General features: G+C 71.1%; 39 protein-coding genes, 1 tRNA gene, 2 rRNA genes and 1 pseudogene. 25 read left to right on the forward strand and 18 right to left on the reverse strand.

Annotated features, from left to right (window positions below):
* The 3 genes from ACTIFU_RS05515 to ACTIFU_RS05525 all read left to right on the forward strand — a co-directional run.
* Positions 1 to 380, forward strand: a 23S ribosomal RNA gene (locus ACTIFU_RS05515); the annotation flags it as partial.
* A gap of 141 nt (positions 381 to 521) precedes the next feature.
* Positions 522 to 636 (forward strand): 5S ribosomal RNA (gene rrf, locus ACTIFU_RS05520).
* 51 nt (positions 637 to 687) lie between these two features.
* Positions 688 to 764 (forward strand) — tRNA-Met (locus tag ACTIFU_RS05525).
* A gap of 56 nt (positions 765 to 820) precedes the next feature.
* Here ACTIFU_RS05525 and ACTIFU_RS05530 read toward each other — a convergent pair.
* From ACTIFU_RS05530 to ACTIFU_RS05540, 3 genes are all read right to left on the reverse strand, one after another.
* A complete protein-coding gene (locus ACTIFU_RS05530) occupies positions 821 to 2,218 on the reverse strand; it encodes a M20/M25/M40 family metallo-hydrolase (RefSeq protein WP_439577292.1) in 1,398 nt (465 codons plus the stop codon).
* A gap of 151 nt (positions 2,219 to 2,369) precedes the next feature.
* Positions 2,370 to 3,440: a mandelate racemase/muconate lactonizing enzyme family protein gene (locus ACTIFU_RS05535; RefSeq protein ID WP_439577293.1), complete on the reverse strand. Its 1,071-nt coding sequence runs from the start codon at positions 3,438 to 3,440 to the stop codon at positions 2,370 to 2,372.
* Between the two features lie 76 nt (positions 3,441 to 3,516).
* Positions 3,517 to 7,968, reverse strand: coding sequence for a PAS domain S-box protein (locus tag ACTIFU_RS05540; RefSeq protein ID WP_439577294.1), 4,452 nt, complete (start codon positions 7,966 to 7,968; stop codon positions 3,517 to 3,519).
* 407 nt (positions 7,969 to 8,375) lie between these two features.
* On the opposite strand from ACTIFU_RS05540, the gene ACTIFU_RS05545 reads away from it, so the two are divergent.
* From ACTIFU_RS05545 to ACTIFU_RS05560, 4 genes are read left to right on the forward strand one after another with little or no spacing between them, the layout of a single operon-like run.
* The gene (locus ACTIFU_RS05545; protein WP_439577295.1) at positions 8,376 to 9,359 is read left to right on the forward strand and encodes an ABC transporter substrate-binding protein; all 984 of its coding nucleotides are present in this window, start codon (positions 8,376 to 8,378) and stop codon (positions 9,357 to 9,359) included.
* On the forward strand, positions 9,356 to 10,126 hold the full coding sequence (locus tag ACTIFU_RS05550) for an ABC transporter ATP-binding protein (protein WP_439577296.1): 771 nt from the start codon (positions 9,356 to 9,358) through the stop codon (positions 10,124 to 10,126). The genes ACTIFU_RS05545 and ACTIFU_RS05550 overlap by 4 nt, the downstream gene beginning before the upstream one ends.
* Entirely contained in the window at positions 10,056 to 10,907 is an 852-nt protein-coding gene (locus ACTIFU_RS05555; RefSeq protein ID WP_439577297.1) for an ABC transporter permease, read from the forward strand. The genes ACTIFU_RS05550 and ACTIFU_RS05555 overlap by 71 nt, the downstream gene beginning before the upstream one ends.
* A 14-nt stretch (positions 10,908 to 10,921) precedes the next feature.
* Positions 10,922 to 12,430 carry an amidohydrolase family protein gene (locus ACTIFU_RS05560; protein ID WP_439577298.1) on the forward strand — a complete coding sequence of 503 codons (1,509 nt, stop codon included), beginning with the start codon at positions 10,922 to 10,924 and terminating at the stop codon, positions 12,428 to 12,430.
* Here the strand turns inward: ACTIFU_RS05560 and ACTIFU_RS05565 are convergent.
* Complete coding sequence (locus tag ACTIFU_RS05565) at positions 12,406 to 13,386, reverse strand: EamA family transporter (RefSeq protein WP_439577299.1); 981 nt, start codon at positions 13,384 to 13,386, stop codon at positions 12,406 to 12,408. The two genes, ACTIFU_RS05560 and ACTIFU_RS05565, sit on opposite strands and share 25 nt — an antisense overlap.
* Before the next feature lie 41 nt (positions 13,387 to 13,427).
* Entirely contained in the window at positions 13,428 to 13,619 is a 192-nt protein-coding gene (locus ACTIFU_RS05570) for a DUF1127 domain-containing protein (RefSeq protein ID WP_439577300.1), read from the reverse strand.
* 304 nt (positions 13,620 to 13,923) lie between these two features.
* Here ACTIFU_RS05570 and ACTIFU_RS05575 point away from each other — a divergent pair, with 304 nt between their 5' ends.
* Entirely contained in the window at positions 13,924 to 15,546 is a 1,623-nt protein-coding gene (locus ACTIFU_RS05575; RefSeq protein WP_439577301.1) for a winged helix-turn-helix domain-containing tetratricopeptide repeat protein, read from the forward strand.
* 424 nt (positions 15,547 to 15,970) lie between these two features.
* Here ACTIFU_RS05575 and ACTIFU_RS05580 read toward each other — a convergent pair whose 3' ends face one another.
* Positions 15,971 to 17,113: a PA0069 family radical SAM protein gene (locus ACTIFU_RS05580; RefSeq protein ID WP_439577302.1), complete on the reverse strand. Its 1,143-nt coding sequence runs from the start codon at positions 17,111 to 17,113 to the stop codon at positions 15,971 to 15,973.
* 126 nt (positions 17,114 to 17,239) lie between these two features.
* Here ACTIFU_RS05580 and ACTIFU_RS05585 point away from each other — a divergent pair, with 126 nt between their 5' ends.
* The 8 genes from ACTIFU_RS05585 to ACTIFU_RS05620 all read left to right on the forward strand — a co-directional run bounded on the left by ACTIFU_RS05585 (position 17,240) and on the right by ACTIFU_RS05620 (position 24,457).
* Complete coding sequence (locus tag ACTIFU_RS05585; protein ID WP_439577303.1) at positions 17,240 to 17,899, forward strand: TIGR04283 family arsenosugar biosynthesis glycosyltransferase; 660 nt, start codon at positions 17,240 to 17,242, stop codon at positions 17,897 to 17,899.
* A gap of 173 nt (positions 17,900 to 18,072) precedes the next feature.
* The gene (locus tag ACTIFU_RS05590; protein ID WP_439577304.1) at positions 18,073 to 18,486 is read left to right on the forward strand and encodes a nuclear transport factor 2 family protein; all 414 of its coding nucleotides are present in this window, start codon (positions 18,073 to 18,075) and stop codon (positions 18,484 to 18,486) included.
* Positions 18,487 to 18,935: 449 nt separating this feature from the next.
* Complete coding sequence (locus tag ACTIFU_RS05595) at positions 18,936 to 19,835, forward strand: IclR family transcriptional regulator (protein WP_439577305.1); 900 nt, start codon at positions 18,936 to 18,938, stop codon at positions 19,833 to 19,835.
* Complete coding sequence (locus ACTIFU_RS05600; protein WP_439577306.1) at positions 19,832 to 20,779, forward strand: dihydrodipicolinate synthase family protein; 948 nt, start codon at positions 19,832 to 19,834, stop codon at positions 20,777 to 20,779. Before ACTIFU_RS05595 ends, ACTIFU_RS05600 begins: the two co-directional genes overlap by 4 nt.
* Positions 20,780 to 20,805: 26 nt before the next feature.
* Positions 20,806 to 21,774, forward strand: a complete 969-nt coding sequence (locus ACTIFU_RS05605; RefSeq protein ID WP_439577307.1) for a Bug family tripartite tricarboxylate transporter substrate binding protein — start codon at positions 20,806 to 20,808, stop codon at positions 21,772 to 21,774.
* Positions 21,774 to 22,445, forward strand: coding sequence for an SDR family NAD(P)-dependent oxidoreductase (locus tag ACTIFU_RS05610; RefSeq protein WP_439577308.1), 672 nt, complete (start codon positions 21,774 to 21,776; stop codon positions 22,443 to 22,445). Before ACTIFU_RS05605 ends, ACTIFU_RS05610 begins: the two co-directional genes overlap by 1 nt.
* Positions 22,442 to 23,251, forward strand: a complete 810-nt coding sequence (locus ACTIFU_RS05615; RefSeq protein ID WP_439577309.1) for an SDR family NAD(P)-dependent oxidoreductase — start codon at positions 22,442 to 22,444, stop codon at positions 23,249 to 23,251. The genes ACTIFU_RS05610 and ACTIFU_RS05615 overlap by 4 nt, the downstream gene beginning before the upstream one ends.
* A 36-nt stretch (positions 23,252 to 23,287) precedes the next feature.
* Positions 23,288 to 24,457: a mandelate racemase/muconate lactonizing enzyme family protein gene (locus ACTIFU_RS05620; protein ID WP_439577310.1), complete on the forward strand. Its 1,170-nt coding sequence runs from the start codon at positions 23,288 to 23,290 to the stop codon at positions 24,455 to 24,457.
* Positions 24,458 to 24,476: 19 nt separating this feature from the next.
* Here ACTIFU_RS05620 and moaB read toward each other — a convergent pair whose 3' ends face one another.
* From moaB to ACTIFU_RS05635, 3 genes are all read right to left on the reverse strand, one after another.
* Positions 24,477 to 25,022, reverse strand: a complete 546-nt coding sequence (gene moaB, locus ACTIFU_RS05625) for a molybdenum cofactor biosynthesis protein B (protein ID WP_439577311.1) — start codon at positions 25,020 to 25,022, stop codon at positions 24,477 to 24,479.
* 39 nt (positions 25,023 to 25,061) lie between these two features.
* Entirely contained in the window at positions 25,062 to 26,870 is a 1,809-nt protein-coding gene (locus ACTIFU_RS05630) for a transglycosylase SLT domain-containing protein (RefSeq protein WP_439577312.1), read from the reverse strand.
* Positions 26,871 to 26,989: 119 nt separating this feature from the next.
* Positions 26,990 to 27,802 (reverse strand): uracil-DNA glycosylase, encoded by an 813-nt coding sequence (locus tag ACTIFU_RS05635; RefSeq protein WP_439577313.1) that lies wholly within the window; start codon positions 27,800 to 27,802, stop codon positions 26,990 to 26,992.
* Positions 27,803 to 27,861: 59 nt separating this feature from the next.
* On the opposite strand from ACTIFU_RS05635, the gene ACTIFU_RS05640 reads away from it, so the two are divergent.
* The 3 genes from ACTIFU_RS05640 to ACTIFU_RS05650 are packed head-to-tail and all read left to right on the forward strand — an operon-like array spanning position 27,862 to position 32,241.
* Entirely contained in the window at positions 27,862 to 29,502 is a 1,641-nt protein-coding gene (locus ACTIFU_RS05640) for an electron transfer flavoprotein-ubiquinone oxidoreductase (protein WP_439577314.1), read from the forward strand.
* Positions 29,503 to 29,560: 58 nt separating this feature from the next.
* Positions 29,561 to 31,318 carry a tetratricopeptide repeat protein gene (locus tag ACTIFU_RS05645; protein ID WP_439577315.1) on the forward strand — a complete coding sequence of 586 codons (1,758 nt, stop codon included), beginning with the start codon at positions 29,561 to 29,563 and terminating at the stop codon, positions 31,316 to 31,318.
* A gap of 2 nt (positions 31,319 to 31,320) precedes the next feature.
* Entirely contained in the window at positions 31,321 to 32,241 is a 921-nt protein-coding gene (locus ACTIFU_RS05650; RefSeq protein WP_439577316.1) for a 4-(cytidine 5'-diphospho)-2-C-methyl-D-erythritol kinase, read from the forward strand.
* Here the strand turns inward: ACTIFU_RS05650 and ACTIFU_RS05655 are convergent.
* From ACTIFU_RS05655 to ACTIFU_RS05670, 4 genes are all read right to left on the reverse strand, one after another.
* Positions 32,168 to 32,452: a hypothetical protein gene (locus ACTIFU_RS05655; RefSeq protein WP_439577317.1), complete on the reverse strand. Its 285-nt coding sequence runs from the start codon at positions 32,450 to 32,452 to the stop codon at positions 32,168 to 32,170. The genes ACTIFU_RS05650 and ACTIFU_RS05655 overlap by 74 nt on opposite strands.
* A gap of 205 nt (positions 32,453 to 32,657) precedes the next feature.
* Positions 32,658 to 33,293 (reverse strand): 3-isopropylmalate dehydratase small subunit, encoded by a 636-nt coding sequence (gene leuD / locus ACTIFU_RS05660; protein WP_439577318.1) that lies wholly within the window; start codon positions 33,291 to 33,293, stop codon positions 32,658 to 32,660.
* A gap of 2 nt (positions 33,294 to 33,295) precedes the next feature.
* The gene (leuC, locus tag ACTIFU_RS05665) at positions 33,296 to 34,693 is read right to left on the reverse strand and encodes a 3-isopropylmalate dehydratase large subunit (protein WP_439577319.1); all 1,398 of its coding nucleotides are present in this window, start codon (positions 34,691 to 34,693) and stop codon (positions 33,296 to 33,298) included.
* Between the two features lie 76 nt (positions 34,694 to 34,769).
* On the reverse strand, positions 34,770 to 36,680 hold the full coding sequence (locus ACTIFU_RS05670; RefSeq protein ID WP_439577320.1) for a potassium transporter Kup: 1,911 nt from the start codon (positions 36,678 to 36,680) through the stop codon (positions 34,770 to 34,772).
* Between the two features lie 164 nt (positions 36,681 to 36,844).
* On the opposite strand from ACTIFU_RS05670, the gene ACTIFU_RS05675 reads away from it, so the two are divergent.
* Positions 36,845 to 37,573, forward strand: a complete 729-nt coding sequence (locus ACTIFU_RS05675; RefSeq protein WP_439577321.1) for a hypothetical protein — start codon at positions 36,845 to 36,847, stop codon at positions 37,571 to 37,573.
* A 250-nt stretch (positions 37,574 to 37,823) separates the two neighbouring features.
* On the opposite strand, the gene ACTIFU_RS05680 is transcribed toward ACTIFU_RS05675, so the two are convergent.
* Positions 37,824 to 38,717: a LysR family transcriptional regulator gene (locus ACTIFU_RS05680; protein ID WP_439577322.1), complete on the reverse strand. Its 894-nt coding sequence runs from the start codon at positions 38,715 to 38,717 to the stop codon at positions 37,824 to 37,826.
* 140 nt (positions 38,718 to 38,857) lie between these two features.
* Here ACTIFU_RS05680 and ACTIFU_RS05685 point away from each other — a divergent pair, with 140 nt between their 5' ends.
* From ACTIFU_RS05685 to ACTIFU_RS05700, 4 genes and pseudogenes are all read left to right on the forward strand, one after another.
* Positions 38,858 to 40,015: an aldo/keto reductase gene (locus ACTIFU_RS05685; protein WP_439577323.1), complete on the forward strand. Its 1,158-nt coding sequence runs from the start codon at positions 38,858 to 38,860 to the stop codon at positions 40,013 to 40,015.
* A gap of 210 nt (positions 40,016 to 40,225) precedes the next feature.
* Positions 40,226 to 40,825, forward strand: coding sequence for a flavodoxin (locus tag ACTIFU_RS05690; RefSeq protein ID WP_439577324.1), 600 nt, complete (start codon positions 40,226 to 40,228; stop codon positions 40,823 to 40,825).
* Positions 40,795 to 41,037, forward strand: a pseudogene (locus ACTIFU_RS05695) (integrase core domain-containing protein); the annotation flags it as partial. The gene ACTIFU_RS05690 and the pseudogene ACTIFU_RS05695, both read left to right, overlap by 31 nt.
* A gap of 72 nt (positions 41,038 to 41,109) precedes the next feature.
* A complete protein-coding gene (locus ACTIFU_RS05700; protein WP_439577325.1) occupies positions 41,110 to 41,307 on the forward strand; it encodes a hypothetical protein in 198 nt (65 codons plus the stop codon).
* Positions 41,308 to 41,551: 244 nt separating this feature from the next.
* Here the strand turns inward: ACTIFU_RS05700 and rpsA are convergent, their stop codons facing one another.
* The 3 genes from rpsA to aroA form a co-directional block, all read right to left on the reverse strand.
* Entirely contained in the window at positions 41,552 to 43,270 is a 1,719-nt protein-coding gene (gene rpsA, locus ACTIFU_RS05705) for a 30S ribosomal protein S1 (RefSeq protein WP_439577326.1), read from the reverse strand.
* A gap of 209 nt (positions 43,271 to 43,479) precedes the next feature.
* Entirely contained in the window at positions 43,480 to 44,115 is a 636-nt protein-coding gene (gene cmk / locus ACTIFU_RS05710) for a (d)CMP kinase (RefSeq protein WP_439577327.1), read from the reverse strand.
* Complete coding sequence (gene aroA, locus ACTIFU_RS05715) at positions 44,112 to 45,452, reverse strand: 3-phosphoshikimate 1-carboxyvinyltransferase (RefSeq protein WP_439577328.1); 1,341 nt, start codon at positions 45,450 to 45,452, stop codon at positions 44,112 to 44,114. The genes cmk and aroA overlap by 4 nt, the downstream gene beginning before the upstream one ends.
* A 130-nt stretch (positions 45,453 to 45,582) precedes the next feature.
* Here aroA and ACTIFU_RS05720 point away from each other — a divergent pair, with 130 nt between their 5' ends.
* Entirely contained in the window at positions 45,583 to 45,912 is a 330-nt protein-coding gene (locus ACTIFU_RS05720) for a TIGR02300 family protein (RefSeq protein ID WP_439577329.1), read from the forward strand.
* A 24-nt stretch (positions 45,913 to 45,936) separates the two neighbouring features.
* On the opposite strand, the gene ACTIFU_RS05725 is transcribed toward ACTIFU_RS05720, so the two are convergent.
* A partial coding sequence (locus ACTIFU_RS05725) for a uroporphyrinogen decarboxylase family protein (protein ID WP_439577330.1) occupies positions 45,937 to 46,608 on the reverse strand: 672 nt, incomplete at its 5' end.

Consider the following 46,608-nt stretch of genomic DNA (forward strand, 5'->3'; position numbering starts at 1 on the left):
GGCTCATCGCATCCTGGGGCTGGAGCAGGTCCCAAGGGTTCGGCTGTTCGCCGATTAAAGCGGTACGTGAGCTGGGTTCAGAACGTCGTGAGACAGTTCGGTCCCTATCTGCCATGGGTGTCGGAGACTTGAGAGGATCTGTCCCTAGTACGAGAGGACCGGGATGGACGTACCTCTGGTGGGCCGGTTGTCGCGCCAGCGGCACAGCCGGGTAGCCAAGTACGGACGGGATAACCGCTGAAAGCATCTAAGCGGGAAACCCACCTCAAGACGAGGTCTCCCTGAAGAGCCGTGGAAGACCACCACGTCGATAGGCCGGATGTATAAGCGCGGCAACGCGTTCAGCTAACCGGTACTAATCGCTCGTTCGGCTTGTGATCCGGCGTCATGACGGGGTCTCCTCAAAAAGGGGAACCCGTCAGGCCCATGCGCAGCACGAAGCGCGGCCTTCCGGCACATCTCATTGCATCGCACGCAGAACCCACGTGCCCCGCTCAGCGGGGCGTCCCCGGATCGGATGACCTGGTGGCTTTGGCGAGGGGCCAACACCCGATCCCATCCCGAACTCGGCCGTGAAAACCCTCAGCGCCCATGGTACTGCGTCCTAAGACGCGGGAGAGTCGGTCGCTGCCAGGTCTTCCAATCCGGGGACATCCACGGAACCATCGCATCACGCTCAGGCTTCACCGCGGGGTGGAGCAGCCCGGTAGCTCGTCAGGCTCATAACCTGAAGGTCACAGGTTCAAATCCTGTCCCCGCAACCACGCGCGCCCGCCAGGCAATGCCCGGCGGGCGTTCGTGTCTCTGCGCCCCGTGTGCGTCAGCGCGGTGCAGCACCCTCGCCGATGTCCCACCAGATCCCGGCCATCAGCCCGAGCCCCTCGCGCAGCAGCGGTGCGAGCGCGTGCTCGTCCGGCCCATGCTGGTTGCAGCCGGCATAGGAGTTCGGCACCCAGATCACCGGCGTGCCGAGCTCCTCGGCGAACAGGCGCGAAGGGTTCGAGCCCGACGAGTTCGGGATAACGTTCGGCGCCGCGCCGGCGGTCCGCGTCATCGACTCGGCGATCATCGTCACCCAGGGATCGGCGGGGTCGGTGCGCGCGGGCGGGAACGCATCGCGTTCCATCACCGGCACGATCTCGACCAGGCCGAATCCCTCCGCGTCGAGATGCGCGCGCAGCGCCGACACGATCCCCTCGCCCGGCACGTCGACAGTATGGCGCACCTGCAGCCGCGCGCGCGCCTCGGGTTGGACGGCATTGGTCGGCGCGTCCGGGTGGCCGGTGACGAAGGCGAGCACGATCACCGAGGTCCAGGCGAAGATCCGCTCGGCCTTGGAGAGCCCAGGCTCGCCCCAGTCGGGGTCGGCCTCGGGAAGGCCAGCGATGTCCTCGAACACGATCGCCCCGCAGGCGTCGCGCACGCTCGCCGGCACCTCGGCCGGCACCCAGCCCGGCACACGGATGCGTCCCTTCGGCGTGACGACGGTCGCGAGCGCATGGGCGAGGATGAAGCCCGGATCGGCGAGCACGCCGCCCCAGTGGCCCGAGTGGTGTGCGCCCTCGCGCAGCCTCACCACCAGGTCGAACGCCACCCCGCCGCGCGCGCCGAGCTTCAGTTCCGGCATGAAGGTGGTCTGGCGTGGCCCGTCCAGACCGATGAACACGTCCGCGGCGAGCCGGCTGTGGTCGCGGCGCAGCAGCGCGCGCATGCCCGGCGAGCCGACCTCCTCGCCGGTCTCGACGAACACCTTGGCATTGAAGCCGAGCCGGCCGCGCTCGGCGAGCACCGCGCGCAGCGCCTCGATCGCGATCAGATGCTGGCCCTTCTTGTCGACCGTGCCCCGGCCGAACCAGAAATCGCCGGCGACGGTGACCGACCACGGATCGCGGCCGTCACGCCACCTGCCGGCGAGTCCCCGCACGACATCTCCGTGGCCGTAGATCAGCACGCTCGGCAGCGCCGGGTCTTCGATGCGGCTCGACAGCATCGCCGGACCGCGCCCTGCTTCGGGGTTCTCCAGCACCGCGGTCTCGAAGCCCATCCCGTCCAGCACGCCCGGCAGGGTCTCGGCGCAGTAGCGCACGAGATCGGGCAAGCGGTCCGGCATCTGGCTCTCGGTCGGCATCGCGACGAGCCGGCGCAGATGCGCGAGATACCGCCCACTGTCGAAACTCTCGTGCGCGCGCTCGATCGCGCGCTGGCGTGTGCCGGGCATGCTGATCCTCCGCCGCTCGCGGTCGAGCCTCGCATGATGGGGGCGGGCGAGGAAGGCACGCGGTGTCCATCATATCCTCCGCACAAAGCCTTCACCTTTGTGCGGAGGGTATTGCGCGCGGGGTTGGTGGGGCGGCCGCGCCCGACGCGTATCAGACGGGATCGCGGAACGCGAATCCGATCCCAGCCCGATCCGGCAGCGTCATGACGCCCCGCTCCGGCACAAGATCCTCGGCGAGGCGCTCCCGCAGCCCGTGCTGCGCGCCGTGCATCTCGAGCAGGCCGCCATGGGCGTGCCCCGCGAGCGCGGCGGCATTGGCGATGTCCCATCCGCCCGCATGCGCCACCGGCACGCCGTGCGCCTCGGCCAGCGCAAGCACACGCATCAGCGCGGAAATGCCGCCGCAGAACGCGGCGTTCGGCTGGATCCAGTCCACCGCGCCGCACCGGAGCGCGTCACGGAACCACTCGAGCGACGGCATCATCTGGCCCGCGGCGATCGGGATCGGGATCGCGCGGCGCAGATCCGTGAGCGCGCCGATGTCGTTGCCGTGCACCGGCTCCTCGAACCAGGCGATGTCGCAGTGAGCGACCAGCAGCGCGAGCCGCTTCGCGTCCGCGACCGTCATTCCGCAATTGGCGTCGAGCATCAGCCAGGCGGAGGGCCCGATCGCGTCGCGCACCGCCCGCACGCGGGCGGCATCCTCATCGGCCCCGCGCCCGCCGGCCGCGACCAGCATCTTCGCGCCGCGATAGCCCTCGGCGATCGCGGCGCGGCAGACCTCGACCAGCGCGGCCTGGTCGTAGCCGGGCAGGCCGACCGTGGCATAGCAGGACACGCTGCGCCCCGCGCCCCCGAGCAGACGCCAGAGCGGCTCGCCCAGCCGGCGCGCGCGGAGGTCCCACAGCGCCATGTCGAGCGCCGAGAGCGCCGAGACGAACACCCCGGTGGCGCCGCGGGACGCGAAACGCTGGGCGAGTTGGCGGCGGATCGCCTCGATCTCACGGCCATCCGCCCCCGGCAGCACCGCGCCAAAGCCCTCGACCAGCAGCGACACCACCTGCGCGGCGAGGAAGCGCCCGGTCACACCGGTGCCGGACAGCCCGTCCTCGGCCTCCACGCGGCAGCGCACGAAGGCTGGCGCATCGAGCCCCGCATAGCCTCGCGCGGCGTCAGGTCCAGCGAGCTGCTCCAGGGTCGCGGTGATCCTGCTGATCCGCATCCGCTGTTCCTAGCGCGCTTCTGGCGGTGCCGGAAGCGCCGGCCGATCCGCGCCCGTCGGACGTGCCGGCCGGGCCTCAATCCGTCCGGCCGTTCAGCACCTGCCTCAGCTTCGCGGCGAGCTCCTGGCGGCGATAGGGCTTGCGCAGCAGCTGGACGCCCGGATCAAGCCGACCGTGGTGGACGATCGCGTCCTCGGTGTAGCCGGAGGTGAATAGCACCGGCAGATTGGGGCGCAGCTCCCGCGCGGCGTCGGCAAGCTCACGGCCATTCATGCCGCCGGGCATCACGACATCGGTGAACAGCAGGTCGAGATCGTCCGTGGTGCGCAGGACCTCGAGCGCTTCCGGACCGTTGGCGGCGCCCAGAACGCGATAGCCGAGCGTTTCGAGCGCGCTGACGACGTGCTGGCGCACCAGTGTGTCGTCCTCCACCACCAGGATCGTCTCCCGGCCGCGGGGCGCCGGACCGCGGTCCGGCTCTGCGTCGGCCGAGCGCACCCTCCTTGGCGCCCGAGGCAGGTAGAGCCGCACGGTCGTGCCGCGGCCTGGCGCTGACTGGATACGCACATGACCGTGCGACTGCTTGACGAAGCCATAGACCATGCTGAGCCCGAGCCCGCTGCCCTTGCCGACGTCCTTGGTCGTGAAGAACGGATCGAAGACGCGCGCCAGCACCTCGGGCGCCATGCCGGTGCCGGTGTCGGAAACCGCCACCATGACGTACGGACCGGGAACGACCTCGCCATCGGCATCCGACGCGCCCTGCTCGACATGGACGTGTGCCGTCTCGATGGTGAGCCGACCGCCGCCCGGCATGGCATCGCGCGCATTGATGCACAGGTTGAGGATCGCGTTCTCGAGCTGGCCCGCGTCGACCAGCGCCTCGGGCACCCGCTCGCCGGGATCGAGCGCGATCTCGACATGCTCGCCGAGCGTGCGCCTGAGCATCGTTGCCATCCCGGCGATCAGCGCATCGACATCGATCGGCTTCGGGTCGAGCGCCTGGCGACGCGCGAACGCGAGCAGGCGGCTGGTCAGCTCCGCGCCACGCTCGGCTGCGCTGCGCGTCATCTCGGCGAGCGGGCGAAGCGGCGGCGTATCGGGCAGGCTCTCCGCGAGCATCTCGGCGTTGCCGAGGATGATCGTCAGCAGATTGTTGAAGTCGTGCGCGATCCCACCGGTCAGCTGGCCCATCGCCTCGAGGCGCTGCGACTTGAGCAGCCTATCCTCCATCGCGCGCTGCTCGGTGACATCGGTGAGCATCGCGCAGACGGCGCGCACGCCGCCCCAGTCGATGCGGAACGCGCGGTTCTCGAGATCGCGCTCCGTCCCGTCGCGACGGCGCCCCTTGACCGCGAAGAAGCCCGGCGCGTCGCCGCCGCCCAGCCGCGCATTGTAGTAGGCCGTAAGCCGCGCGCGCTCGCTCTCGGCGAACAGTGCGAGGCAGTCGTCGAGGGCGAGGATCTCCTCGGAGCTCCGGTAGCCCAGCATGCGCGCGAGTTCCTCGTTCGCGAGGATCGGCCGGAACTCATGGTGCACGAGGATGCCAACCTTGGCCTGGCTGACCAGCGTATCGAGCCGCTGCCGCAGCTCGGCGATCCACGCCTGCGATTCCAGCCGTTCGGTAATGTCGCGCATGCCGCCGACGAAGCGGGCCGGCTCGCCATCGTCGTCGAGGATCAGGCGGCCTCGATCCTCGACATGGATAAGTCTGCCGTCGCTGTGAATGAAGCGGTACTCGTCGTGCCAGAACGGCTCCCTGCGCGCGATCACGGCCGAGATGCCCGCGATGACGCGTGCACGGTCGTCCGGGTGGACGTGGTTGGTCCTCCCGTCCGGACCTGCGTAGAGCCTGTCGCGCGGGTGCCCGAATACGTGCTCGAATCCCTCGCCCCACCAGATGAGGTTGCGCTTGAGATCCCAGTCCCAAACCACGTCCGCGGTGGCGCTGGCGACCGCCTGGAAACGCTGCTCGCTCGCGCGCAGCGCCTCGAGCGTCCTGCTGCGCGCGATCGCGATCGCGGCAAGACCGGAGACGCGCGCGATCAGTGCGTGGTCTCTGCCGGTCGGTGCGCGCTGCTCGCGCCAGTAGAGTGCAAAGCTGGCCAGCACCCGCCCATCGGCCTGCTTCACCGGACTCGACCAGCACGCCCGCAGCCCGTGCGCACGCGCAAGCGGTCGGGCCTCGTCCCAGAGCGGATCGGTCTCGATGTCCACGGTCACGACCGGCGTGCCCCAATGCATGGCCGTGCCGCAGGAGCCGGCGCGCGGGCCGATCTTCACGCCGTCCAGCGCCTGGCTGAATGCCTCCGGCAGGCTCGGGGCCGCGCCGGTGCGCATGTGCACGCCATCTTCGTCGAGCAGAACGATCGAGGCGATCGCGTCGGTGGAGAGCTCCTCGACCGTGTGCAGGATCACGCTCAGCACCTCGGGCAGCGGTGCGCCGGCGGCGACGAGGCCGAGCACGGTCGTTTCGGTGGCGCGCAGCGTCTCCTCGCGCCGGCGCGCCGTGATGTCGCGCTGCACCGCCACCCAGTGGGTGAGCCTGCCGGTCGCGTCGGCGATCGGAACCAGATCCATCTCCATCCAGAACGGCGTGCCCGCCTTGGTGTAGTTGACCAGCTCGGCATGCACCGGCTCGCCGGCCGCGAGCGCTGCCTGGATGATGGCGAGCGTGGCGCGGTCGGTCGCCGGGCCATAGAGGATGCGCGGCGTCTGCCCGATCACCTCCGCGGCGGCGTAGCCGGTGCGCTGCTCGAAGGCGCGATTGACGAACACGATACGGCGCTTCGGCTGATTGACCGGCGCGACCTCGGTGATGACGACCATGTCCTGCAGCCGCGAGACCGCCTTCTCGAGCAGGCGGAGCTGCTCGTCGGCGGCGCGCTTGCCGGTGATGTCGCGGAAATAGACCGCAAGTCCGTCCTCGGCCGGAAAGGCGCTGATGTCGAACCAGGCTTCGAGCGGCGCGTAGAAGTACTCGAAGGAGCGTGGCTGCTGCTCGGCGAGCGCCGCGTGATACTCGCGGTACGCGACGGTGCCGATCGCCTGGGGGAACTCATCCCACATCATCCGCCCGATCAGCTCGGCGCGCGATCGGCGCAGCACGCGTTCCGCCCGCGCATTGAGGAACACGAATCGCCAGTCGCGATCGACCAGGAAGAACGCGTCCGACATGCTCTCGAGCGAAGCGTTCAGGCGCTGCGCGAGGGCGCCACGCTCGGCCTCGGCGCGCTTCAGCGGGGTGATGTCCTGGAACGCGCCGTGCAGGCGGACGATCCGCCCGCCCAGGTCGCGCACGGCCTCGCCGATCGCGCGCACCCAGCGTCGGCTGCCCGTTGTGGTCACGATCTCCCGCTCCTCGTCGTAGGGCGTGCCCTCGGTCGCGCATGCCTCAACCGCACGGCGCACCTGCTCGCGGTACTCGGGCGCGTGGAATGCGATCGCCTGCTCGAGCGTGATCTCCGTCCCCGGCGCGACCTCGTGGATCGCGCGCACCTCGTCCGACCAGGTTACCGCCCCGGTGGCGATCTCCACGCTCCAGCCGCCGATGCGCGCGATCCGTCCGGCGATGCGCAGCAGACCTTCGGCACGGCTGAGCGCCCCGTCGCCGACCAGGCGATCCGTGACGTCCACCACCCGGTGGATGATGCAGTCGACGGTGCCGTCGGGCCCGAGGACCGGCACGTTGAGCGGCTCCCAGTACCGTTCCTCGAACCCGCCGCCGGCCGCCTCCGGCCGGCGGATCGGGTAGCGCTGCACCGCCATCCGATCGGTGCGCGCGGTGGCGCGCACGCGGGCCAGCGAGGCGCCGAGGTTGCGGACGCCGTCCGCGCCGGGCTCGTCCGGCGGGTCGGGGAACACTTCGAACAGGCGGCGACCGACGATCTCCTCGCGCCGCGTCATGGTCGCGTGCAGGTAGGCATCCGAGGCGCCGAGAATCGTGTAGGCGTCGTCGGCGTCCAGCATCAGATAGAGGTCTGGCATCGCCGCGATCTGCGCGCCGAGCCGCGCGGCCTCCGCTGCACCGCCGCCGCGCCCGCGCGCGCGGGTCGCCGCGCCCTGGCGCTCCGGTGTCCCGCGCGACTGTGCGGTCATGTCCTCGACGCTCGCTTCCAGCGCGGTGAGCACACCTGCCTCGTCGCGGCGCGCCGAGACGGTCAGCCGCACGCGGCGCAGGCATGGCCCGCTGGCGCTGAGCCGGGTGTCGATCGTGGCGGCGCCGCGTCGTCCAGCGGCGAAGGCGTCAAGCGCGGCGCGCCAGCTCGCCCGGCCGTTGGGCGCGAGCAGCGTCGCGAGGTCGCGGCCGACCAGTGCGACCGCGGCGCGGCCGGCGATGCGGCAGAGGGTGGGGTCCGCCGACAGGATCCGCCCGTCCGGCGACACGATCGCGACACCCCGCCGCGCGTCGTCGGTGCGGGCAGAGTCACGTCGCGGCGGTGCTGAGCTGCGCGCAGCCCCTCCCGGCAGCCGGGACGCTCTGCCCGCCGAGGGTGCCATCTCGGGTTGTGACGTCCAGATTCTCATCACGCAACGGTAATCCGTGCGGCGCCCCGACGCCAAGGATGCAGTTGCGCGGGCCGCGCCGAGCCGGCCCGTTCAAGGTCGGCTTGGCGAAGCAGCCGGCGGTCGGTCCAGCAGTGTGCGGCGGGGGAGGGCTGAGGAATCGCGGTGACCTGTCCCTTCGCGCGCGCCCGGAGCGCGGCTTCACGTGGGGGCGCGGCGGTGGGCGGGGAATGGCGGGCCGCTCCGCCGCGGTGACGAATCATAGGATACTTTTCCGCAATGCTGCGCTCACGTCCGCGCTAGTCGTTTCGTGTGCGTTGGCTGCGGCGGGACCGGCGGGGTTCGGGTTGCGCCGGGCGTCGTGCTGGCGTTTCATGCCCTTCGGAAGCCGGGGCTCACGGCAGGACGAACAACAGGGAGATGCGACGATGACGCGACAGGCGATCGGCGCTGGCGTGCTGCTGCTGGCGATGGCGACGGCCCATCCGGCGCACGCGCAGGACCGGGTGCTGCTGCAGCTCGACTGGATCCCCACCGGAGAGCACGCCGCCTACTTCTCCGGCGCCGAGCGCGGTGCGTGGCGCGAGCACGGGATCGAGATCTCGCTGACGCGCGGCTATGGCTCGGGCGACACGGTGCAGAAGGTCGCCGCCGGCGCGGCCCCCTTCGGCGTGGCCGACATCAGTGCGGTGCTGGCCTCGCGCGCGCGGCAGAACACGCCGGTGAAGCTGATCATGCAGATCTATACCCACTCGCCGCACTCGCTGTTCGTGCTGAAATCCTCCGGCATCACGAACTTCCGCGGCCTCGAGGGCAAGCGGATCGGCATCACACCGGGCAACTCGCACCGGCTCTACTTCCCCGAGGTGGCGCGCCGCGCCGGCACCGATCCCGACCGCATCCAATGGGTGAACACGGATGCCTCGGCCATGGCGGCGCTGTTGATCGCGAGGCGGATCGATGCCGCGCCATTCTTCGCGATCCACCACTACTACCAGAACAAGGCGGCGCAGCGCGCGGGCGAGGAGATCGTCGTGCTGCCGTTCGTCGAGACCGGGTTCGCGATCTATGCCACGGGGCTGGTCACCACCGACCAGATCATCGCGCAGAACCCCGATCTGGTGCGGCGCTTCCTGCGCGGCGCGACCGACGCCTTCACCTGGGCGAACGCGAACCGCGAGCAGGCGTGCCGTCTGCACGTGCAGCGCAACCGCGAGGTCGAGCTCGACGACTGCATGGGCTCGCTGCGGGCGACGATGTCCTACGTGTTCAACGACCATTCGCAGAAGACCGGGTTCGGCCGGCACGATCCCGAGCGCATGGCGTTCACCTGGACGCAGGTCGCCGCGTCGCAGGGGATCGATCCCGCCTGGAGCGCTGCGCAGGCGGTCGATCTCAGCCTTCTGCCGTGATCCGGATCGAGCGGGTCCACAAGACCTTCCGCGGGCGCGACGGAGCGGCGGTCGAGGCGCTGCGCGACGTCTCGCTCGCGGTGGCGGACGGGGAGTTCGTCGCGATCGTCGGCGCCTCGGGCTGCGGCAAATCCACGCTGCTGCGCCTGGTCGCGGGGCTGGTGCCGCCAACCGACGGCCGCGTGGTGCTGGCCGGCAGCGAGGTCACCGCGCCGCGCGCCGAGACCGCGATGGTGTTCCAGGCGCCGACGCTGCTGCCCTGGGCGGACGTGCTGCGCAACGTCACGTTTCCGCTCCGGCTGATGCACCGCACCGCACCCGACACCGAGGACGAGGCGCGTGCGCTGCTGGCGACGGCAGGGCTTGCCGGGTTCGAGGCGCGGCTGCCGCGCGAGCTCTCGGGCGGGATGCAGCAGCGCGTGGCGATCTGCCGCGCGCTCTTGCAGCAGCCGCAGGTGCTGCTGATGGACGAGCCGTTCGGCGCGCTCGATGCGCTCACGCGCGAGGAGATGTCGCTCGAGCTGCTGCGCCTGTGGGCCGCGCGGCGGATGGCCGTGCTGTTCGTCACCCACTCGATCCCCGAGGCGGTGCTGCTGGCGGACCGTGTGATCGTCATGTCGCCGCGCCCGGGCCGCGTGGTGGACGTGATCGCGGTCGATCTGCCCCGGCCCCGTTCCTTCGAGCAGGAGGGCTCCGATGAGTTCCAGCGCTGCACACGCCGCATCCGCTCCCACATCTTCGGCGAACGGAACGCCCGCGCGGCGTGACCTGATCGCCCGGCTCAAGCCGTCGCTGCCCGCGTGGCTGGCGGTGATCGGCCTGTTCGCGGTCTGGGAAGCCTCGGTCCATCTGTTCGGCATCCGCGAGTTCATCCTGCCGGCGCCGTCCGCGATCTGGTCGGCGACGATCGCGATCTGGCCCACCGTGCTGGATCACACGCTCGCCACCCTCACCACCGTGCTGCTCGGCTTCGGCGCCTCGGTGGCGATCAGCCTGCCGCTGGCGATGCTGATCGCCGCCTCGCCGGCGATCTCGGCGGCGATCTATCCGCTGCTGGTGGTGACGCAGTCGATCCCCAAGGTGGCGCTCGCGCCGATCCTGATCGTCGCCCTCGGCGCGAACGAGTTCCCGCGCATCATTGTCACCTTCCTGGTCGCGTTCTTTCCGCTGGTGGTCGGCACGGTCGCGGGGCTGCTCGCGACCCCGCCGGAGCTGATCGAGCTCGGCCGCGCCTGCCGTGCGGGCAAGCTCCAGGAGCTGGTGCGCATCCGCCTGCCCTTCGCCGTGCCGTTCGTGTTCGGCGGGCTGAAGGTGGCGGCCGCGCTCTCGGTGGTCGGCGCGGTGGTCGCCGAGTTCGTCGGCGCCGATGCCGGGCTCGGCTACCTGATCCAGACCTCGATGGCGTTCTTCCGCACCCCGCTCGCCTTCAGCGCAGTGGTGATCCTCGCGATCATGGGGATCGTGCTGTTCCAGACCGTGTCCCTCCTGGAACGAGTGCTGTTCCCCTGGTCGTCCGGCGCCGAGCACGCCGCCACCCCCGCCGCCTGAGCGAAGGAACCACAATGGCCGAGACCGAACCCGGCGCGACGCTGATCCGCGGCGCGCGCCTCGCCGATCCCGCGAAGCGCCGCGCGGAACCGACGGACGTGCTGATCGAGGACGGCATGATCCGCGCGGTCGGCGCCGGTCTCGCCGTACCCGAGGGCGCGCGCATCGTCGACGCCGGCGGGTTCCTGATCCATCCCGGCCTGATCAACGCGCACACCCACGGCCATGGCGGGCTCGCGCGCGGGCAGGGCGACAAGTGGACGCTCGAACTGCTGCTCGCGGCCGCACCCTGGATCGGCGGCAACCGCGCGCTCGCCGACAAGAAGCTCACCACGCAGATCGTCGCCGCCGAGATGGTGCTGAAGGGCTGCACCGCCGCCTACGACCTCTATTTCGAGTTCCCGCTGCCGACCGCCGAGGGGCTCGACGCAGTGGCCGAGGCCTATGCCGGGATCGGCATGCGCGCGGTCGTCGCACCCATGGTGGCCGACCGCACGGTGTACGAGGCGATCCCCGGCCTCTACGACGCGCTGCCGGCGGAGCTCCAGTCGCAGGTCGACCGGCTGCGCCTGCCCGCCTGGGAGCGCGCGCTCGATGCCATGCGGGGCGTGCTCAAGCACTGGCGCTGGGCCGGCAGGGACATCCGCGCCGCGGTCGCGCCCACCATCCCACATCACTGCTCCGACGGCTTCATGTGCGCCTGCCGCGACCTCGCGCGCGAGCATGGCGTGGGGCTGCACTCCCATGTCGGCGAGAGCAAGGTGCAGGCGATCACGGGCATCAAGCGCTACGGCAAGACGCTGATCGCGCACATGGACGCGCTCGGCCTGATCGACGAGCGCTTCACCGCGGCGCACGCGATCTGGCTCGACGACGACGACCTGAGGATCGTGCGCGACCGGGGCGGCGCGCTCGCGCACAACCCGGGCAGCAACATGCGGCTTGGCAACGGCATGTTCCGCTTCCGGGCGGCGCGCGATCTCGGCGTCACGGTGGGCATCGGCACGGACGGCGCGAACTGCTCGGACAACCAGAACATGTACGAGGCGATGCGCTACGCCTCGATGCTGTCGAAGGTGCAGACGCCCGATCCGCGCGCCTGGGCGAGCGTGGAGGAGGTGTATGAGGCTGCGACCGAAGGCTCTGCGCGCGCGCTCGGCTTCGCCGATATCGGCGCGATCGCGCCGGGGAAGAAGGCCGACATCGTGTTCCTCGACCTCGCGAGCGTGAACTGGATCCCGCACAACTGGTCAGTCAACCAGCTCGTGCACACCGAGGACGGCACCTCTGTGCGCCACGTGATGATCGGCGGCCGGTTCGTGGTGAAGGACGGGCAGCTGCTCACCCTCGATCTCGCAAAGCTTGCGCTGGAAGCGGAGGCCGCGCGCGAGCGGCTGGAGGCGCTGAACGCGGAATGGCGCGATCTCTACCAGCGCCTCGAGCCGGTGGTGGCATCGTTCTGCCCCGCGCTCGCGGCGCAGCCCTACCACCTGCGCCGCTATCTCTGTGACGCGCCCGGCTGAGGACGACCCACGCCAAGATTGACCAGCGCAACGCCGAGCCCGGAGGCAACGACCGCAACCAGCGCGGCCGCATCGGGCACTTCGCCGAGCAGCACGACGCCGGTGAGCGTGGCTGCCGCCGGGCTCAGGCTGCCGAATGCCGCCGCCTGCGGTCCGCCCAGTCGCGCGACCGCAATCGCGAAGGCAGCCGGCGCGATCAGCCCGGAGGCCACGCTCTGATAGAGGCCGTGCACGACGATCGCCTGCCAGGGCGCAGCGAACAGGCCCTCGCCCAGGCCGGCGAGATAGACCGGCGCCAGGCTCACCGCCGAGGCGGTGCTGACGAACGCCACGACCTCAAGCGGGCCGAGCCCGGCGCGGCGCAGCGCATGGATGTAGATCGCGCAGAGCGCGGAGGCCGCGAGCAGCAGCGCATAGCCGAGCCAGGACACGCCGGCCGCGCCGATGATCGCCGGCCCGACCAGCACCGCGACCGCGAGCGCGATCAGGCCGAGCCCGACCAGCCGCGCCCGTCCGAAGCGCTCGCCGAGCAGGGCCGAGAGTACTGCGACCGACAGCGGCACCGTGCCGGGCAGCAGCGCACCCGCTTCGGCAGCACCAGCGGTCTGCAGTCCCGAGCTGACCACCAGCACGAAGGGCGTGCCGCCGCCGACGAACAGCCCGAGCAGCAGCAGCGGGTCGATCCGGCGCAGCTTCGGCAGCGCGCGCAGGAGCACGGGCAGCAGCGCAAGCGTGGGCCCGAGGAAGCGCAGTGCCGCGATGTCGAGCGGGGCAAGCGTGCCGGAGCCGGACACGCCGAGCCGCGTCATGGCGAGGGCCGCGCCCCAGATCGCCGCCGCGGCAAGGGCCGCGCCGATGCCGATCGCCAGCCCGCGGCGTCGCCGGCGCGCGAGGGCGATGAGCCTCTCGGGCGCGGCGAGCCGCACGGGCGCGGGGAGGGCGATGGAGATGCTCATGGTGAAATCCGTTCCGGGTCGGGTCTGGCAGGCGACGCGCGTCAGCCCCGCCAGAACGGTTTCGCGGCCTCGGCGTAGGCCACGGAGGGGCTCAGGCCGATGTCCTTCAGCATCCGCTCGTCCATCGCGATCAGCTCGCGGCGCGCGGTCGAGCGGGCACGCCAGGTGGCGATCTGGCCGATCAACGACCGGCCGAGCGTCGTGGCGCGGGGGCCGGGGGTCTTGGTGGTCATGGTGGTCACTCCTGTACGGTGGAACCGTGGGTCGCCGACCCATCCGGCCGGTGGTCCAGGTTCTGCCCGCACGGGCGATTGCGCGCTTGGCGAGGCGCTTGAGCCGGGCTTGAGATTTCGTGGTGATTTCGCCCGACGGTCAGGCAGGGCGATCGCCCCGGACGGCCAGGGCGCGAGCCTTGAGCGCGCGGACGCTTCACGTCCATAATGGATCAGCCATTGCCGGGCCGCCGCGTCGCAGACTGAGCCGCGGCGTTTGGTGTCAGCCTCGCGGGGCGGCGCCGATGTCGAGGAGGCATCCCGCATGCACCTGGCCTTCGCCGGGTACGAGGTCGACCTGGACAGGCACGAGCTGCGCCGCGGCGACGAGATCGTGCATGTCGAGCCGCAGGTGTTCGATCTGCTGGTGCATCTCGTGCGCAACCGCGACCGCGTGGTCAGCAAGGACGAGCTGTTCGAGACGATCTGGCAGGGCCGCTTCGTCTCCGAGGCGGCCCTGTCGAGCCGGATCAATGCCGCGCGCAAGGCGGTGGGCGATGACGGCAACCGCCAGGCACTGATCAAGACCATCCACAAGCGCGGCTTCCGCTTCGTCGGCGAGGTCGAGGAGCGTACGGCCGCACCGGCTGCGGAAGCAGCCGCGCCGCCGCGACCGCCGGCGGCGATCGTGCCGCCACTGGATACGTGCTGCCGCCCCTCGATCGTGGTGCTGCCGTTCCGCAACCTCAGCCAGGACCCCGACACCGACTACTTCAGCTACGGCCTGACCGAGGATGTCGTGCGCATGCTCGCGCGCAATCGCTGGATGGACGTGCTGAGCCGGCATTCCGCGGCGGGGCTCGATGCGCCGGGGATGCAGCCGCGCGAGATCGGCGCCACCCTCGGCGTGCGCTACATCGTGCAGGGCAGCGTGACCAAGCGCGGCGAGCGGGTGCGCATCACCGCCGATCTGGTCTCGGCCGAGACCTCCCGCCAGCTCTGGTCGGACTCCTACGATTTCGTGCTGTCCGACATCTTCGCGATCCAGGCGGCGATGGCGCAGCAGATCGCCGCCGTGGTGGAGCCGGAGCTCGCACGGATCGAGCGCGAGGCGGCGGCGCGCCGTCCGCCAGCGGACCTGAACGCGTGGGACTGCTACCAGCGCGGCCTCTATCACCTCTGGGGCTTCACGACGCCCGGCATGGCGGAGGCGGAGGCGATGTTCCGCCGCGCCATCGACCTCGATCCGGGATTCGCGCGTGCACACGGGGCGCTCTCCTACGTGCACCTCCAGAGTTCGGTGCTCGGCGATCCGGGCGACCGGAAGCGGCTGCTGCGCGAGGCGCTGGAGCAGGGGCAGATCGCGGTCGCGCTCGACAACCAGGACAGCATGAACCTCTGCGTGCTCGGCCGCGTGCACTGCTTCCTGCACGCGTACGACGAGGCGATCGAGCTGCTCGAGCAGTCGATCACGCTGAATCCCAGCTTCGCCCAGGGCTATTTCGCACTCGGCTTCACCCTGACCTGCTGCGGCCGGGCGGAGGAGGCGCTGGCGCATTTCGAGCGGGCGGCCGAGCTCAGTCCGCGCGATCCGCATCTGTCGAGCGTCTATGCGATGCGCGCGCTTGCCCATCTCGCGCTCGCGGAGGACGAGGCGGCTGCGGCGTTCGCACGCAAGGGCACGCGGCTGCCGAATGCGAAGCACTGGCCGTTCGTGGTGCTGGGCTCGGCGCTGGGGCTGATGGGGCGGGCATCGGAGACCCCACCGGTGCTGGCGGAGCTGATGCGGCGTCAACCGGGCTATACGCTCACGACCACGCGGTCGGACTTCTTCTTCTGCGGCGATGCCGCACTGATCGAACGCTGCCTCGAGGGGTTGCGGCGGGCGGGCGTTCCGGAGGGGCCGCCCACCGCGACGGAGCGAGAGAAGGCGCGGCAGTTGGGCTGAGTGGTATCACGCGGCCTTGCGCTTGGCGGCATCGGCGAGCGCCTTGCCCGCCAGGTGCTTGAAGAGCTCGGGGCCGACCCAGCGCTGCGCGGAGACGGCGACGGCCTTGTGGCTGCTCATGGTCAGTGTCCTTTCGGTCCGGCCCTGCCGGGGCGGCGGGGTGTGGACGGATCATGGCCGAGGCCGCCGCCGCCGGCTTGGCGGCAGTGTTGAGGTTCTCTGGAGATATCCTGGAGTTCCGGGTGGTTGGCGCAGCCATGGGATTGCGGGTGCGGCGCCTGCAGAGCTGGCCCTTGTGGGCCTGCGAAGCCACCAGAAGCCCTGTCCTTGGCCTCCGCAAGAGACCAGTGGGGGGACGACGCTCGTCCCCCCAAAACCCCCCTGCAGCTGAGGGCCGCTCCCGCTGGTCGCGGCCGGCATTGTCCTACAGCAGCGCGAGTTGCCGCTCCTCCGCGTGCCGTCTGGGCGGTACGAAGCGCGTGCAGTCCAGCCCCGCCATCGGCTCATCGAGCCCGAACCGTCGCGCCGCGATGGCGAAGCGCTTCGCCAGCATATCGGCATAGACACCGACGCCGCTGAACCGGCTGCCGAAGCGGGCATCGTTCAGCGCGCCGGCGCGTGTCTGGCGGATCAACGACAGCACATGCGCCGCCCTCTCCGGGTAGTGCGCCTGGAGCCATTCGGTGAACAGGGCGCGCAGCTCGTGCGGCAGACGCAGCAGCACATAGCCGCCGGCGGTCGCGCCGGCGCGTGACGCGGCCGCCAGAATCGCTTCCATCTCCGCATCGTTCAGGCCCGGGATCATCGGCGCGGCCAGCACGCCCGTCGGCACGCCGGCGCGCGCGAGCGCCTCGATCGCCTGCAGCCGGCGCGCCGGTGGGGCCGCGCGCGGCTCCATCACGCGCGCAAGCCGCCGGTCCAGCGTCGTCACCGAGACGCAGACCCGCACCAGCCGCCGCGACGCCATCCCGGTGAGAAGGTCGAGGTCGCGCAGCACCAGCGCCGATTTCGTCACGATCGTGCAGGGATGCGCGGCCTCGGCCAGCACTTCGAGGATCGCGCGCGTGATGCGGAGCTGCCGTTCCACTGGCTGATAGGGATCGGTGTTCGACCCGAGCGCGATCGGCCGCGGCACATAGCCGGGCTTGCCGATCTCCTTCGCGAGCAACGTCGCTGCCTCGGGCTTGAACAGCAGCTTGGTCTCGAAGTCGAGGCCGGGCGACAGCCCCAGATAGGCGTGGCTCGGCCGCGCATAGCAGTAGACGCAGCCGTGCTCGCAGCCGCGATAGGGGTTCACGGCGCGGTCGAAGCCGATATCCGGGCTGTCGTTCCAGGCGATGATGCTGCGCGTCGCGTCGCGCGTCAGCGTGGTCTCGATCGGCGGCGGATCGGCAAGGTCCTCGGCCACGGTTCCCCAGCCGTCATCAAGCAGCTCGGACCGTGTGCGGTCGAAGCGGCAGCCAGGATTGGCGATCGCGCCGCGGCCCTTGCGCGGGCCGGAGGCGAGCGCCGGCGGTTCGGCAGCAACGTCGGTGTCGGGCCAGTCGGCCAGCGCCAGGTCGTCCATCGCGATCCCTCCGTTGCCAGGGATGGTGCATCGCCGCCGATGGAGTCGTCAAGAACAAAACAAGAACAATGTGACACGGCATGGCAATGGCCCAGCGACGGGCGATCGGGCAGGCTTGCGTCCCACATGCACCTCTCCGTCGTCATTCCGACGCTGAACGCAGCTGCGACACTGCCCGCGACGCTCGACGCGCTCGGAAGCCGGCCCCGTGAAGTGATCGTTGTGGACGCCGGATCCGGCGACGGCACAGCCGAACTGGCCGTCGTGCGCGGCTGCCAGATGATGGTCGCACCGCGCGGGCGGGGCGCTCAGCTCGCGACCGGCGTGGCTGCGGCCTCCGCGCCATGGCTGCTGCTGCTCCATGCCGATACGCGGCTCGGCGAGGGGTGGGCCGACGCCGTCGCGGCGCATGTCGCGACGACCCCGGACAGCGCCGGCTATTTCCGTTTCCGCATCGACGACGGTGCCCCTGCCGCGCGCCGGCTGGAGCGCGCCGTCGCCTGGCGCTGCCGGGTGCTCGCCCTGCCCTATGGCGACCAGGGCCTGCTGATCTCGCGCGCGTTGCTCGACACGGTGGGCGGCGTCCGGCCCCTGCCGCTGATGGAGGACGTCGATCTGGTGCGCCGCATCGGCCGCGCGCGACTGCGGCCGCTCGACGCCGAGGCGGTCACGTCCGCTGCGCGCTACCGCCGCGACGGCTATCTGCGCCGCTCGGCGCGCAACCTCGCGATCCTGTCGCTCTGGTTCGCCGGCGTGCCGCCACGGGTCCTCGCGCGGCTGTACTGAGCGCGCGACGGCTGCTCGTCCGGCAGCGCACGCCGCAGGGGGCGGAGGAGAATGAGGGGTCGTCATCCGATACCCCAACCCCGCGCGGGGCGTGTCGGCGCATTGCCAAATTCGTGACGTTGTTGGGCAGAAACGGCCTATGCTCACTCCGGACATCGCAAAGGAGACCCGCCATGATCTCGGACCTCACCGCCGCCCGGGCATTCTTCGAGGCCTGCGAAGCCGGCGCGGGCTGGGAGGGCTGCAAGGCCCACTGCACGCCCGACGCCACCTTCTCCGCCCAGGCCTGGGCGCTGGCCGAGGTGAAGTCCCTCAGCGCCTATGCCGACTGGATGAAGGGCATCATGGGCGTGCTGACCGACGGCCACTACGACCTGAAATGCTTCGCCCACGACCCCGACCGGAACACGGTCGCTGCCTGCGCGACCTTCATCGGCACGCACCTCGCCGGCGGCCCGATCGCGCCCACCGGCAAGACCACCCGCACCGACTATGTCTACGTGATGACCCTTGCCGGCGGGAGGATCAGCCACATGACCAAGGTGTGGAACGACGGCTACGCGCTGAAGGAGCTTGGCTGGGCCTGAGATCCCGGCCCACCTGGGCGGAGAGGCCTTTCCGCGGCGCCCTGACTCCGCGCCGGAGGATGACGGCGGAACGGGTCTGCCGCGGATCACGCGATACCGCCCCCCGCGCTGCCGAAACGCAGAAGCCGCCGCCCGCCCTCATCGCCGCCGCTGCGCGCCGCACGCACGCTCCCTGAGGCGACGGCCGATGCTGGCTTGGGAGGGCGAGGCGCGCTAGGCACGGACCACCGCAGCCGGAGGAGACTCCGGCCTGCGTGAGCCGTATCGAGACGCGCTCAACTCCGCGCGCTACCGCCGCGACGGCCATCTGCGCCGCTCGGCGCGCAATCTCGTGATCCTGTCGCTCTGGTTCGCCGGCGTGCCGCCACGGGTGCTCGCCCGGCTGTACTGAGCAGCGGGCCCAGAACGAATCCGCTTGACGCCATCCGCGGGCGGGCGTATCCGCCCGCATGTCGCAAACAAAAGTTCGTATTCCGAACTTCGCGAAAGACGACACCGCCCCGGTCGCCGATCCGGCCGAGAAGAACCTCGTCCGCTCGCTCGCCAAGGGCTTCGCCGTCCTGCACGCATTCACCGCCGAGCGCGACGAACTAACGCTCGCCGAGGTCGCGCGCGAAGCCGGCGTCGACAACGCGACCGCCTTCCGCTTCCTCAACACGCTGGTGATGCTCGGCTATGTCGCGCGCGTGCCCGGCACGCGGCGCTTCCGCCTGACGCTGCGCTGCCTCGATCTCGGCTTCAACGCGATCGCGCGCGCGGATCTGCGCCTGCAGGCACGACCGATCCTGCGTGACCTCGTCGGCGCGGTGAACGAGGCTGCCTCGATCGGCGTGCTCGACGGCGTGGATGTCGTCTACATCGAGCGCATCCAGGCCGGCATCGCGCGGCTCGGCGTCGATGTGCGCATCGGCAGCCGCGTGCCCGTCTATTCCTCCGCGATCGGCCGCGCGATCCTTGCCTATCTGCCGCGCGAGACGCAGATCGCCGTGCTCGATGCGCGCCCGCGCGAGAGGCTGACCGAGGCGACCGTCACCGACCGCGACGCGCTGCTCGCGATCCTCGAGCGCGTGCGCGAAGACGGTATCGCCTTCTCCGACCAGGAGACCGTGCCGGGACTGCGCGTGCTCGCCTGCCCGCTGCTCGACGCCGACGGGGTACCCTTGGGCGGCATCAGCGTCGCCGCCCCGGCGCTGCGCATGACCGCCGAGGACTATCTGCGCCAGGCCGGCCCGCCCCTGATCGCCGCCGCGCGCGCGCTGTCGCGCGGGCTTGAGGCCGCCGGTGGCACCGCCGCGCCGCAGCACCCCACCCTTGCCGACACGAACCGGGACAGGAGACACCACCCATGACGACGCGCCTCGACTATCACGGAATCGTTCCGGCGATCGCCTGCCCGTTCCGCGACGACCACGCGATCGACGCGGATGAACTCGCCCGCTTCGCCCGCTGGCTCGGCCGCCAGCCCGGTATCGTCGCGCTGATGACCAACGGGCACACCGGCGAGGTGTTCTCGCTCACCCCGCGCGAGCGCATCGAGGTGACGCGCATCGCCGCCGAGGCGACGCGGGGGATCTGCCCGGTGATCTCCTCGATCGTCTGCGAAGGGATCCGGGACGCGGTCGAGCAGGCGGTGGCGGCGAGAGAGGCGGGCGCGCAGGCGCTCGACATCATGCCGCCGCATCACTGGCTCCGCTTCGGCTTCCGCCCGGACCAGGTGATCGACTACTTCACCGCGATCGGCGAGGCGACCGGGCTCGGCCTGATCGTCCATGTCTATCCCGCCTGGACCAAGGCGTCGTTCCCCTCGTCGCTGCTTGCCGAGCTGGCGCGCCTGCCCTTCGTGCACGCCTTCAAGATCGGCACGCGCGAGATGAACAAGTACGCCGCCGACCTCAAGGCGATCCGCGCGGCCGATCCGTCCTGCGCGCTGCTCACCTGCCATGACGAGTATCTGCTCGCCTCGATGGTGCAGGGGATCGACGGCGCGCTGGTCGGCTTCGCCTCGCTGATCCCCGGGCTGATCCACGACCTGCTCGCGGCGGTGAAGGCGGGCGACCTCAAGCGCGCGATGGCGGTGCAGGCGCTGATCGATCCGGTGAAGGACGCCGTCTATGGCGGCGGCGAGCCCACCGGCGAGGCGCATGCGCGGATGAAGACGGCGATGAAGCTCGCCGGGATCCTGCGCAACGACACGGTGCGTCCGCCCACCCACGCACCGAACGCAGCCGAGATCGAGACGATCCGCGCCGCACTGGATGCGGCTGGCGTGCTCGCGCGCGCGGCTGCCGCGTAGAACCACCGACCAGGGAGAAACGACCGATGCTTCGGCGCACACTGCTTGCCGCCGGCGCGGCCACGCTCGCTGCCCCCGCCATCCGCGCCCAGCAGGGCTGGCCGCACGGCCGCACGATCCGCGTGATCGTGCCCTTCCCGCCCGGCGCGGTGAACGACCTGCTCGGGCGGATGCTCGCGCAGCGGCTCCAGGACAAGCTCGGCGCCACCGCGGTGGTGGAGAACCGGGTCGGCGGCAACGGCGTGGTCGGCACGAGCCATGTCGTGCAGGCAGCGAACGACGGCTACACGCTGCTTGCTTCGGCCTTCAACACGGTGGTGCTGCACCTGGTGACGCCGAACCTGCCGTTCGATCCGATGTCGGATCTCGACGTGGTCGCGCGCACAGGCGTGGCACCCCTGGTGATGGTGATGACGCCGGATCGGCCGCAGACCACCGTCGCCGAGGTGGTCGCCGCCGCCAAGGCCAAGCCGGCCGATTGGACCTTCGCGATCACCTCGGTCGGCTCGGCCGGACATCTCGCCACGATCGAGTTCAACCGCCGCAGCGGCGCGAATATCGAGATGGCGCCCTATCGCGGCACGCAGCCGGCGCTGACCGACATCATGGGCGGCAACGTGCAGCTGCTGATCGACCCGGCCTTCGCGCTGCTGCCGGCGGCGCGCGCTGGTCGCGCCAAGGCGCTCGGCATCGCCTCGGCGCAACGGTCCGAGCTCGCACCGGAGCTGCCGACCATGGGCGAGTCCGGCCTCGGCGACTTCGTGTTCAACTCCTGGTACGGGATATGGGCGCCCAAGGGCACCTTGGCCGAGATCAAGGGTCGCGTGAACACGCTGATGGCGGATGCGATGCGCGAGGCCGAGACGCGCCAGTGGCTCACCTCGCGGCTGGTCGAGCCGGTGACCGAGAGCGCGGATGAGGCGCGCGCCTTCATGGTCTCGGAGGAGAAGCGCGCGCGCGAACTGCTGGCGAGCGTGAACTTCAAGCCGGCCTGATGCATGCGCTGGTGACCGGGGCGAGTTCGGGGATCGGCGCGGCGATCGCCACGCGGCTGCTGGCCGATCAGTGGCGCGTCACCGGCCTCGATCTCACCCCGGCACCGCGCGATGCGCCGGGTTGCGCGCATCACCAGCTCGACCTGACCGACGCGGCGCGGCTCAGGGACCTGCTCGGCCGTCTCGATGGCGTCACGGCGCTGGTGCACGCCGCGGGCGTGCTGCGCGTGGCGCCGCTCGGCGCGCTGGATGCGGAGGCTGGCGCGGCGATGTGGCGGCTGCACGTCGCGGCGGCGGAGGCGCTTGCCGATGCGCTCGTACCGCGCCTGCCCGCAGGCGGACGGATCGTGCTGATCGGCAGCCGCACGGCATCCGGCGCGGCGGGCCGCAGCCAGTACGCCGCGAGCAAGGCCGCCCTGATCGGGCTCGCGCGCTCCTGGGCCGCCGAACTCGCGCCGCGCGGCATCACGGTGAACGTGATCGCACCGGCCGCGACCGACACGCCGATGCTCGCCGATCCCGCGCGCACCGGCGTTGCTCCGAAGCTGCCACCGATCGGCCGCTTCATCCGGACCGAGGAGATCGCGGCGCTCGCCGCGTTCCTGCTCTCGGCCGAGGCCGGCGCAATCACTGGCCAGCAGATCGTGGTCTGCGGCGGAGCCTCGCTGTGACCGCAGCGTCGTTGGGCGGCCAGGTCGCGCTGGTGACTGGTGCTGCCGGAGGGCTTGGCGCGGCGATCGCGGCGCTGCTCGCGCGACGCGGTGCCGCGGTCGCGCTCGGCGACATCCGCGCGCGCGAATGTGAGGCGCTCGCGACACGGCTGCGCGACGCCGGCCACACGGTCCTCGCGCTGCCGCTCGACGTCACCGACGCGGCGTCATGGCAGGCGGCGTGCGGCACGATCGCGGCGCAATTCGGCCGCCTCGACATCCTGGTCAGCAATGCCGCGGTGATTCTGCGCAAGGGCGTGGTGGACGCGACACCGGACGACTGGCGCCGTGTGCTCGACGTGAACCTCACCGGCGCGTTCCTCGGCATCCGCGCCGCCGCGCCGCTGATGCGCCCGACCGGCGGCGCGATCGTGCTCGTCGGCTCCACCGCCGGGCTGACGGCGCATGGCGACGCTGCCTACACCGCCTCGAAATGGGGGCTGCGCGGGCTGCTGCGCGCGGCCGCGCTCGAACTGGTCACGTCGAACATCCGCGTCAACGCGGTGCATCCCGCGACCATCGCGACGCCGATGACCGAGGCCGGCCCGCCCGGGCACCTGGCGGCGAACCGTGCCGCGATCCCGCTCGGCCGCGAGGCGCGGGCGGAGGAGATCGCCGAGGTCGTCGCGTTCCTCGCCGCGCCGCAGGCCTCGTTCGTCACCGGAGCGGAGATCGCGGCCGACGGAGGCTTGACGGCCGGGGGAATCGCCTGGATGCGTGCGCGGCTTCAGGCGAAGTTCGCGCAGGCGGAACACGGCGCGGACTGAAACCCGGAGTCGATCGACGGATTGAGGAGACACAGCATGGCGCCCCGCATCGTCGCGGTCGAGGAACGCACCAGGCCGATCGGCTCGGCGATCCGCAACGCCTATATCGACTTCTCGACCATGACGACGAGCCTTGTCGCCGTCGTCACCGACGTCGTGCGCGACGGCAAGCGCGTGGTCGGCTACGGGTTCAACTCGAACGGCCGCTACGGCCAGGGCGGCTTGATCCGCGAGCGCTTCGCCGCGCGTCTGCTGAACGCCGATCCCGGCTCGCTGCTCGACGCGACCGGCGGGAACCTCGACCCCGATCGCTGCTGGGCGGCGATGATGGCCAACGAGAAGCCGGGCGGGCACGGCGACCGTTCGGTCGCGGTCGGCACGCTCGACATGGCGATCTGGGATGCGGTCGCGAAGATCGCAGGCAAGCCGCTGTTCGGGCTGCTCGCGGACCGTCACGGCATCGAGGCGAACCCCCGCGTGTTCGTCTATGCCGCCGGCGGCTACTACTACCCGGGCAAGGACAACTCGGCACTGCGCGCCGAGATGCGGAGCTACCTCGACCGCGGCTACACGGTGGTGAAGATGAAGATCGGCGGGGCATCGCTCGCCGAGGATCGCGCGCGGATCGAGGCCGTGCTGGCCGAGCTCGACGGCAAGGCCCAGCTCGCGGTCGATGCGAACGGACGTTTCGACCTCGAGACCGCGATCGCCTACGCCAAGGCGCTCTCCGACTATCCGCTGTTCTGGTACGAGGAGGCGGGCGACCCGCTCGACTTCCACCTCCAGGCGACACTCGCGCCGTTCCACCCGGGGCCGATGGCGACGGGCGAGAACCTGTTCAGCCATCAGGACGCGCGCAACCTGCTGCGCTACGGCGGGATGCGCCCGGATCGCGACTGGCTGCAATTCGACTGCGCCCTCTCCTACGGGCTCTGCGAGTACCAGCGCACGCTCGCGGTGCTGACGGAGTGCGGCTGGTCGTGGCGGCGCTGCATCCCGCACGGGGGCCATCAGATGTCGCTGATGATCGCCGCGGGCCTCGGCCTCGGCGGCAACGAGAGCTACCCCGACCTGTTCCAGCCCTATGGCGGCTTCCCTGACGGCGTGCGGGTGGAGAACGGGCACGTCACCCTGCCCGACCTGCCGGGCATCGGCTTCGAGGGGAAGTCGGATCTCTACGCGGAGATGCGCGCGCTGGCCGAATGACCCGTCAGCGCATCGGTTCCTACTCGGCAGCCTTCATGTGCTCCTGCAACCGCGGCATCAGCTCGACCAGGTTGCAGGGGCGGTGGCGGCTGTCGAGCTGGAGGCGCAGGATGTCGTCCCAGGCATCGCGACAGGCGGAGGGTGAGCCGGGCAGGGCGAACAGATAGGTGCCGTGCGCCACGCCGCCCAGCGCACGCGATTGTATGGTGGACGAGCCGACCTTCTGGTAGCTCAGCATCCGGAACAACTCGCCGAACCCCTCGATCCGCTTCTCGATCACGCGCTCGAACGCCTCGGGCGTGACGTCGCGGCCGGTGATGCCGGTGCCGCCGGTGGTGATGATCACGTCGATCCCGGCATCGGCGATCCAGTCGCGCAGATGCGCCTCGATCGCCGCGACCTCGTCGCGGACGATGCTGCGCGCGACCACGCGGTGCCCGGCCCCCTGGATCCGCTCCGCCAGCGTGTCGCCCGAGGTGTCGGTGGCCGGCGTGCGGGTGTCCGAGATGGTCAGCACGGCGATATTGACGGCGACGAATGGGCGGCTCTCGTCGATACGTGCCATGAAGCTGGTCCCTCAGCCGGGGAGCCGAGGCGGAGCGCCTCAATGCAAGCGCGCTGCGCCGCCGGGATCCCGGGCGGTGATCTCCTCGGGACCATGGTAGCGCGGCCAGCGTCCGGCGGCGAGAGCATCCAGCGACGGAGCGGGCCGACCCATCCGGCTCGCGTAGATCCAGCTGAACGCGAGCACCCGCTGCACATACGCGCGCGTCTCGTGGATCGGGATCGTTTCCAGGAACATCAGGGGATCGTTGCCGTAGGACATCGTCCCGTTCCAGCGCGCCACGTTGCCGGGGCCGGCGTTGTAGGCCGCGATCAGGCGCAGGAGGTCGCCACTCACCTCAGGGTGGCGCGCGAGATAGGCGATGTAGCGGCTGCCGATCTCGAGATTGAGCTCGGTGTCGTGCAGCCGGTGGCGCTGCCGACCGGCAAGTTCCGGCCGGCCGGCAACGTAGCTCGCGGTCAGCGGCATGATCTGCATGACGCCGCGCGCGCCGGCCCGGCTGACCGCGGAGGCGTCGAAATTGCTCTCGACCCGCGCCATGCCGATCACCAGCGCCGGATCGACCGCAGCCTCGTCGGGGCGCCAGTGCGGCAGCGGGAAGCGCGCGTAGTCGCGCGGCCGCCCGTCGCGGCTCTCGACCAGCGGCGCGATCCGCATCGCGAGCTCGGCCATGCCGGACTGGCTGGTCACGACGAGCAGCGCGCGCGCGAGCGAGGGGTTGTCGTGGGCGGAGGGCGCGAGGCGGCGCAGTTCCGCCTCCGCCCGCTCGGTCTGGCCGATCTGCAACAGCGCCAGCGCGCGCAGCCCCTGCGCCGTCTCGGCGAGCAGGGCTGCTTCGTTCTCGCCCAGCGTGTCGCGCTCCCAGGCGAATCCGCAGGGGATTCCGAGCGCGCGGCGCGCGAGCAGGCCGTAGAAGCTGCGCGAGGACTGCGCCGCCTCGAGCAGCCACGGCACGTAGTTCCGGTGGTCACGCTGGCGCAAAGCTGCGCGTGCGGTCCAGAACGCGCCGGCGGCACGACGCGCCGAGGAGCCGATCTCGGCCCGCGCGGTCGCCTCGAAATGCCGCCGCGCGGCATCGATCCGGCCGAGCCGCCAGGACGCGAGCCCGGCGAACCACTGCGCCTCGGCCACCTTCGGCGAACTGCGGATCGCCGCACGCGCCTCGCCGAGCGCCTGCTCGTCCAGGCCGCGCAGGAACAGCGCGCGCGCGACCTCGGCGTGCAGGCTCGCCGCATAGGCGGCATCGATCCGGCCGGCGCCGCGGATCGCGCCGATCGCGCGCGGGAACTCCTCGGCGCGGATGTGCTGGCGCACGGTACGGTCGAGTGCGGGGTTGCGCGAGAAGGCGCGCGCGCCCGGGTCGATTTCCTCAGGCGGCGTTTCGGCCGCGGGGAGCTCGCTCACCTCCGCGAGGGTCGGCAGGGTCGTGCCGCGTGGCGCGCGCAGGCGCAGCAGGCGGTGGATGCGCGGCGCGTCCGGATGGTCGGCATAGGCCTCGAGCCAGGCCGACAGCTCCTCCGGCCGGGCACGCGTGTGCGGCCCGAGCAGCCGGTCGGCGAGGACGTGGCCCATCAGCAGGCGATCGGAGAGGCGGGCGATATCGGCATCCGCCGCGGCAAGCCGGCCGTTCACCTGGGCGGCGAAGATGCGGCGGTAGAGGGCTGCATCGGCGGGACCAAGCACGCTCGGCAGGCCGGGCATGCCACCAAAGCTCGGTCGTGGCACCGCGAAGGCCACCTGGTCGTTCCCGCGGGCAGTGCCCGACAGGCCGACCAGTGCCAGGAATGCCGCCCCCCAGATCAGGCCCGCGGTGCGACCGCGGCCCCATGCTCCCTCGGTTCCTTGCATGGCAAGGACTGCGTTAACCGAGCGTCAACCATCTCGTCCACGCCGATATGCGCGACGAATCCCGCGTTGCGAGATGCCCTACGCAGGATCAACAGGCTCGGGGGCGATCCTCGTGTGCCTTAGTTCTGCCGCATCTGTGGCGCGGTGGAATCGAGGCGGCGCCGCAGCGACAGCAGGTCGTTCCAGGCGTCTCGTTTCGCTCCCGGGTTGCGCAGCAGATAGGCCGGATGCAGCGTCGGCAGGGTCGGGATCGGCGCATCGAGGCCCGGAACGTCGAGATCGCGCCATCGTCCACGCAATCGTGTGATGCCCTCGCGTGCGCCGAGCAGCCCGCGCGCCGGCACGCCGCCGAGCAGGACGACCAAGCGCGGTCGCGCCAGGGCAATGTGTCGCCTCAGGAATGGCAGGCACAGCGCGACCTCGGCATCGGTCGGGTTGCGGTTGCCGGGCGGCCGCCACGGCAGCACGTTGGTGATGTAGACTCCTCCCGAGCGCCGCGAGAGGCCGATGCTCGCGAGCATGCGGTCGAGCAATCGCCCCGACGGGCCGACGAAGGGCAGGCCCTCGCGGTCCTCCTCCGCACCCGGGCCCTCGCCGATCAGCATCACGGGTGCGGAAGGATCTCCGTCCGCAAAGACCAGGCTGGTCGCGGTGTCGCGCAGCGCACAGCCGTCGAACGCGGCGAGTGCGGCGCGCAGCGCGGCGAGGGTCTCGGACGCCTCGGCGACGGCCTCGGCACGCGCCACGGCGCCGATCGCCGGGGTCGGCGCCGCGGCGTGAGGTGCGGCGGGTGCGCGCACGGCCGGCGCGGCCCGGCGCGGCGGCGGCTCGGCCAGCCGGTCCTGCGCCACCTCCTCCAGCGCCTCGTCCGCGCCCCAGGCCAGCTGCAAGGCCAGCGCCGCCCTGAGCTCGGACCGCATCGCCGCGTCCACGTCGCACTCCCTATTCCCTCGCCCGGCGTGCAGGATGCCCCTATCTCTGGCGTCGAGCCATGGGGGAAGCGATGCAGCGCGAGGCGATGGAGTTCGACGTGGTGATCGTGGGGGCCGGGCCTGCCGGGCTCGCCGCCGCGATCCGGCTGAAGCAGGCCGCCGGCCAGGCCGGGCGCGAGATCAGCGTCTGCGTGCTGGAGAAGGGCGCGGAGGTCGGCGCGCACATCCTCTCTGGTGCCGTGCTGGAGCCGCGCGCGCTCGACGAGTTGCTGCCCGATTGGAAGGCGCTCGGCGCGCCGATCGACACCCCGGCGCGCGAGGACCGCTTCCTCTACCTCACGGCGAAACGCGCGATCCGCCTGCCCACGCCGCCGCAGATGCACAACAGGGGCAACTGGATCGTCTCGCTCGGCCAGGTCTGCCGCTGGCTCGGCGAACAGGCCGAGGCATTGGGGGTGGAGATCTATCCCGGCTTCGCCGCCGCCGAGGTGCTGTTCGAGGGCGAGCGCGTGGTCGGGGTCGCGACCGGCGATCAGGGCATCGCGAAGGGCGGCAGCCGCAAGCCGTCCTACCAGCCCGGCATGGAGCTCCGCGCCGCCTACACCCTGTTCGCCGAGGGCTGCCGCGGCAGCCTGACCAAGCAGCTCGAGCGGAAGTTCGGCCTGCGCGAGGGTCGCCAGCCGCAGACCTACGCGATCGGCATCAAGGAGCTCTGGGAGGTACCGAAGGAGACGCACCAGCCCGGGCTGATCCTGCACACGATCGGCTGGCCGCTTGCCTCGGACACCTATGGCGGCTCGTTCCTCTACCACTGGGGCGAGAACCTGCTGGCCTACGGCTTCGTGGTCGGGCTCGACTATCCGAACCCGTGGCTCTCGCCCTTCGAGGAGATGCAGCGCTTCAAGACCCATCCGGCGATCCGGCCCCACTTCGAGGGGGCGAAGCGCATCGCCTATGGCGCGCGCGCGCTGAACGAGGGCGGGCTCCAGGCGATTCCCCGGCTCGTGTTCCCCGGCGGCGCGCTGATCGGCTGCGGTGCGGGATTCCTCAACGTGCCGAAGATCAAGGGCAGCCACACCGCAATGAAGTCCGGCATGCTGGCCGCCGAGGCGGCGGCGGAGGCGCTCGCGGGCGCGAAGCCCGACGTGCTGGAGTCGTATCCGTCCGCGCTCGAACGCTCCTGGGTGCATCAGGAGCTCGCCCGCGCGCGCAACATCCGCCCCGCCTTCGCCAAGCTCGGCCTCTGGGGCGGGCTCGCCTATGCCGGGCTCGACACCTACGTGCTGCGCGGCAAGGCACCGTGGACCTTCGGGCATCACCCCGACCACGCCAGCCTGAAGGACGCGGCCTCGGCGCCGCGCATCGACTACCCGAAGCCCGATGGCGTGCTGACCTTCGACCGGCTCTCCTCGGTGTTCCTCTCCAGCACCAACCACGAGGAGGATCAGCCGAGCCATCTGCACCTGGCCGACCCGTCGATCGCAGTCGAGCATAACCTCGCCCGCTATGGCGGGCCGGAGGCGCGCTACTGCCCGGCCGGCGTCTACGAGTTCGTCGGCGTCGAGGAGGGCCAGCCACGGCTGGTGGTGAACGCCCAGAACTGCGTGCACTGCAAGACCTGCGACATCAAGGACCCGAAGCAGAACATCACCTGGGTCACGCCCGAGGGCGGCGGCGGGCCGGTCTATGCCTCGATGTGACCGGCCGTGGGGTCGCGTCCCGGTGGCGCGCGCTCCGGCGCTGCGATACTCTGCCGCCATGCCCGACCGGGACCACTCGCCGCGCACGCTCTCCCGCGTCGCGATGCTGCCTCTGGCGCTGCTTGCGGCCTGCGCGTCCGGCCTGCCCGCCGGCAGTTCCGGCCCGCTGCCGATTCGCGAGGGGCGCTTCCAGCCGACCGGGGCCTACGGCAACTATCTCGCCGGCCGCTTTGCCGCCTCCGAGACCGACACCGTGGCGGCGGCGCGGTTCTTCGAGCGCGCCCTCGACGCCGACCCGGCCAGCCCGGAACTGTTGACCCGCGCCTTCCACGCCGCGCTGGCCGATGGACGCGATGCGGCCCCGCTCGCCCGGCGCGTGCTTCAGCTTCAGCCGACCTCGATGCTCGCGACCCTGGTGGTGGCCGCGGCGGAGGCGCGCGAGGGCCGGTTCGAGCCGGTGGAGCAGCGGATGCGAGCGCTGCCGCGTCAGGGGGCAGGACAGCTTCTCCAGCCGCTGATGCTGGCCTGGGCCTTGGCCGGGCGCGGCCAGTGGGAGCCCGCACTCGCGACGCTGCGCCCGCTGGCCGAGGGGGCGCGGTTCAGGGGCGCCTTCGCGCTCCATGCCGGCCTGATCGCCGATCTTGCCGGGCGCCCGGCCGAGGCCGAGCGCTGGTACGGGCTCGCGGTCGCGGAGGGCGGGGCCAGCCTCCGCGGGGTGGAGATCCAGGCGAGTTTCGCGGCGCGCCAGGGCCGGCTTGAGGACGCGCGGCGGCTGCTCGCCGAGATCGCGACCGGCTCGGACGACATCGCCATGGTCGAGGCGCGGCTTGCGCGCGAGCTTGAGCGCCGTCCGGTCACGTCCGCGGCCGACGGCATGGCCGAGGCGCTGCTGGCCCTCGGCGGCGCGCTGCGCCAGCAGGAGGCAAGCGAGTTCGCGCTGCTGCTGCTGCGCGTCGCGCTGCTGCTGCGGCCCGATTTCCCGGCCGCCAAGCTGATGGTGGCGGACCTGCTCGAGGGAGACCGGCGCTACGAGGCGGCCGCCGGCGTGCTCGCGCGCGTGCGTCGCGACAGCCCCTATGCGCCGGCCGCGCGGGTGCGGCTCTCGGTGGTGCTCGACCGGATGGACCGCACCGATGCGGCGATCGGCGAGCTCGAGGCGCTGGCCGCTGACGACCCGTCACGCGCCGAGCCGCTGGCGCGGCTCGGCGATATCCTGCGGGGCCGGCAGCGCTTCGCCGAGGCGGCGCGCGCCTATGACCGGGCGGTCGAGCGGCTCGGGCCGCCCGAGCGGCGGCAATGGACCCTCTACTACGCCCGCGGCATCGCGCTTGAGCGCTCGAAGGACTGGCCGCGCGCCGAGGCGGACTTCCTCAGGGCGCTCGAACTCTCGCCGGACCAGCCCTATGTGCTCAACTATCTCGGCTACACCTGGGCCGATCAGGGCCGCGAGCTCGCGCGCGCGAAGCGGATGATCGAGCGCGCGGTGGAACTCCGCCCGCATGATGGGCACATCATCGACAGCCTGGGCTGGGTGCTGTTCCGCATGGGCGACTACCGCGGCGCGGTGCGCTGGCTCGAGCGCGCGGTGGAACTCGTGCCGCGTGACCCGGTGATCAACGACCATCTCGGCGACGCGTATTGGATGGTCGGGCGGCACACCGAGGCCCAGTTCCAGTGGCGCCGCGCGCTGAGCCTCAGCCCCGAGGCGGAGGAGATCCCGAAGATCGAGGCCAAACTGCGCCACGGTCTCGTGCTGCCGCCGGCGAGTGTGGCCGCAGGCAACACCCAGGGCGAGGCGCCCGCCACTTCGCGCTGAGCGTGACCGTCACCGAGACGGCCCAGGCCAAGGTCAACCTGTTCCTCCATGTGCTGGGCCGGCGTGGCGACGGCTACCACGAGCTCGACAGCCTGGTGGTGTTCGCCGCCGCCGCCGATACGCTGCGCGCCGAGCCGGCGGAGGTGCTCTCGCTCGCCGTGGACGGACCGTTCGGCGCGGCGCTTGCGGGGGTGGACAATCTCGTGCTGCGCGCCGCGCGCAGGCTCGCCGCGGCGGCGGCAACGACGAAGGGCGCGCGGCTGACGCTGACCAAGGCGCTGCCGGTCGCCTCCGGGATCGGCGGCGGGTCGGCGGACGCAGCCGCCGCGCTGCGCGCGCTCGACCGACTCTGGAGGCTCGGTCTTGGAGTCGAGCGGCTGGCCGCGATCGGCGTGGCCCTCGGCGCGGACATCCCTGTGTGTGTGCACGCGCGCCCGGCGCGGATGGGCGGGATCGGAGAATGCGTGGTCGCGGCGCCGGCACTGCCGAGGTTCGGGCTGCTGCTGGCCAACCCCGGTGTCGGCCTCGCCACTGCGGCGGTGTTCGCTGCGCGGGCCGGCGGGTTCGACGCGCCGGCCGTGCTGCCGGCATCGTGGCCCGATGCGGCCGCGATGGCGCGCGACCTCGCGGCCTGCCGCAATGCGCTCGAGCCTGCCGCGATCGCGCTGTGCCCGCCGATCGCCGAGGTGCTTGCCGCGATCCGCGCCCTGCCCGGGGCACGACTCGCGCGGCTGAGCGGTTCCGGAGCCACCTGCTTCGCGCTGTTCGACGACGACGGCGCAGCCACTCGAGCCGCTGCCCTGCTCGGGACCGCGCACCCGTCCTGGTGGGTCGCCGCGGGGCTCGCCGCTACGCCAGGCTGCCGTGCAGGAAGCCCAGCGCCGGCAGTGGCCGCCACCGGCGAGGCAGATCCGCCCGTCTGATCGGCGCGACGGAATAGTGCGGCACGGGCTGCTTGTTCCGCCGCAGGAGATGCTCGTAGTCGCGCACCTGCTGCAGCCGCCAGGCGCAATCCTCCAGCGCAGCGGCGCGCGTGCGGAACACCTCCGCGATCCGGTCGGTCTTGGCCACCGTGGCGACAACCGCCCAGAGCGTGTCGTCGGTGGCCCGCGAGAATATTTCGACGCTGCTCACGCCATCAGGATCGAGGTTTGCCCTTTCCCACTCGCCAGTCTGCCACGGGCGGCGCGGAAAAGAAAACGGGCCGGCGGCTGGGAGGTTGGTCTGCCGCCGGCCCGCCTTTGAGACGGTGGCCTGCCGGGAAAGGCCCACCGTCCGTAACGAGGGGATGTTGCACTGCGGCGGGTTACCGGTCGGCGGCGAGGCAATTAAGGATCGGTCATGTCCGGTCCGGCCCGGTGACGCGCCAAACCCAGGGCCTTGCCGCGCGGTCCGCGCGCTGCCAAGCCGCGATCGTCTCGGCCGCGCGCAGCGTCAGGCCGATATCGTCGAGACCGGCGAGCAGTGCCTCGCGCCGTGCCGCGTCGATCGCGAAGGAATGGGCGCTGCCGTCGGGGGCGATGACGAGGGTCCGCTCGAGATCGACCGTGACGCGCGCGTTCTCCGGCGCGGCCTCCACCTGAGCGGCGATCGCGCACACCGCGGCCTCGTCCAGCACCACCGGCAAGAGCCCGTTCTGGAGGGCGTTGGTGCGGAAGATGTCCGAGAACGAGGGCGCGATCACCGCGCGCACGCCCATCCCGGCAAGCGCCCAGACCGCGCCCTCGCGGCTCGATCCGCAGCCGAAATTGGGGCCGGCGAGCAGGATCGGCGCACTCCGGAACGCGGGCCTGTTCAGCACGAAGTCCGGGTCCTCCGAGCCGTCCGGGCGCAGGCGCCAGATCTCGAAGGCATGCGCGCCCATGCTCTCGCGCGTGGTGCCGACCAGGCGCTCGACGCGGATGATCACGTCGGTGTCGATATTGGCGCGCAGCAGCGGCGCGGCCGGCCCCGTGACGGTGGCGAACGGTTCCATGGTCAGAACGGCTGGCGGATGTCGGTGATCCGCCCCGTCACGGCCGCTGCCGCCGCCATCGCCGGGCTCGCGAGATGCGTCCGCGCCCCCTTGCCCTGCCGGCCGATGAAGTTCCGGTTCGAGGTCGAGACGCAGCGCGCGCCCGCGGGCACCGCCTCCCCATTCGCGGCGACGCAGAGCGAGCAGCCCGGCTCGCGCCAGTCGAACCCGGCCTCGCGGAAGACGCGATCGAGCCCCTCCGCCTCGGCCGCGCGCTTCACGCGCACGCTGCCAGGCACGACCCAGGCGGCCACCCCCTCGGCGACGCGGCGGCCGCGCACGATCGCCGCCGCCTCGCGCAGATCCGACAGCCGCGCATTGGTGCAGGAGCCGATGAACACCCAGTCCACCGCCGTGCCGGCGAGCGGGCGGCCGGGCTCGAGCCCCTGATACGCGAGCGCCTCCGCCCACGCCGTGCGCCGCGCCTCGTCGGGCGCGGCCTCCGGCGAGGGGATCGGCGCATCGACCGCGATCACGTGCTCCGGGCTCGTGCCCCACGTCACCTGCGGCGCGATCGCGCCGGCATCGATCGCATGGTCGGCGTCGAAGCGCGCGCCGTCGTCGCTATAGAGGGCGCGCCACGCGGCCAGCGCCGCCTCCCACGCCGTCCCGCTGGGCGCGAAGTCGCGGCCGGCGATCCAGTCGAACACCGTGTCGTCGGGGGCGATGAAGCCCATCCGCGCGCCCATCTCGATCGAGAGATTGCAGAGCGTCAGGCGCTGCTCGACCGCGAGCGCGCGCACCGCGCTGCCGGCCCATTCGATCGCGTGGCCGGCGCCCGCGCCGGTGCCGAACCAGCCGATCGCGTGCAGCACCGCGTCCTTCGCGGTCGTGCCGCGCGGGAACGCGCCCTCGAACCGGACACGCATCGATTTCGGCTTCGCGAGCCTCAGCGTCTGCGTGGCGAGCGCGTGGGTGAGCTCCGAACTGCCGACGCCGAAGGCGAGCGCGCCGAGCCCGCCATTGGTGCAGGTGTGGCTGTCGCCGCAGACCACCGTCAGCCCCGGCAGCACGATGCCGAGTTCCGGCCCCATCACGTGCACGATGCCCTGGCCGTCCTGGCCGAGATCGAACAGCCGGATGCCGTGACGCGCCGAGCCCTCGCGCAGCATCGCGACACCCGCGCCACCTCGCGGGAAGGTCTCCGCCGTGCGGCCCGGCGCGGTCGCCACCGCGTGGTCGGGGGTGGCGAAGGCCAGCTCCGGATAGGGAATCGCATGGCCCTTGTCCGCGACCTCGCCGAGCGCACGCGCGCCCGAGAGATCGTGCAGCAGGATGCGGTCGATGTGGATCAGGTCCTGGCCACCGCCGGCGGAGGCGATGCGGTGAGCGTCCCAGAGCTTGTCGAACAGGGTGGGCATCCACAGGATGTAATCCTGCGGGTGAAGGGCCGGAAGGCCCTCCCCCCGCACCCCCCTCCCGGGACCGGCGCCACGGCTAGATCGCCACCCGGACTCCGAGCTCCACGACGCGGTCCGAGGGGATGCGGAAGAACTCCGTCGCCGGAACCGCGTTGCGCGCCATCACCAGGAACAGCCAGTGACGCCACAGCGGCATCTTCGGCACCTGCGCCGGCACCACCACCTCGCGGCCGAGGAAGAAGCTGATCTGCATCGGATCCGCATCGACACCGTGGCTCTTCAGCTCGGTCAGCGCGCGCGGGATGTTGGGGCTCTCCATGAAGCCGTAGTGCAGGATCACCCGGTGGATGCCCGGCGCCAGCTGCTCGACGAGGACGCGGCGCTCGGGCGGCACCACCGGGATGTCGTCGGTCAGCACGGTGATGAACAGCACCCGCTCGTGCAGCACCTTGTTGTGCTTGAGATTGTGCAACAGCGCGTTCGGCACGTAGTCCGGATTGCCGGTCATGAACGCGGCCGTGCCCGGCACGCGGATCGTCCGGCTCTGCGGCAGGCGCGCGAGGAACGAGGCGAGCGGCAGGCTGTCGGTGCGCCAGCGCTCGAAGATGAGATCGCGCCCGCGCTTCCAGCTCGTCATCAGCGCGAACAGCGCGAGCCCAAGCAGCAGCGTGAACCACGCCCCGTCAGGGACCTTCAGCGCCGCCGAGCCCAGGAAGGCGAGATCGATCACCAGGAACGACCCGAACGCAAACCCCGTGAGCGCCCAGCTCCAGCCCCACACCCGCCGCGCCACCAGGAACCCGAGCACGGAGGTGCAGGCAAAGGTGCCGGTCGCCGCAAGCCCATAGGCACCGGCAAGCCCATCGGCGCTGCGGAACGCCAGCACCAGCAGGATCACCGCGATGAACAGCCCGGCATTCACCTGCGGCAGGTAGATCTGCCCCCGCTCCTCGCCCGAGGTGTGGCGCACCGTCAGACGCGGGCAGAAGCCGAGCTGCATGGTCTGGCGCGCCAGCGAATAGGCGCCGGTGATCACGGCCTGGCTCGCGATGATCGTCGCCACGGGGGCGATCGCCACCAGCGGCAGGCGGAACCACTCGGGTGCCAGCCGATAGAACGGGTTCGCAATCGCCGAGGGGTCGGCCAGCAGCAGCGCGCCCTGGCCCAGATAGTTGAGCGTGAGCGAGGGCAGCACGAGGAAGAGCCAGGCCCGGCGGATGGGCCGGCGGCCGAAATGGCCGAGATCGGCGAACAGCGCCTCCGCGCCGATCACGGCCAGCACGACCGCGCCCAGCACCAGGAACGCCTCGAAGCCGTGGCGGACGAAGAACATCACCGCATGGTGCGGGCTGACCGCCTCGATCACCGACGGCTGTGCCGCGATCGCGAGCCCGCCCAGAACCGCGATGACGATGAACCACACGGTCATCAGCGGCCCGAACATCGTGCCGACGCTGCCCGTGCCGCGCTGCTGCACCGCGAACAGCCCGACCAGCACGACGATCGAGAGCGGCACGACGAAGCGCTGGAAGGCCGGGTCCGCCACCTCCAGCCCCTCGAAGGCCGACAGCACCGAGATTGCCGGAGTGATGGTGCACTCGCCGAAGAACAGGCCGGCTCCGGCGATGCCCGTGAGCGTCGCCCAGCGTTTGATCCTCCCCTCCGGCAGGCTGCGTGTTGCGAGCGCCATCAGGGCCAGAATGCCGCCTTCACCGCGGTTGTCCGCCCGCATCACCACCGTGACATACTTCACGGTCACCACCAGGATCAGCGACCAGACGACGAGGCTGAGCACGCCGAGCACGTCCTCAGGGGCCACCACCGTGCCGCGAGCCGGCGTCAGGGCGGCCCGGATGGCATAGAGGGGGCTGGTGCCGATGTCGCCGTAGACGACGCCGAGCACCGCGAGCAGCGTCGTCGCGGCGGGGCCGCGCGACGATTGTGGAGTCCGGGAGTTGGGGGCCTGGCCCCCCTCGGGGGTGGTCACGGGCTTGGCCTATACACCCGGGGGCCGGGGGGTCGGGAAGCCCATTCCCGAGATTCTGGCCTGCGCTGCATGCGGCCGTTGCGCGTGCGGCCGGCCGGTGCCCATCCCGCCGGGTGGGTGCTACAAGCGGGTCGACGGACAGGCCAAGGGGAAGACGGGGACCGATGAGCCTCGGGTTGCGCGATGCGCGCCGCGCCGACCGACGCCGCAGGCGCGCGCGGATGTTCACCTTTCTCGCGATCCTGGGCGGGCTCGTGCTGCTGGGCGCGCTCGCCTACGAATCCGGCAGCCGGCTCGCGCAGATCGAGACCGACGGGCTGCGCAGCGAGATCGAGCAGCAGCGGCGCATGATCGCGGCCCTGCAGCAGCAGCTCGCGCAGACCGAGGCGCTGCGCCAGCAGGCGGAGAGCCGAGTGCGCGAGTGGGAGGCGCGCTACGCCCGCGATGTGCCGACCGGGACCGCGCGCGAGCTGTTCATGCAGGTCCAGGAGCGTTTGGGCGAGGGTCTGGCGGCGGACCGCCTCGCGCTCGTGCTGCGCAATGCGACGGACGGGACCAAGTGCGATCCCGGCCAGGAGACGCGCCGGTTCCTGTTGCCCACGCCGATCTCCCGCGGCGGGCAGACTTCGGTGTCGTTTGCGGGTGCGATCGTGGTGACGGGCGAGGGCCAGTCGGCGCGTGCCCCGGACGGTGCGCCGCATGCCTGGTACGACCCTGCGGCGCCGGTGACGATCGTCGCGATCCAGCCCGGCGGCGGTCGCACCGAAACCACGGGGCAGTTGCCGCTGACCTTCTCGGTCGTGCGCGGCGCCAACGAGCATCGGTTCCTGGTGACGGAGGCCGATCTGCGCGGCTTCGTCAGTGTGACCGCGGAGCGCTGCGACTACCCATAGAATCGCGACGGTGGGTTTAAAGAAGGGATAGGGCGTTGGGGGAAAGAGCCATTGGTCCTCCTTTGTCGAACACGACTGTAAGATTGAAGCCAAGCGCGCGAGGATCGAGGCTGAGGGGTGGCATCGTCCCACCGCTGCAGCGATGGGTAACGGGAAACGCGATTGTCCGGGCGTTCGCAGCCGATCCAAGCTCGGGCTTGCGAGGCGATACGGCCCCTGTCAGCCACACGGCGCTTGTGCGTTCGGTGCGTCACCTTCTGTAGCGCAGCGCCTCGACGAGTACCGCGAGTGTCGGCGACGACTGGCGGCGGCTGGGGTAGTAGAGGTGGTAGCCCGGAAACGGCGGGCACCAGTCGGGAAGTACGCGCCGGAGGCGGCCGCCCGCGATATGGGGCGCGGCCGCTTCCTCCAGGACAAAGGCCACCCCGAAGCCCTCGACGGCAGCGGTCAAGATCTGCGCCGCCGCATTGAACGTAAGCTGGCCATCGACGCGCACATTGAGCGCGCGACCGTCCTTCTCGAACCGCCATGCATAAAGCCCGCCATAGGTGGGCAGGCGCAGGTTGATGCAGTCGTGCTCGACCAAGTCCTGCGGTCGCTTCGGCGGCTTGTGCCTGGCGAAGTAGATAGGCGAGGCCACACAGGCCATGCGCAGGTCCGGCCCAAGCCTGACGGCGATCATGTCCTTGGCGACCTGCTCTCCCAATCGGATGCCCGCGTCGAAGCGCTCGGCCACGATGTCGGTGAAGCCGTTGTCGAGCACCACCTCGATCTTGATGTCGGGGTAGTCCGGAAGGAAGCGGGCGAGCTTGGGCCACAGGATGGCGTCGGCGGCATGGACCGATGCTGTGATCCGAAGCGTGCCGGCGGGCTTGGCCCGGAACTCGTTGAGCGCGGCCATCTCCGCCTCGATCGCCTCGAAGTAGGGACCGACCGTCGAGAGCAACCGCTCGCCCGCCTCGGTGGGCGCCACGCTGCGCGTGGTGCGCGCGAGCAGCTTCAGGCCCAGCCGCTCTTCGAGCTTGCGCACGGTGTGGCTGACCGAGGACTGCGATATGCCGAGCTTGGCGGCCGCGCGCGTGAAGTTGCGCTCGCGCGCCACAGCCAGAATGGCGACCAGGTTACTCACCGCGTCGCGGGCCATTCATCGATCCATCGATAGGTCCATGCAGCTTTCAGCAGCTAATCGCATGCTGATGGCAGAGCTAGCTTGCGGTCAACAGCCATCACGCGGGTTGCGGCGAACCCGACCTCCCTGATCCCGACCAGCAAAGGACGACGGACATGGCAAGCACACGCGGATCAAACACCGACCGACGGGGTTTCCTCGGTGCCGCGGGCAGCCTCGCTGCGGCGTCCCTGCTCGCCGGCATGACGAATGAGGCGTTCGCACAGCAGGCAGGCACCGGCGCGGCCGCTGCGGCGACCATGAACGGACGGCGCAGGCTCGGCACGATGGAGGTCTCCAGCCTCGGCCTCGGCGTGCAGAATATGGCCCGCACCTACCAGACCACGATCCCGAGCCGCCCCGAGATGATCAACATCATCCGGACAGCCTTCGAGCGCGGCGTCACCTTCTTCGACACCGCCGAGGCCTACGGTCCGCATGAGTGCGAGCGGATTCTCGGTGAAGCGATCACACCGTTCCGCGACAAGGTCGTGATCACGTCCAAGTTCGGCTGGAACATCGACCTGGAGACAGGCGAGCGTCGCCCTGGGCTCGTCAGCCAGCCGGCTCGCATCAAGCAGGCCGTGGAGGGAATGCTGAAGCGTCTGCGCACCGACCGCATCGACCTGCTCTATCAGCACCGCGTCGACCCCCAGGTGCCGATCGAGGACGTCGCCGGCGCCATCAAGGATCTCAAGACCGAGGGTAAGGTGTTGCACTGGGGCCTGAGCGAAATGGGCCTGGATACGCTGCGCCGCGCCCATGCGGAATTGCCCGTCACGGCCGTGCAGAACGAATACTCGATGCTGTGGCGTGGGCCGGAAGCCGAGGTGATCCCACTTTGTGAGGAGCTGGGCATCGGCTTCGTGCCGTGGAGCCCGCTGGGCGTAGGGTTCCTGACCGGCGCCATCGATGCGCGGACGCGCTTCGCGGAAGGCGACATCCGCAGGATCGAGGGGCGCTTCTCGCCTGAGAACCTGCCCAACAACCTGGCCCTGGTCGGACTGGTAAAGAGCTGGGCCGAACGCAAGCAGGCCACGCCCGCCCAGATCGCGCTGGCATGGCTGATGGCTCAGAAGCCGTGGATCGTGCCCATCCCCGGCACCACGCAGATGGCGCACATGCTCGACAATATTGGCGCGGCCAACATCATGTTCGCATCTGCCGAGGTCGACGAACTCAACGCCGCCGTGTCGGCCATCGAGATCCGCGGCGCGAGATTGCCGGACGCGGTGCTGGTGTTTTCGGGCGTCGAAGCGCCGCCAAGGAGATGATCCCGTCGACGCCGCACGGCACGGCACGGCACGACACGCATCAAGGCGCTTAACCCGTGGCCCGGCCGCCGCAGGCCGGACGCAGGCGACGAGCCTGACGTCAGCCTACGCCGGCCCGCCGCACCCGCCGGCCTGCCCGAACAAGGCGTGGACCGAATCCATGACCGCGGACGGAAGCGCGAGCATGCACCACGACGCGAGGACAAGCTCATGGACGACACTCCGACCATCACCCGGCGCGCCGGCCTAGAGGGTGTGCTGATGCTCGGCATGATCGCGAACGCTGCCGCCGTCGCGGGTCCCGCGAACGCGCAGCAGGCCGGCAGGACGAGCGACGTGCTCGTCGCGTACCTCACGCGCACCGGCAACACGCGCGTCATCGCACGCCAGATCAGCCGGGCCCTGGACGCCGACCTGTTCGAGATTCGCACCGCCGAGGCCTATCCGGAGGACTACGACGAGATGGTCGCCCAGGCCGAGCGAGAGCGCCAGTCGGGCTTCGAGCCCGAACTCGCGGCCCTGGCGCCGAACATCGTCGCCTATCGGACGGTGTTCCTGGGCTTCCCGATCTGGGGAATGACGGCGCCTTCGGTGATCAGGTCGTTCCTGTCGCGGCACGAACTATCGGCCAAAACGCTTGTCCCGTTCATCACCCATGGCGGGTATGGGCTGGGCAGCAGCCTGAGCGTGGTGGCCGAGCGCGCGCCACGGGCCAACCTTGTCGAACCCTTCTCCATGGAGGCGGATCAGGAGCGGCGCACCCGCGACCAGGTGAGGGAGTGGCTCGGCAGTGTCCGAATCCGCAGATAGGCAACTCAATCGCGTCCGTCAGGATCAGGAGAAAGGGGCGACTGCTTTCAGGCGGTCCTGAGCGATGGCGCAATGACGTCGATGGGCGCGTATCGGAAGGACCCGTGATCGGCGGCGACGTCGCAGAATGTCGTGCCAAGATCGCCGCCTGGGTCGCTGACTACAACCGCCAGCGCCCGCATTCGGCGCTGGGCTACGTCACGCCCGCAGCCTAGCCGCTACTCTCACCGCGCCGCACGGCGCCCAACCCGCCAAGACTCTGACCGCCACTGGATGAAGAGCCGGTGGCAGGTCAGTCCAGCCTGGAACTGTCGCGCCTTGGGCGGCGGCCCATCGCGCGCCTGCTGAGCACGCAGGCCGCGCTCGATCCCGAGGTGCAGGCGGCGGCCTGGACATGCGGGCGCGGCCGGCTGTTCGCAGCGGAGGGCGCGCGCCTGGGGCTGCGCGCGCCGAGGGCGCGCATGTCGGGCCGGCCATCATGATGGGACCGGTTCCGACCAACCATCGCACTCTCGTTGCGCGTTCCCGGCCTTCACTTCGGGTTCGTACCGAGCGACGGGTCGGGCGGAATGAGGAAGGGGGCGGCGACGGGGGCGGTGATGGATGCTGTGCGGCGCTGGCTTGCCGAAACGCCGCTGGCGCCGGACAGCCAGTCCGGTCCGGGGCCTTCGGCCCCAAGGAAACCCGCGGGGGACAAGGGCCATTGGCCCTTGTCTCCCGATGGTGCTATTCTTTGCCTTCGCTCGCCATCTGGTTGCGCCGCCGGATCGCGGCACCGAGAATGTCGCCCAGCGACGCGCCCGAGTCGGAGGAGCCGAACTCGGCCATCGCCTGCTTCTCCTCCTCCATCTCGCGCGCCTTGATCGACAGCGACAGCCGGCGCGAGGCGCGCTCGATCGCGATGATCTTGGCGTCCACCTTGTCGCCGACGCCGAACCGGTCGGGCCGCTGGTCCTGCTTGTCGCGCGCGAGGTCGGCCTTGCGGATGAAGCCGGTCAGGGTCTCGTCGACCTTCACCTCGATGCCGTTGCCCTGCACCGCGGTGACGATGCCGGTCACCACCTGGCCCTTCTGGAGCCGGTCGAGCACGCCGGCCGCCGGGTCGGAGGTGAGCTGCTTCACGCCGAGGCTGATCCGCTCCTTCTCGACATCGACGTCGAGCACCTTGGCCTCGACCATGTCGCCCTTGGAGTGTTTCTGGATCGCGACCTCGCCGGGCTCGTCCCAGGCGAGGTCCGAGAGGTGCACCATGCCGTCGATGTCGCCGGGCAGACCGATGAACAGGCCGAACTCGGTGATGTTGCGCACCTCGCCCTGCACGGTTGAACCCACGGGATGCTTCTCGAGGAACTCCTCCCAGGGGTTGCGCAGGCACTGCTTCAGCCCGAGCGAGATGCGGCGCTTCACGCCGTCCACGTCGAGCACCATCACCTCGACCTCCTGGCTGGTCGAGACGATCTTGCCCGGGTGCACGTTCTTCTTGGTCCAGGACATCTCCGAGACGTGCACCAGACCCTCGACCCCCGGCTCGAGCTCGACGAAGGCGCCGTAGTCGGTGATGTTGGTGACGCGGCCGGTGTACTTGGCGCCGACCGGGTACTTCGCGGTCACGCCGTCCCACGGATCGGCCATCAGCTGCTTCATGCCGAGGCTGATGCGCTGGGTCTCCGGGTTGAAGCGGATCACCTGCACCTTGACGGTCTGGCCGACCTGCAGCGCCTCCGACGGATGGTTGATGCGCCGCCAGGCGATGTCGGTGACGTGCAGCAGCCCATCCACGCCGCCCAGGTCCACGAACGCGCCGTAGTCGGTGATGTTCTTCACCACGCCGTCGAGGATCTGGCCTTCCTTCAGGCCCTGGACGAGCTCGGCGCGCTGCTCGGCGCGCGTCTCCTCGAGCACCGCGCGGCGGGAGACGACGATGTTGCCGCGCGAGCGGTCCATCTTGAGGATCTGGAATGGCTGCGGCGAGCCCATGAGGGGCCCGACATCGCGCACCGGGCGGATATCCACCTGGCTGCCCGGCAGGAACGCGACCGCGCCGCCGAGATCCACCGTGAAGCCGCCCTTCACCCGGCCGAAGATCACGCCGTTCACACGAGCCTGCGCCTGGAACGCCTTCTCGAGATTGGTCCAGGCCTCCTCGCGGCGGGCCTTCTCGCGCGAGAGGATGATCGAGCCGTCACGGTCCTCGTAGCGCTCGACATAGACATCGACGAGGTCGCCGGGCTTCACCTCGGGCTTCTGGCCCGGGGCGGCGAACTCCTTCAGCGCGACCCGGCCCTCCGACTTCAGCCCGACATCGATGACGGCGGTATCGCCCTCGATCCGGACGATCCGTCCAGTGATGACGGAGCCGTCGAAGCCGCTGTCGGTGCCGAGCGTGGCATCGAGAAGGGCGGCGAAGTCCTCGGTCTCGGCCGGGACGGTGGCCGTTTGTGCCATGCGGTGCGTGCTCTTCCTGTCGTCGCGAACGCGCGACGGCGGTCTGCGCCCCCGGGTCGGGCCATCGATGGCGGGGCCGGGCACGGCTTGCCCGGGATTGCCCGGGCCGATTGCGAGTGGCGGGCGGGGGCCAATGGCCGCACTGCCCGTTGACGCGTCAGGAACGGCCGGATGATGGCAAAGTCAAGCGATTTCAGACGCGACGCCGGTCAGGGCGGGGCGAGCCGGCGCTCGATTGCGCCAAGCGCGGCGGCGAAGGCGGCATCGGCGTCGAGGGAGGTGGTGTCGATCCGGATGGCGTCGGGCGCAGGTTTCAGCGGCGCCACGGGGCGGTTGGCGTCCTGCGCGTCGCGGTCACGGATCTCGGCGAGCACCTGGTCGGGGTCGGCGGCGATGCCGCGGCCGCGCAGTTCGAAGAACCGGCGGCGGGCGCGTTCCTCGGGCGAGGCGGTGACGAACAGCTTCACCGCGGCGTCGGGGAACACGACCGTGCCGATGTCACGCCCGTCCAGTACGGCGCCGCGGGCACGGCCGAAGCTGCGCTGGAACTCCAGCAGCGCCGCGCGCACCGCCGGGATTGCGGCGACGGCGGAGGCGGCGGCATCGGCCGCCGGTCCTCGCAGATCCGGCCGGTCCAGATCGGCCGGGTCGAGCGCGCGCGCCTCGGCCTCGGCGATCGCGGCGTCGCGCGGATCGGCGCCGCGGTCGAGCACGCGCCGCCCGACCGCGCGGTAGAGCAGGCCCGTGTCGAGATAGGGCAGGCCGAGATGCGCGGCGAGCCGCCGGGCGAGCGTGCCCTTGCCGGCGGCGGCCGGGCCGTCGATCGCGATCACCAATGGCGTCACGCTGGCTCGATCGTCGCCCCGAGCTCTCGCATGAGCTCCGCGAAGCCAGGGAACGAGGTGTCGATGAAGCCGCCATCGTCGATGGTCACCGGCTCGGCGGTGACCTGGCCGAGCACCAGGAAGGCCATGGCGAAGCGGTGGTCCAAATGGGTGGCGATGGTGGCGCCGCCGCGCGGCGGCGCGCCGGTGCCATGCACCACGAGATCAACGCCGGCGATCTCCACCAACGCCCCCCAGGCTTCGACCCCGCCGGCGATCGCAGCGAGCCGGTCGCTCTCCTTCACCCGGAGCTCGGCAAGCCCGCGCATCCGCGTGGTCCCCTCAGCACAGGCGGCGGCGACCGCGAGCACCGGGAACTCGTCGATCATGCTCGGCGCGCGTTCGGCCGGGACATCGACGCCGGTCAGCGGCGAGGAGGAGACGGTCAGGTCGGCGACCGGCTCGCCGGCCGCGTCGCGCTCGGCCCCGATCTCGATATCCGCGCCCATCTCCCTCAGCGTCGTGTAGAGCCCGGCGCGGAGCGAGTTCATGCCCACCCCCTCCAGCGTCACCGAGGAGCCAGGCACGATCAGCGCGGCGACGGCGGGGAAGGCCGCCGAGGACGGATCGGCCGGCACCGTCACGCTGCGTCCGGTGAGTTCCGGCTGGCCGGTGAGCCGGATCTCGCGGCCGCCATCTTCTCGGCGGTCCACGTCCACGGTGGCGCCGAAGCCGCGCAGCATGGTCTCGGTGTGGTCCCGTGTGCCGTGCGGCTCCACCACGCGCGTGATCCCCGGCGCGCAGAGCCCGGCCAGCAGCACGGCCGACTTCACCTGCGCCGAGGCCACCGGGAGCGTGTAGTCGAGCGGCATCGGATCGGCGGCCCCCCGGATCGCGAGCGGCAGCCGCCCGCCCTCGCGGGTCCAGAACGCCGCACCGCACTGGCCGAGCGGGTCGGTGACGCGCTTCATCGGGCGGCGGCGCAGGCTGGCGTCGCCGGTGATCACGGCGAAGATCGGGTGGCCGGCGATGATGCCGGTCAGCAGCCGCGCCGCCGTCCCCGAGTTGCCCATGTCGAGCACGCTGTCCGGTTCGGCGAGCCCGCCCACGCCGCGCCCGCGCACCGTCCAGCCCCCCTCGCCGGTGCGCGTGACCTCGGCGCCGAGGGCGCGCATCGCGGCCGCCGTGCAGAGCACGTCCTCGCCCTCGAGCAGGCCGGCGATCCGCGTCTCGCCGACCGCGAGCGCGCCGAGCATCAGCGCGCGGTGGCTGATCGACTTGTCGCCCGGCACACGCACGCTGCCCGAGAGCGGGCCGGCGGCGGCGCGGGCGGTCATCGGCCTGGCGGTCTCGGTCATCCTGCCTCTCCGGGTCATGCTCGGGCGCGCGCTCTAGCATCGCGGCAGGGCATTTGACAGGGCAGGCGGGCTCTGGCATTCGCGCGGCCCCGCCGTTCCGCGCGGCGGCCGAACCAGGCGGAGTGTCTCGATGGCGAAGGTCGAACTGGGCTTGAAGCGCACCTGTGTGGCCTGCGGCGCCAAGTTCTACGACCTGATGCGCAGCCCCGCGGCGTGCCCGAAATGCGGCACCGAGCAGCCGGCCGAGCAGCCGCGCTTCCGTCGCCCCGGCGGCGCCGAGGACCGGGCCAAGCCGAAGCGCGTCGCCGCCGCGCCAGCGCTGGAGGAGGCCGAGATCGAGGTTGAGGTCGAGGAGGCCGACGACGACGCGGTGATCGAGGATGCCGACGACCTCGAGGGCGAGGACGATCTCGGCGCCGAGATCGAAGTCGAGCCGGGCAGCGACGAGGAGGAGCGCTGACCGGCCGTTCCGCTGCCGCCAACGCTACGCCGCGCGCGGCAGCGCCAGCGCCTTTGTCGCCTCCACCATCGCGCGCAGCAGGAAGGACGGGGTCTGCGTCGGGATCGTGCAGCCCGGCGCGATGATCAGCCGCTCGGCCCCGCCGTTCTGCCGCACCGTGTCGCGCACTTCCGCGCGCAGCGCGTCCGGCCCGCGCTCGGTGATCAGCACCTCGTTCACCCCGCCCATCAGGCACGTGTCGGTCAGCCTGCGCAGCTCCGCGATCGAGGGATTGCCCGCCAGCCGGTCGCTGACCGAGAGCGCCTCGATCGGGTAGTCGAGCACGCGCGTCACATCCACCGGCGCGCCGTGCACGTGCAGGATGCGCACCATCGGCGCCATCGCGGCCAGCATGCGGAGATCATAGGGCCGCATGAGGCGCTCGTAGGTCGCCTGATCGACCGCGCGCGACCCGCCGGTGATCGCGCCGTTGATCGAGAAGAAGATGCCGTCGCAGCCGGCGTCGCGCAGCGCGGCCATGAAGTCCTCCATGGTCGCGCAGACGGCCTCCAGCATCTCCGTCGCTGCCTCCGGGTGCGCGAACACCACGCGCGCGCGGTCGTAGCCCGCCTTGCGCATCACCTGCTGGAACGGATCGAAGCCGGTATCGAGGATCGGCACGTCCGGGCCGAGCCGCGCGCGCCGCCGGCGGATCGC

It is taken from the genome of Elioraea sp. (genome assembly GCF_051860475.1).
Lineage (GTDB): Bacteria > Pseudomonadota > Alphaproteobacteria > Acetobacterales > Acetobacteraceae > Elioraea.

Excerpts from the sequence above, each read along its gene's own strand:
- ACTIFU_RS05595 (WP_439577305.1), top strand. The coding sequence starts at position 18,936 with ATGTCGCAAACAAAAGTTCGTATTCCGAACTTCGCGAAAGACGACACC.
- ACTIFU_RS05575 (WP_439577301.1), top strand. The coding sequence starts at position 13,924 with ATGCACCTGGCCTTCGCCGGGTACGAGGTCGACCTGGACAGGCACGAG.
- leuD (WP_439577318.1), bottom strand. The coding sequence starts at position 33,293 with ATGGAACCGTTCGCCACCGTCACGGGGCCGGCCGCGCCGCTGCTGCGC.
- ACTIFU_RS05640 (WP_439577314.1), top strand. The coding sequence starts at position 27,862 with ATGGGGGAAGCGATGCAGCGCGAGGCGATGGAGTTCGACGTGGTGATC.
- ACTIFU_RS05690 (WP_439577324.1), top strand. The coding sequence starts at position 40,226 with ATGGACGACACTCCGACCATCACCCGGCGCGCCGGCCTAGAGGGTGTG.
- ACTIFU_RS05620 (WP_439577310.1), top strand. The coding sequence starts at position 23,288 with ATGGCGCCCCGCATCGTCGCGGTCGAGGAACGCACCAGGCCGATCGGC.
- ACTIFU_RS05610 (WP_439577308.1), top strand. The coding sequence starts at position 21,774 with ATGCATGCGCTGGTGACCGGGGCGAGTTCGGGGATCGGCGCGGCGATC.
- ACTIFU_RS05585 (WP_439577303.1), top strand. The coding sequence starts at position 17,240 with ATGCACCTCTCCGTCGTCATTCCGACGCTGAACGCAGCTGCGACACTG.
- moaB (WP_439577311.1), bottom strand. The coding sequence starts at position 25,022 with ATGGCACGTATCGACGAGAGCCGCCCATTCGTCGCCGTCAATATCGCC.
- ACTIFU_RS05540 (WP_439577294.1), bottom strand. The coding sequence starts at position 7,968 with ATGAGAATCTGGACGTCACAACCCGAGATGGCACCCTCGGCGGGCAGA.
- leuC (WP_439577319.1), bottom strand. The coding sequence starts at position 34,693 with ATGCCCACCCTGTTCGACAAGCTCTGGGACGCTCACCGCATCGCCTCC.
- ACTIFU_RS05545 (WP_439577295.1), top strand. The coding sequence starts at position 8,376 with ATGACGCGACAGGCGATCGGCGCTGGCGTGCTGCTGCTGGCGATGGCG.
- ACTIFU_RS05570 (WP_439577300.1), bottom strand. The coding sequence starts at position 13,619 with ATGACCACCAAGACCCCCGGCCCCCGCGCCACGACGCTCGGCCGGTCG.
- ACTIFU_RS05530 (WP_439577292.1), bottom strand. The coding sequence starts at position 2,218 with ATGCCCGGCACACGCCAGCGCGCGATCGAGCGCGCGCACGAGAGTTTC.
- ACTIFU_RS05680 (WP_439577322.1), bottom strand. The coding sequence starts at position 38,717 with ATGGCCCGCGACGCGGTGAGTAACCTGGTCGCCATTCTGGCTGTGGCG.
- ACTIFU_RS05560 (WP_439577298.1), top strand. The coding sequence starts at position 10,922 with ATGGCCGAGACCGAACCCGGCGCGACGCTGATCCGCGGCGCGCGCCTC.
- ACTIFU_RS05645 (WP_439577315.1), top strand. The coding sequence starts at position 29,561 with ATGCCCGACCGGGACCACTCGCCGCGCACGCTCTCCCGCGTCGCGATG.
- ACTIFU_RS05580 (WP_439577302.1), bottom strand. The coding sequence starts at position 17,113 with ATGGACGACCTGGCGCTGGCCGACTGGCCCGACACCGACGTTGCTGCC.
- ACTIFU_RS05600 (WP_439577306.1), top strand. The coding sequence starts at position 19,832 with ATGACGACGCGCCTCGACTATCACGGAATCGTTCCGGCGATCGCCTGC.
- ACTIFU_RS05720 (WP_439577329.1), top strand. The coding sequence starts at position 45,583 with ATGGCGAAGGTCGAACTGGGCTTGAAGCGCACCTGTGTGGCCTGCGGC.
- ACTIFU_RS05685 (WP_439577323.1), top strand. The coding sequence starts at position 38,858 with ATGGCAAGCACACGCGGATCAAACACCGACCGACGGGGTTTCCTCGGT.
- ACTIFU_RS05565 (WP_439577299.1), bottom strand. The coding sequence starts at position 13,386 with ATGAGCATCTCCATCGCCCTCCCCGCGCCCGTGCGGCTCGCCGCGCCC.
- ACTIFU_RS05605 (WP_439577307.1), top strand. The coding sequence starts at position 20,806 with ATGCTTCGGCGCACACTGCTTGCCGCCGGCGCGGCCACGCTCGCTGCC.
- ACTIFU_RS05675 (WP_439577321.1), top strand. The coding sequence starts at position 36,845 with ATGAGCCTCGGGTTGCGCGATGCGCGCCGCGCCGACCGACGCCGCAGG.
- ACTIFU_RS05555 (WP_439577297.1), top strand. The coding sequence starts at position 10,056 with ATGAGTTCCAGCGCTGCACACGCCGCATCCGCTCCCACATCTTCGGCG.
- ACTIFU_RS05535 (WP_439577293.1), bottom strand. The coding sequence starts at position 3,440 with ATGCGGATCAGCAGGATCACCGCGACCCTGGAGCAGCTCGCTGGACCT.
- ACTIFU_RS05630 (WP_439577312.1), bottom strand. The coding sequence starts at position 26,870 with ATGCAAGGAACCGAGGGAGCATGGGGCCGCGGTCGCACCGCGGGCCTG.
- ACTIFU_RS05590 (WP_439577304.1), top strand. The coding sequence starts at position 18,073 with ATGATCTCGGACCTCACCGCCGCCCGGGCATTCTTCGAGGCCTGCGAA.
- aroA (WP_439577328.1), bottom strand. The coding sequence starts at position 45,452 with ATGACCGAGACCGCCAGGCCGATGACCGCCCGCGCCGCCGCCGGCCCG.
- rpsA (WP_439577326.1), bottom strand. The coding sequence starts at position 43,270 with ATGGCACAAACGGCCACCGTCCCGGCCGAGACCGAGGACTTCGCCGCC.